49 protein-coding genes, 2 pseudogenes and 1 riboswitch are annotated in these 57,671 nt (G+C 61.8%); of the genes and pseudogenes, 37 read left to right on the forward strand and 14 right to left on the reverse strand.

The window, feature by feature from the left end:
- Positions 1-583: glycosyltransferase (locus NKI19_RS16675; protein WP_352951179.1), on the forward strand; the 583-nt coding region annotated here is incomplete at its 5' end.
- 834 nt (positions 584-1,417) lie between these two features.
- Positions 1,418-3,586: an amylo-alpha-1,6-glucosidase gene (locus NKI19_RS16680; protein ID WP_352493556.1), complete on the forward strand. Its 2,169-nt coding sequence runs from the start codon at positions 1,418-1,420 to the stop codon at positions 3,584-3,586.
- 270 nt (positions 3,587-3,856) lie between these two features.
- Here the strand turns inward: NKI19_RS16680 and NKI19_RS16685 are convergent, their stop codons facing one another.
- On the reverse strand, positions 3,857-3,979 hold the full coding sequence (locus NKI19_RS16685; RefSeq protein WP_352493557.1) for a hypothetical protein: 123 nt from the start codon (positions 3,977-3,979) through the stop codon (positions 3,857-3,859).
- Between the two features lie 268 nt (positions 3,980-4,247).
- Here NKI19_RS16685 and NKI19_RS16690 point away from each other — a divergent pair, with 268 nt between their 5' ends.
- Together NKI19_RS16690 and NKI19_RS16695 are read left to right on the forward strand one after the other, a co-directional pair.
- Positions 4,248-5,132, forward strand: a complete 885-nt coding sequence (locus NKI19_RS16690; RefSeq protein WP_352493563.1) for a hypothetical protein — start codon at positions 4,248-4,250, stop codon at positions 5,130-5,132.
- 677 nt (positions 5,133-5,809) lie between these two features.
- Positions 5,810-6,115, forward strand: coding sequence for a hypothetical protein (locus tag NKI19_RS16695; protein WP_352493558.1), 306 nt, complete (start codon positions 5,810-5,812; stop codon positions 6,113-6,115).
- A gap of 546 nt (positions 6,116-6,661) precedes the next feature.
- Here NKI19_RS16695 and NKI19_RS16700 read toward each other — a convergent pair.
- The 4 genes from NKI19_RS16700 to ligD form a co-directional block, all read right to left on the reverse strand.
- Complete coding sequence (locus tag NKI19_RS16700; protein ID WP_352493559.1) at positions 6,662-6,838, reverse strand: hypothetical protein; 177 nt, start codon at positions 6,836-6,838, stop codon at positions 6,662-6,664.
- A 377-nt stretch (positions 6,839-7,215) separates the two neighbouring features.
- Positions 7,216-7,650 (reverse strand): CopG family transcriptional regulator, encoded by a 435-nt coding sequence (locus tag NKI19_RS16705; protein ID WP_352565686.1) that lies wholly within the window; start codon positions 7,648-7,650, stop codon positions 7,216-7,218.
- A 4-nt stretch (positions 7,651-7,654) separates the two neighbouring features.
- The gene (locus tag NKI19_RS16710; protein WP_352493561.1) at positions 7,655-9,652 is read right to left on the reverse strand and encodes a conjugal transfer protein TraG; all 1,998 of its coding nucleotides are present in this window, start codon (positions 9,650-9,652) and stop codon (positions 7,655-7,657) included.
- A 941-nt stretch (positions 9,653-10,593) separates the two neighbouring features.
- On the reverse strand, positions 10,594-12,384 hold the full coding sequence (gene ligD / locus NKI19_RS16715; RefSeq protein WP_352565688.1) for a DNA ligase D: 1,791 nt from the start codon (positions 12,382-12,384) through the stop codon (positions 10,594-10,596).
- Positions 12,385-12,532: 148 nt separating this feature from the next.
- Here ligD and NKI19_RS16720 point away from each other — a divergent pair, with 148 nt between their 5' ends.
- From NKI19_RS16720 to NKI19_RS16730, 3 genes are all read left to right on the forward strand, one after another.
- Positions 12,533-12,847: a hypothetical protein gene (locus tag NKI19_RS16720; protein WP_352565690.1), complete on the forward strand. Its 315-nt coding sequence runs from the start codon at positions 12,533-12,535 to the stop codon at positions 12,845-12,847.
- Positions 12,848-13,228: 381 nt separating this feature from the next.
- A complete protein-coding gene (locus NKI19_RS16725) occupies positions 13,229-13,483 on the forward strand; it encodes a DUF3606 domain-containing protein (protein WP_352493693.1) in 255 nt (84 codons plus the stop codon).
- Positions 13,484-14,079: 596 nt separating this feature from the next.
- Positions 14,080-14,283, forward strand: coding sequence for a hypothetical protein (locus tag NKI19_RS16730; RefSeq protein WP_352493694.1), 204 nt, complete (start codon positions 14,080-14,082; stop codon positions 14,281-14,283).
- A gap of 114 nt (positions 14,284-14,397) precedes the next feature.
- On the opposite strand, the gene NKI19_RS32850 is transcribed toward NKI19_RS16730, so the two are convergent.
- Positions 14,398-14,631: a DUF6894 family protein gene (locus tag NKI19_RS32850; protein WP_502899297.1), complete on the reverse strand. Its 234-nt coding sequence runs from the start codon at positions 14,629-14,631 to the stop codon at positions 14,398-14,400.
- Positions 14,632-15,275: 644 nt separating this feature from the next.
- On the opposite strand from NKI19_RS32850, the gene NKI19_RS16735 reads away from it, so the two are divergent.
- Positions 15,276-15,479: a hypothetical protein gene (locus NKI19_RS16735; protein WP_352493524.1), complete on the forward strand. Its 204-nt coding sequence runs from the start codon at positions 15,276-15,278 to the stop codon at positions 15,477-15,479.
- 177 nt (positions 15,480-15,656) lie between these two features.
- Here NKI19_RS16735 and NKI19_RS16740 read toward each other — a convergent pair whose 3' ends face one another.
- Positions 15,657-16,124 carry a hypothetical protein gene (locus tag NKI19_RS16740; RefSeq protein ID WP_352493525.1) on the reverse strand — a complete coding sequence of 156 codons (468 nt, stop codon included), beginning with the start codon at positions 16,122-16,124 and terminating at the stop codon, positions 15,657-15,659.
- Positions 16,125-16,958: 834 nt separating this feature from the next.
- On the opposite strand from NKI19_RS16740, the gene NKI19_RS16745 reads away from it, so the two are divergent.
- The gene (locus NKI19_RS16745; RefSeq protein WP_352493526.1) at positions 16,959-17,204 is read left to right on the forward strand and encodes a DUF6074 family protein; all 246 of its coding nucleotides are present in this window, start codon (positions 16,959-16,961) and stop codon (positions 17,202-17,204) included.
- A 218-nt stretch (positions 17,205-17,422) separates the two neighbouring features.
- Here NKI19_RS16745 and NKI19_RS16750 read toward each other — a convergent pair whose 3' ends face one another.
- The 3 genes from NKI19_RS16750 to panB are packed head-to-tail and all read right to left on the reverse strand — an operon-like array spanning position 17,423 to position 19,627.
- Complete coding sequence (locus NKI19_RS16750) at positions 17,423-17,929, reverse strand: MucR family transcriptional regulator (RefSeq protein ID WP_352493527.1); 507 nt, start codon at positions 17,927-17,929, stop codon at positions 17,423-17,425.
- The gene (panC, locus tag NKI19_RS16755) at positions 17,904-18,794 is read right to left on the reverse strand and encodes a pantoate--beta-alanine ligase (protein WP_352493528.1); all 891 of its coding nucleotides are present in this window, start codon (positions 18,792-18,794) and stop codon (positions 17,904-17,906) included. The genes NKI19_RS16750 and panC overlap by 26 nt, the downstream gene beginning before the upstream one ends.
- On the reverse strand, positions 18,791-19,627 hold the full coding sequence (gene panB / locus NKI19_RS16760; RefSeq protein WP_352493529.1) for a 3-methyl-2-oxobutanoate hydroxymethyltransferase: 837 nt from the start codon (positions 19,625-19,627) through the stop codon (positions 18,791-18,793). Before panB ends, panC begins: the two co-directional genes overlap by 4 nt.
- A 707-nt stretch (positions 19,628-20,334) precedes the next feature.
- Between panB and NKI19_RS16765 the strand changes: the two genes are divergently transcribed.
- From NKI19_RS16765 to NKI19_RS16795, 7 genes are all read left to right on the forward strand, one after another.
- Entirely contained in the window at positions 20,335-21,879 is a 1,545-nt protein-coding gene (locus NKI19_RS16765; protein ID WP_352493530.1) for a Fic family protein, read from the forward strand.
- A gap of 182 nt (positions 21,880-22,061) precedes the next feature.
- Positions 22,062-22,178, forward strand: a riboswitch (TPP riboswitch).
- Between the two features lie 103 nt (positions 22,179-22,281).
- Positions 22,282-24,117: a phosphomethylpyrimidine synthase ThiC gene (gene thiC, locus NKI19_RS16770; protein ID WP_352493531.1), complete on the forward strand. Its 1,836-nt coding sequence runs from the start codon at positions 22,282-22,284 to the stop codon at positions 24,115-24,117.
- Positions 24,114-25,115, forward strand: coding sequence for a glycine oxidase ThiO (gene thiO, locus NKI19_RS16775; protein WP_352493532.1), 1,002 nt, complete (start codon positions 24,114-24,116; stop codon positions 25,113-25,115). The genes thiC and thiO overlap by 4 nt, the downstream gene beginning before the upstream one ends.
- Positions 25,084-25,281, forward strand: coding sequence for a sulfur carrier protein ThiS (thiS, locus tag NKI19_RS16780; protein ID WP_352493533.1), 198 nt, complete (start codon positions 25,084-25,086; stop codon positions 25,279-25,281). Before thiO ends, thiS begins: the two co-directional genes overlap by 32 nt.
- A 1-nt stretch (position 25,282) precedes the next feature.
- Entirely contained in the window at positions 25,283-26,062 is a 780-nt protein-coding gene (locus NKI19_RS16785; RefSeq protein WP_352565692.1) for a thiazole synthase, read from the forward strand.
- Complete coding sequence (locus NKI19_RS16790) at positions 26,052-26,657, forward strand: thiamine phosphate synthase (protein WP_352493535.1); 606 nt, start codon at positions 26,052-26,054, stop codon at positions 26,655-26,657. The genes NKI19_RS16785 and NKI19_RS16790 overlap by 11 nt, the downstream gene beginning before the upstream one ends.
- Positions 26,648-27,409, forward strand: a complete 762-nt coding sequence (locus NKI19_RS16795; protein WP_352493536.1) for a hydroxymethylpyrimidine/phosphomethylpyrimidine kinase — start codon at positions 26,648-26,650, stop codon at positions 27,407-27,409. Before NKI19_RS16790 ends, NKI19_RS16795 begins: the two co-directional genes overlap by 10 nt.
- A 602-nt stretch (positions 27,410-28,011) precedes the next feature.
- Here NKI19_RS16795 and NKI19_RS16800 read toward each other — a convergent pair.
- On the reverse strand, positions 28,012-29,286 hold the full coding sequence (locus tag NKI19_RS16800) for a tyrosine-type recombinase/integrase (RefSeq protein ID WP_352493537.1): 1,275 nt from the start codon (positions 29,284-29,286) through the stop codon (positions 28,012-28,014).
- Positions 29,287-30,009: 723 nt separating this feature from the next.
- On the opposite strand from NKI19_RS16800, the pseudogene NKI19_RS16805 reads away from it, so the two are divergent.
- From NKI19_RS16805 to NKI19_RS16830, 6 genes and pseudogenes are all read left to right on the forward strand, one after another.
- Positions 30,010-30,741: pseudogene (locus NKI19_RS16805) on the forward strand (ArdC family protein); the annotation flags it as partial.
- Between the two features lie 268 nt (positions 30,742-31,009).
- The gene (locus tag NKI19_RS16810; protein WP_352493619.1) at positions 31,010-32,428 is read left to right on the forward strand and encodes a tyrosine-type recombinase/integrase; all 1,419 of its coding nucleotides are present in this window, start codon (positions 31,010-31,012) and stop codon (positions 32,426-32,428) included.
- A complete protein-coding gene (locus NKI19_RS16815; protein ID WP_352493618.1) occupies positions 32,425-34,266 on the forward strand; it encodes a site-specific integrase in 1,842 nt (613 codons plus the stop codon). Before NKI19_RS16810 ends, NKI19_RS16815 begins: the two co-directional genes overlap by 4 nt.
- Positions 34,266-36,428 (forward strand): hypothetical protein, encoded by a 2,163-nt coding sequence (locus NKI19_RS16820; protein WP_352493617.1) that lies wholly within the window; start codon positions 34,266-34,268, stop codon positions 36,426-36,428. Before NKI19_RS16815 ends, NKI19_RS16820 begins: the two co-directional genes overlap by 1 nt.
- The gene (locus tag NKI19_RS16825; protein WP_352493616.1) at positions 36,425-36,865 is read left to right on the forward strand and encodes a hypothetical protein; all 441 of its coding nucleotides are present in this window, start codon (positions 36,425-36,427) and stop codon (positions 36,863-36,865) included. The genes NKI19_RS16820 and NKI19_RS16825 overlap by 4 nt, the downstream gene beginning before the upstream one ends.
- A 221-nt stretch (positions 36,866-37,086) precedes the next feature.
- Positions 37,087-37,992 (forward strand): ArdC family protein, encoded by a 906-nt coding sequence (locus NKI19_RS16830; protein WP_352493614.1) that lies wholly within the window; start codon positions 37,087-37,089, stop codon positions 37,990-37,992.
- Here NKI19_RS16830 and NKI19_RS16835 read toward each other — a convergent pair.
- Together NKI19_RS16835 and NKI19_RS16840 are read right to left on the reverse strand one after the other, a co-directional pair.
- Positions 37,989-38,300, reverse strand: a complete 312-nt coding sequence (locus NKI19_RS16835; protein WP_352493613.1) for a YnfA family protein — start codon at positions 38,298-38,300, stop codon at positions 37,989-37,991. The two genes, NKI19_RS16830 and NKI19_RS16835, sit on opposite strands and share 4 nt — an antisense overlap.
- 45 nt (positions 38,301-38,345) lie before the next feature.
- Entirely contained in the window at positions 38,346-39,218 is an 873-nt protein-coding gene (locus tag NKI19_RS16840) for a LysR family transcriptional regulator (protein ID WP_352493612.1), read from the reverse strand.
- A gap of 42 nt (positions 39,219-39,260) precedes the next feature.
- Between NKI19_RS16840 and NKI19_RS16845 the strand changes: the two genes are divergently transcribed.
- From NKI19_RS16845 to NKI19_RS16875, 7 genes and pseudogenes are all read left to right on the forward strand, one after another.
- Positions 39,261-40,313 (forward strand): permease, encoded by a 1,053-nt coding sequence (locus NKI19_RS16845; RefSeq protein ID WP_352565694.1) that lies wholly within the window; start codon positions 39,261-39,263, stop codon positions 40,311-40,313.
- Between the two features lie 116 nt (positions 40,314-40,429).
- Positions 40,430-40,642 (forward strand): annotated as a pseudogene (locus NKI19_RS16850) (zincin-like metallopeptidase domain-containing protein); the annotation flags it as partial.
- Positions 40,643-40,859: 217 nt separating this feature from the next.
- The gene (locus NKI19_RS16855) at positions 40,860-42,980 is read left to right on the forward strand and encodes a ParB/RepB/Spo0J family partition protein (RefSeq protein WP_352565696.1); all 2,121 of its coding nucleotides are present in this window, start codon (positions 40,860-40,862) and stop codon (positions 42,978-42,980) included.
- Between the two features lie 361 nt (positions 42,981-43,341).
- Entirely contained in the window at positions 43,342-47,697 is a 4,356-nt protein-coding gene (locus NKI19_RS16860; RefSeq protein ID WP_352489742.1) for a strawberry notch-like NTP hydrolase domain-containing protein, read from the forward strand.
- Positions 47,697-48,743 (forward strand): DUF7146 domain-containing protein, encoded by a 1,047-nt coding sequence (locus NKI19_RS16865; protein ID WP_352565739.1) that lies wholly within the window; start codon positions 47,697-47,699, stop codon positions 48,741-48,743. Before NKI19_RS16860 ends, NKI19_RS16865 begins: the two co-directional genes overlap by 1 nt.
- Positions 48,744-49,054: 311 nt before the next feature.
- On the forward strand, positions 49,055-49,990 hold the full coding sequence (locus tag NKI19_RS16870) for a DUF2493 domain-containing protein (RefSeq protein WP_352489741.1): 936 nt from the start codon (positions 49,055-49,057) through the stop codon (positions 49,988-49,990).
- An 839-nt stretch (positions 49,991-50,829) separates the two neighbouring features.
- Positions 50,830-51,159: a DUF736 domain-containing protein gene (locus NKI19_RS16875; protein WP_352489740.1), complete on the forward strand. Its 330-nt coding sequence runs from the start codon at positions 50,830-50,832 to the stop codon at positions 51,157-51,159.
- 69 nt (positions 51,160-51,228) lie between these two features.
- Here the strand turns inward: NKI19_RS16875 and NKI19_RS16880 are convergent, their stop codons facing one another.
- Positions 51,229-51,456 carry a helix-turn-helix domain-containing protein gene (locus NKI19_RS16880; RefSeq protein WP_352489766.1) on the reverse strand — a complete coding sequence of 76 codons (228 nt, stop codon included), beginning with the start codon at positions 51,454-51,456 and terminating at the stop codon, positions 51,229-51,231.
- Positions 51,457-51,533: 77 nt separating this feature from the next.
- On the opposite strand from NKI19_RS16880, the gene NKI19_RS16885 reads away from it, so the two are divergent.
- The 8 genes from NKI19_RS16885 (at position 51,534) to NKI19_RS16920 (ending at position 57,567) form a co-directional block, all read left to right on the forward strand.
- Positions 51,534-51,812: a DNA -binding domain-containing protein gene (locus NKI19_RS16885; RefSeq protein WP_352489739.1), complete on the forward strand. Its 279-nt coding sequence runs from the start codon at positions 51,534-51,536 to the stop codon at positions 51,810-51,812.
- Positions 51,813-51,977: 165 nt separating this feature from the next.
- Positions 51,978-52,163, forward strand: coding sequence for a transcriptional regulator domain-containing protein (locus NKI19_RS16890; protein ID WP_352489765.1), 186 nt, complete (start codon positions 51,978-51,980; stop codon positions 52,161-52,163).
- A complete protein-coding gene (locus tag NKI19_RS16895) occupies positions 52,120-52,740 on the forward strand; it encodes a DUF2285 domain-containing protein (RefSeq protein ID WP_352489738.1) in 621 nt (206 codons plus the stop codon). Before NKI19_RS16890 ends, NKI19_RS16895 begins: the two co-directional genes overlap by 44 nt.
- A gap of 120 nt (positions 52,741-52,860) precedes the next feature.
- A complete protein-coding gene (locus NKI19_RS16900; protein ID WP_352489737.1) occupies positions 52,861-53,151 on the forward strand; it encodes a helix-turn-helix transcriptional regulator in 291 nt (96 codons plus the stop codon).
- 435 nt (positions 53,152-53,586) lie between these two features.
- On the forward strand, positions 53,587-54,168 hold the full coding sequence (locus tag NKI19_RS16905; RefSeq protein ID WP_352489735.1) for a S26 family signal peptidase: 582 nt from the start codon (positions 53,587-53,589) through the stop codon (positions 54,166-54,168).
- A 23-nt stretch (positions 54,169-54,191) separates the two neighbouring features.
- Positions 54,192-54,518 (forward strand): DUF736 domain-containing protein, encoded by a 327-nt coding sequence (locus tag NKI19_RS16910; protein WP_352489734.1) that lies wholly within the window; start codon positions 54,192-54,194, stop codon positions 54,516-54,518.
- Positions 54,519-54,900: 382 nt separating this feature from the next.
- A complete protein-coding gene (locus NKI19_RS16915; protein WP_352489733.1) occupies positions 54,901-55,584 on the forward strand; it encodes a lytic transglycosylase domain-containing protein in 684 nt (227 codons plus the stop codon).
- A gap of 243 nt (positions 55,585-55,827) precedes the next feature.
- Positions 55,828-57,567, forward strand: coding sequence for a relaxase/mobilization nuclease domain-containing protein (locus NKI19_RS16920; protein WP_352489732.1), 1,740 nt, complete (start codon positions 55,828-55,830; stop codon positions 57,565-57,567).
- Positions 57,568-57,671 lie beyond the last annotated feature (104 nt).

The following is a 57,671-nucleotide window of genomic DNA, read 5'->3' on the forward strand; positions in this document are numbered from 1 at the left end:
AGCGGCCATAGAAATAGCAGCGCGGGCCGGGTTTCCTCTGAAAATCGCCGCCAAGATCGACAAGGTGGACCAGTCGTTCTGGAAGGAAAGGGTCGAGCCGCAACTGCTGCGGCATTCGAACGTGGAGTTCATTGGCGAGATCGATGAGCGGCAAAAGGCGGATTTTCTGGGCAATGCGGTAGCGCTTTTGTTTCCAATCGACTGGCCGGAACCCTTCGGGCTCGTAACGATCGAAGCAATGGCCTGCGGTACGCCGGTGGTTGCGTTCCGGCGTGGCGCCATCCCGGAGATCATCGATGACGGTGTGTCCGGATGGATCGTGGATACGGTGGAGGAAGCTGTGGGCGCGCTCCGGCGAATAGACAGCCTCGATCGCGCACGAGTGCGGCAGACGTTCGAAAAGCGGTTCACGGTCGAGCGCATGTGCAGCGATTATGTGGCACTCTACCGAGCACTCACGAACACCGGAACAGCCACACTTGCGTTCGATCGCGATGAGAGCATGCGCCGTCGAGCGCGCTCCGCGCCGCTGCGGCTGCCTGCGCAGGCCCCGAATGTTCATCGCACGCCACCTGGTCCCTGAGGTGCCGCAGTATTCGAACAGTCTGGTGCAGATGGTGCTGCCAATGTGGTGTGCATCATTCTGGGTCGCGCGACTTCACGCCTGTGGGTCTAGCCTCGGTGGGCGATATCGGACTGGCAGGTTTTCAGAACCGCAGCGGTCGTTTGCACCGTGGAGGATGCAACCAGTGTGGGGCCGTCGCCCCTGCGGCGCGTGTCGACGTGCTGGAACCCCTCTCTGCTCACCCCTCGGGAGCGCGCGGCTTTGGGCTGACCTCATCTTATGTGGGCAAAATGCGTTGCGCACCCAGCCGTTCTGCTTGTTGACAGTCGCCGAGAATACACCAGTTTGAGCGGAAGACACTTCGAAGGTTGGCGCCCGCAAGCACCTGAAGCCGGCGACTATTTTGATGAAAGACGGTCGAGGACAACTCCGGATGGACGCGTGCCGTCGCAGCGACCAGATTGCAGCGTCGCCGGGCCTCGCCAGAGCGCATCCATCTTTCTCCGGCTCACGCGTTGGAGAATGGCAGTTCGCCGGCTCGATCCTGGTGGCGAAGGGCAGATGTGCGCAATGGTCCTAGGCTCACAGTTTCGCCCAGCCGCGGGTGATGACCGAGGTGAGGCTCGCCGCGCGTGGTTGTGGGTCGGCTGATGTGCTCGAAGCGGTCCGATTGTTCGAACTCGTCGATGACCGGGCGGTGGGTCGCCTACCTGGGATGTGATTTTGTGACGATCTGGGGCCAGGCGTTTAAGGCAGACGTCAGGTCTCGTGGCCGAAGATCGCGGCGGCGGCCGACACTGGCCGTTCAATCTGTTCCCGTGGATGCTGATCGATCGGGTGACGGTTGAATAAATGACACTAGAGATCACAGTCGGACCGCCGCGTCTGGCGATTAACCAGGGACGCAGCTTCCTTGTCACCGAACCGGATGGCCAGATCGGCTGGCCCACGTATAACGGGTTGTATGCGTCTGACACACGCCTGATATCCAGCTGGCAGATCTTTGCCAATGGTCAACCATGGGACCTCCTCAGTTCCGGAAACATCGCCTACTTCGCCGCCAAGATCTATCTGGTCAATCAGGCGTTCGCGACCGAAACGAACCGCGTGCCAGCAGGCAGCCTGGGGCTGGTAATCGGCCGCGCCTTGGATGGTGGGCTGCATGAGGATTTTGAACTCGTAAACCACGGGCAAAAGCCAGTGCGGTTCAATTTGGAAGTTGCCATGCGCAGCGACTTTGCCGATCTTTTCGAAGTCAAGGCCGACGCAATCATCCGTCGCGGACGTATTGCCACGGAATGGTCGTCCAGAGCGGCGAGCCTTCGTACCTCGTACGTGAATCGGGACTTCAAGCGAGACGTCATTGTCAAGGTCCGCCGGACGGCCACAAAGCCCGTCTATGCCAATGGCCGGATCAGCTTCGACATCGAGCTCGAACCGGGCGCGACATGGCATGCTTGTCTTCTCTACGACTTTGGCAATGGCGAGACAATCTATCGGGCACCGCGAGCCTGCATTGACAAATGCCTCGAGTCGAAGGCCGCAAAACGCCTCGCGGGATGGCAAGGCAGCGCATTGAAGTTCAACTGTTCCAATGACGAATTTCATCGCTTCTACCATCAGGCGGTCGAAGACATGGCCGCGCTGCGGCTGCCGATCGAAGGGACGGACGAACTAGAATACGTGCCGGCCGCCGGACTACCCTGGTTCATAAGCCTGTTCGGGCGCGACAGCCTGATAGTCTCGCTTCAGAATGCCCTGGTCTACCCAGATTTTTCGCGCGGCGCCTTGGACGTTTTAGGGCGATTTCAGGCCACCGAACGAGACGACTACCGCGATGCGGAACCGGGGAAGATAATGCATGAGCTTCGCACCGGTGAACTCGCCCATTTCAATTTGATCCCCCATACGCCCTATTACGGCACGGCCGATGCCACGCCTTTGTATCTGATCGTACTCCACAACACTTGGCGATGCACCGGTGACGCCAGCCTTCTCGAGCGACACATGGCAACGGCCGAGAAGTGCCTGGATTGGATCGACCGGTATGGGGACCGTGACGGCGACGGTTTCCAGGAATACGAAACCCGCTCGGCTGCGGGGTACGAGAACCAGAGCTGGAAAGACGCCGGTGACGCCTTGGTTTATCCCGACGGCACCCTGGTGAAGGGACCCAAGGCGCTTTGCGAATTGCAAGGCTATGTCTATGACGCTTGGCAGCGCATGGCTGAAATCTTCGATGCCACAGGCGATGGCGATCGTGCCGGGCAGCTACGCGCCAAAGCCAAGGGCTTGTTCGACCGATTCAACGAGGTCTTTTGGGACGAGGCATCCGGCTTCTACGCGTTCGCGTTGGATGGCGACAAGAAGCCGGTGCTGAGCGTCGCTTCCAACCCCGGTCACTGTCTTTGGTCGGGAATAGTCCCACCCGAACGAGCCGTCAGGGTGGTGCGTAGGCTGATGATGCCGGATATGTGGAGCGGTTGGGGGATTCGGACGCTTTCGGCCGATCACCCGGCCTACAATCCACATTCCTATCAACGCGGCTCTGTATGGCCGCATGACAACGGGCTGATCGCGCTCGGCTTCCGGCGCTATGGCTTTTTCGCGGAAGCCTGTCGCCTCTCTCGCGACGTGAGCAGCGCCGCAATCTACTTCATGCAACATCGAATGCCAGAGCTGTTCGCCGGATTGCCGCGAACGCCCACGACTTTCCCCGTGCAGTATAAGGGAGCGAACGTTCCGCAGGCATGGGCGGCCGGATCCTGTTTTTCGCTTCTGCAGGCGATCATCGGCTTCCAGCCCGACGCTCCAAATGGCAAGCTGTACATCGATCCAAGGCTGCCCGACTGGATAGAGGAACTCACTTTGAACGACTTGCGCCTGGGCAAAAATCGCCTCGAACTCCGTTTGTGGCGAGTCGGCGCCGAGACCCGTTGGCAAGTGAGCGACGGCGATCCTTCACTGCTGGAAGCGCGAAGTTGTGCCACCGGGCCGAACTTGCGCTTGGCCTGCGTATGAGGTGAGCTCCACCGGGTTCGCTCGCTATCGGGCGGGAGCGGATGTCTTCTTGCCCGTGAGGCGCCGTAACCGGCATCGTTGCCGGCATCATAGGAACTTTTCGTCCGGCGTCTTAATTCCCGGAGGCAAACAATTCGTATGCAGTGATCGGCAGTTGACGACGTCCTTTATGTTGAGGTTCGATCGTGGGCCTTCGTCAACCTCAAGCCGATCCGCCCGATTGCCCGCGGATTGCCGTGACAAAGCTCCCTTCCCCGGCCTTGGAAGTGCTTAGCTGTCATCCTTAAAAGACTTCGCAGCTTCATCGATCTTACGCCAATCGTTTCCGTGGCGCCGCACCAGCTCCCGCGCCTGGGCTGGCGATATACTTTGCGTCTCGACGATGTGGTTCACTTCCGTCTCCTCGCCTTTCAGGGGACGCGAACGAGGGCTCGTTGGCCGTCTGGGGTTTTTTGCATCTCGTCTGGGCATGAATGGACCTCTCCTGGATCGATATAAACGGTCCGGCGCGGTGAAGGTTTCGCCACGTTAGCGCGTTGAGCAGTTTCACCGATCGCGCCATCAGCTTCCCCTTGCGGCTCTGACCATACCTTCTGGTGTTCTTGGGACCCAAATCAGCTGCACCGCGTTGTTTGCGAGCAGTGCTGTGCTTCGCAATCTGATGGAAAAATCCGACGCCCCTGCTGCACCGCGGACAGTTCCTGGTGCCGAAGCGCGCTTTCCATACGATCGCGCGGCGGTAGAGCGGTTTCGACAGACATTCCCGCGCGCCAGATGGAGTGACGAGCGGAGAAGCTGGTTCGTGCCGGGAAAGACTGCAGCGCGGCGCATCCAGCGCTGGCTGGCACAAGAGGCGGATCTCCGAGTAGCACATGATGACAGCAAAGGACGGGACGCCTTCGCCTTCGATCCCCTGTCGAGCCGGTATCTGGAAGTCGCCGACGACCTGCGCATCCGCACGCCATATTCGCGGACGGTTCTCGAAGAACTACGATCCGTCCCGTGGGCGAGCTGGGACGACGAACTGCGGGCCTGGAGGGTGCCTTTCCGCTCCTACGAGGAGTTGAGGCGCCATTGGCCAAGCATCGAAAGGGCCGCCCGCCGCGCAGAACCGGAGGAGAGGAAACGGCGACGGGAAGCGTCCAAAGACTCCGAGGAATATAAAGCCGCCAGATTGCGCTATGCCGAACGCAGGCGACGTCGCTACCCACTGCCCCCTGACGATTTGCCCCGGCTTGGCCGTGCCGTGGCAACGCAGCAATACGGCATCGTAGTCTTCACCGAGATTTCGGGTGAACTCGTCGACGCCTCGGAGTTAGCGGCGTTTTATCCGCATTTGATCGAGACGAACGTCGACCAGGTCTGGGGCAGATGGCGCCCGGCGACGTTGGCTGAATTGATTAGGACATGGCCCGCTCGGCGTGCTGCCGGGTTAACGGAACGGCAGCGAGTCTGGTGGCAACCGACGCTGCCCGAGCTCAGGGTCGCTCGCCAAAAAGCTCGAAGCCTGGCGCGAAGAAGGGCAAGGCTTGTGTCCTCGTTCTAGCCTTTCGGGCTTGCCGCTTCCGGCGTCTGCCGGGTTGCCCTTGGTATTGAAATGTCACCCCGATCGGAGGCTTCCATGTGCAACGTTTGCGAACAACATATGGCCTGGCTGAACATTGCTGGATGATAACTTCGCTGGCCTTGAAGTTCCCGACGCACGAAACCGAACTTGACCTGCGCGTACGCGCACGACACGCGCATCGATGATCCGGGTTCAATAACCCGCGTGGCAGGTAAAGCCATCGACCTATGACGTTTGGAATACCACCAGCCGGCCTAACGGTGGGTGGTGATCAACTTCCGCTCTGAGGAGCCGTCAGTTTGGGAACAGCAGACGATACCTGCTTCCGGCTTCGGAGTTCCTGAACTTTCCGGAACGACGTACCGAAGGCGAAAAGTCCATTTTCCTCTGCACAGTCCGCGTATATGGCCATCGCCCGACCGAGAGGAAGCCCGCCGGCCCGCCAACACGTAACTGGGCGGGCGCGCGAAAGTCATCGCTGAATGTCAAACCATTTCTGCAGAATTTGACGCACCAGGGCCGATTCAAGGCCAACGGGAGCGCCTACCAGCTTGGAATTGTGCGGAACCGTACGAAGTCGATTGCAAGCAACCAACCTGGTTGGCCGGGCATTAATTTAGCAAAGCGTGAATTAGGAAAGCATCGGGAGGAAGACCATGCTGCACGTTAACAGGCCTCGCGAATTTGAGGTCGGCGACGAGGTTGCGCTGGCAGGTATCGTCATCGCGATTCTCCCCAGCGGGCGCGCCAGGGTGAGCATTCCTTCGTATGACCATCCTTATACGATTGATCCGCCACCGAAAGTCCGGGCCGGCGACCGAGTCGTTCTTGTTGGGGACGTCACCCGCATCGATCGCGGGGCGGACAAACTCACTGTGCGGATTGACTGTGGCGGGGTGATCACGGTCGACAAGTCGGCGATCACTCGGCTGAGAAAGCACCACCGGATTTCAGCGGGTTGATGCTCCGGCGAGACAGCGGCCGGTATCGGCGTAGGGAAGATGCCCACGCCTTTGAACAGCCCAAGGGTGCGGCGCGGTCCAGCCGGATGTAATGGAAGCTCAACGGCTAGGGCACAAGTGCAGCTAGTGCGCCCCTGGTGTCTTCGGATTACTTGAAACAGGGCTCTGCAACGAGCGCATGGTCACGGCTCGGCAAGTTCAACCGCGATGGGCTCCGGGCCCCCGATGCCGGCAATAGGTCTGCTCGGAGCGTCGTGATGGGACTGGGGCGACATGGTTGCGGTGGAGTAGGAGCCATCGCCCTGGGTTAATAACCCGGTCGGTGACGGCCGCGGTCGCGTCGACAACAATCGTAACGGCACCCAAGTTGCCGCTGAAAGCCCGCGAGGTATCTGTCACGACATAGCGTGCCGGCGAAGCTCCGGCCCCGCGACAGGGATTCGTTGTAAGACGACCAGACGGCGCCGGCCAGATGAGCGAGAACTTACGCCTGATGTTGGTCTCGATCAGGCTCGCCGTTCGTCGACAACCGTCGGTAACTGCCGACTACGAGTCAAGGTCGTAGGGCTCGTGGCCCAGCTCGTTGTGATGAAGTGCCTCTGCCATACACCTGATATCGAACGCCTGGCCGCACGCCGGGCAGACGACGAAATACTCCTCCTCCCGAAGTGGCGATGCATCGTGGTCTTGGGGGATGACGATGTCATTGTAATCGTCGGGCATTGGGTCCTCCGGCAACCCGCCCGCTATGCTGGAACGCGTGCCGGCAGGATTTGTTTCAAAATTATTGCGCCTAAGGAAAGGCCCGATCTCCGGTTTCGGCTGCGATGCCGTGCCACCGGGCAGTTTCATCTGCAATCTTGGCTACGGCACGGGCAAGAACCTGTTCCCCGCTGAAAAGGCTCGAATTCAACCCAGCATGCGCGGTCGAAACAACTCCAATCCGGGAAGGCACACTCCTAGCTGAGATCGACGGTGGAAACGAACGCCGAGGCCCGCCGCTTCGATGAGAGGTGTTCTGATGGGTATCAGCTGCGCAAAATAGCTCCGCAACCGGGCACCGGGAGTTGGGCTGTTGAAGCGCCTGTCGTGCCGGCAGCTCATCCAGTTGCCGGCGGCGCTGGCGGGACATCGTCGGCTATCTCCTGCCTGAGCCTTGGTCCCTTGCTGAGCCGGCGACCGAGCGCATCAACGAAATTGTCGTAGCGCTGCAAGCCCTTGGCACGCGCCTCCGCTTGCGCCGATTCCGGCAAGGCTGGAGTCGAGTTGAGCCAAAACCGGACGAACAATGCTAGCGTTTCAATAGCAATTCCAACGTCACGCTCGACCCGCTGCACGCGTCGATCGATCTGGTCGAGGCGGCGAGTTATCGCCGCTTGCTTTCGTTCTTCGGCGTCCGGCGACAGGAAAGACGCGAGCGCAGCCTCGGCGACCAGTGACAGCGAGACCTCGCGTCGCCCAGCGTAATCTGCCAGTACCCTCATTACGTCAGGGTCGAGATAGGCAGACAGACGTCTTTTCTTGGCGTTCTTCATGCGCTCAAAGCTCAATGCCATCATTGGGGTCAAGGGCGGCCTGTCGTGCAGCGCGCCTCATAGCCTGATCGACACTGCCACGACGCAGGGCGTCATCGTCGGGCTCGTCACGGTCGAGATCGAACTCATCGTCGCGCCGTTGGGTTCGCTCCGGCGCGATGTTTTCGTGTTCGGGGAGCTCGGGCTGGCGGCGAATGCCGCCATTAGCCGGATCCTCGTCCTGCTGATCTCTGGCATGCCTCAGCTCGCGAGATTTCCCTTTCGGGTCAGCAAAAAGTGTCGTGTCGGTCCAGTCGTCTGAGCGAGCGTTTTGCGTTGTTCCTCCGGTCCTTGGTGGCGGCAAGACACGCCCGGCAAGACGCGGGTCGGCAAAGTAGCGTGCCTTCTTCGCACGGATTGGGAACTGGCCCGAGACCATGATGATCGCATCGGTCGGCGGCAGCTGCATGATCTCGCCCGGCGTCATCAGTGCACGCGCCGTTTCCTGCCGCGACACCATCAGATGCCCGAGCCAGGGCGACAATCTGTGCCCCGCATAGTTTTTCATGGCGCGCAACTCGGTCGCGGTCCCCAGAGAGTCTGAGACGCGCTTGGCTGTCCTCTCGTCGTTGGTGGCGAAGCTCACCCGCACATGACAATTGTCGAGGACAGAATTGTTCGGTCCGTAGGCCTTTTCGATCTGATTGAGCGATTGTGCGATCAGGAACGACTTGATGCCGTAGCCGGCCATGAAGGCCAGCGCGCTTTCGAAGAAATCGAGCCTGCCAAGCGCGGGAAACTCGTCCAGCAGCATCAAAAGACGCTGCCGGTGATCCTTCGCGTGAAGATCTTCGGTGAGCCTGCGGCCGATCTGGTTAAGCACAAGTCGGATCAGCGGCTTTGTGCGACTGATGTCCGATGGCGGCACGACCAGATAAAGCGTCGTCGGCCGTGCCTCCTCGACAAGGTCTGCGATCCGCCAGTCACAGCATGACGTCACCTTGGCCACAACTGGATCGCGGTAGAGGCCCAGAAAACTCATGGCCGTCGAGAGCACGCCGGAACGCTCGTTCTCGGACTTGTTAAGCAGTTCCCGAGCAGCCGACGCAACGACGGGATGCGGGCCTGCATCACCCAAATGCCGCGTCAGCATCATGGCGCGCAGCGTTGTCTCAATTGGCCGCTCTGGATCGGAAAGGAAGTTCGCCACGCCGGCGAGGGTTTTGTCTTTCTCCGCATAGAGCACGTGCAGTATGGCGCCGACCAGCAGCGCATGGCTGGTCTTCTCCCAGTGGTTGCGGCGTTCCAATGTGCCTTCCGGGTCGACCAGGACATCCGCCACGTTCTGCACATCTCGAACTTCCCACTGGCCCCGTCGCACCTCCAGCAGCGGATTGTAGGCTGCGGATCCAGCATTGGTCGGGTCGAACAGAAGCACCTGGCCGAAACGGGCCCGCCATCCGGCCGTCAATTCCCAGTTTTCGCCTTTGATGTCGTGGACGATTGCCGAACCCGGCCAAGTCAGCAGTGACGGCACGACCAGGCCGACGCCTTTGCCGCTTCGGGTCGGTGCAAAACATAGCACGTGTTCCGGACCGTCGTGGCGCAGATAGTGTCGGCCCAACATACCCAGCACCACCCCATCCTGACCAATCATCCCGGCGGCCTTGATTTCGTCTCGCGTCGCCCAACGCGCCGAGCCGTAGGTCGTGGTGTCCTTTGCCTCGCGCGCCCGCCACAGCGACATCCCGATCGCTGCGACGATAGCCATCAGGCTTCCGCTCGCCGCAATCGCCGCGCCCTCAAGGAAGACCTTCGGCGCGTAGGCATCGTAGAAAAACCACCACCAGAAAAAGGCAGGCGGCGGATAGATGGGCTGTCCAGCCAGTTCGAACCACGGCGGACCGAGTTGGCTTTGAAAGCCGAGCCGCGCTGCCGTCCACTGTGTCGCCCCCCATGTTGTCGCGACGACGATCAGGAAGGCGGTGAGGATCTGGCCCCATAGAACCTTGCTTGCCGGCATCGGTCGTTTCCCAAACGGATGATCGGAAACAACCGAAAAGCTCGAATTCCTGAATCCGCAAGACAAAAGGAGCGGTCGAAGCAGCAGGGCGTACCCGGACGTTGAAAGACTTGCCAAATGCGGTCTCGAATGTTGAACGAGCGTCGGGGGGCCGCTTTCTTCTGGAGCCGTTGAGCCGCCACTTGCCCATGACAGTTAGTTGTCTCGGCTCATGGCATTGACGAGATGGACGGGTTCTTGGAGACTCACGGACTGCGCATGACCAAACGAACAAGAGGCCTCAGCAGCGCGCCGTGCCGGAGAACGCGCCAGTCCCAGCAAGTCGTGGTCAGCCAGATTTGCCGTTCTGCTGAGCTCGAATCCAACCGCCTCCCGGATCGGTGGCGCGATGGTAGCCGACTTGACGAGCAGACCGCATCAAGTCTGTTCAATTTTGACAATCAATTCGGGTCGCGGCATTCTATTGGGCCGCACCTAAGTTCCAGATGTCCCGATACAGGCGCCATGTCCCGTCGTCCTCAAAGCGCCGGCTAACGCCTCACGGCCCCCACATCTCGACGACGGTGTTCGTTCGGATGATGCTTTTCCGTGGCTTTACGCGCAAGTTTTCGTCAGCCAGCCCTCCTCTTACGCTCGCTGGTCGTCTGGGCCCAGCGGCCTCTTGCTGACAGTCCCCCCGCAGCCAAGCCGCTGGGCACCTCGACGCCGGGAGTGAGCATTGGAGACGAAGTCGCGCTTACCGCTACAGTGAAGGCGCGTGACAGATGACCGCGTCAGCCTCTCCACCTGAGCTGCGATTTTCCGCATTCGATCAAGGCACAGCAAATCCAAGTTCAAGCGAGGCCACATATTGAGCTTCGAGGCGAACTCACCAGGGTAGATGAAACAGCTTCAAGGTCGAGGCCGATAAGGCCTTTGCATGGACTAAGACTTCGCGATTGCTATCGGTTTTTGCGCGTGGTCCAGGCGGCCTTCGCCGGCCGAAATGGGCTCTCCAACGTAAACGCGTCTGGCAAAATTCCCTTTTCGACCTGCGTCCATGTGACGGGAGCGGCTATCGGAAAGCTTGAACGGGCTCGAGGCGAGTAAGCGCCGACGGCTGTGTTGCCGCGGCCGTTGCGGAGGTAATCCAGAAAGATGCGCCCACAACGAGCCGATGGCGCAGCCGACAAAAGATAGCGATCGGGATGCTTGCTGACCAACTGCTGCGCTAGCTTTCGGGCATACTGCCGGGCGGCGTCGTGGGTGATCACGGGCTGCAGTGGCGCCATCACATGCAGACCCTTGCCGCCGGTCACCTTCGGCCAGCTATCGAGTCCTTCCGAACGCAGCATGTCCCGGAGCTTCAGAGCCGTCTCGACGATCATTTCCCATTCGACCCCTTCGCCAGGATCCAGATCGATGACAACCCGGTCGGCATGCTCGATATCATCGACGGTGGCGTTCCACGGATGCAACTCGACAGCGCCTATTTCCACCAAGCCAAGCAGGCCATCAAGATCATCGACCCACAGCCTCACGCCTTCTCCACCCTCGCGCTTCTGAACACGCAGTTGGTGCACGGTATCCGGAATGTCGGGCAATCCGCGCTTGTGATAGAAGGTGACCCCGTGCGAGTGGCGAACCAGCTTGAGCGGGCGCCGGCCGAGGTGGACAAGCGCTTTTTTCGCCACCTTCGTCCAATAGCTCATCAGCTCCTCTTTCGATGGCACGACTGCGTCGGGCAGCAGTTGCAAAATGTTCTCGCGAGGGACGCCGAAACTTTCATTGGGCGGCTGCGTCTTGCCGACCAATGGCGTGTGGGCTGGTAAGCTCAGATCATCCCGCAGCCCTTTGAACACGGCTTCCCGCAGCAGCCCGTCATCGGTGATCCCGCCATATTCGATCTCAGCCTCAACGGCCGGCTGCACCCAAGTCGCTTTGGGCTTGTCTATCGGTTCGGCCAGCGGAGATTTGTCGACGATTAGCGGGTCCAAGCGTTCGCGCACTTCGCGTGCGTCGGTGAGGCTGTAGCCGCTCTGCGCCTTACCGGCATAGTGGACGCGATTGCCCTTGCGGCGGCCGAGGTAAAGCGAGGCAATCCTGCGCGGCCTGGCACCTAGCTTTTCGACAAAGGCGACAATCGGAAAATTGTCGCTCTTGACGCATTTGAGCTTGAGCCAGCTCTCCTGCCGGCCGGAGCGGTAAGGGGAGTCCGCGCGTTTCGAGACAATCCCCTCAAGGCCCATTTCGCACGCGTGCTCGAACACGGTCGGGCCGTCACCTTCCAGATGATCAACATAGACGAGTGCCGAGGGCGCGCCTTTCAATAGACGTTGCAAGGCCCGCTTACGCTCGAGGAGCGGAGCGTCACGCACGTCTTTGCCGTTGAGATGGAGGAGGTCGAAGGCGTGGAAGACCAGCTTGGTCGATTCGGCCTTCCCAAGTTCACGGCGTAGTGCCTGGAAATCAGGACGCCCTGTAGCACTAAAAACTGTCGCTTCGCCATCGATGATTGTCCGCCTTACTTTTAGCGTACCCGCAGCTCGGACGATCGGGACGTATCTGTCGGTCCAGTCGTAGCCGTTGCGCGTGAAGGCCTGCACCCTACCCTCTTGGATGATCAGCTGCGTACGGTATCCATCGTATTTGATTTCGTGGATCCACCCGCGGCCCCTGGGCGGCTTGTCGACCAGTGTGGGCATTTGGAACTCAATGAACGACAGCCGGCCAAGGCCAAGCTCGGTAAGCATGCACGCGCACTCCAAACGCCGCGATTTGAATCAATATCGCTGGTTCGAATCGGTTCCGAAACAAATTGCGGGCTCAGGCGCACGTCAGTCATTCTCTCTAAGTTAGCAATCTCTTGACGGCCGCAACAACCGCCCCAGACTCATGCACATGGCTTGGGAAATTACAGACATCAACGTCGGCGACGAGGTGGCGATCACGGTGACGGTGCTCAAGTTGCTTGATGACGGCAGAGCCAGCGTCAGCATCCCCTCCTACGGTTTTCCACATTCGATCCCTGCCCCTAAGAAGGCTAAGCCAGGCGACGAACTCCAGCTAACAGGCGAAGTGACGCGCGTGGACGAGCAAGACCGGACAGTTACAATGAAGGCAGGCGGGCTGATCACTATCGATGTCGATGCAATCACCGATTGGACGCCTGTCCCACGCAAAAAGATGGCGTCCCTAAGAGATGAGCCGGATTAAAAGCAACAACGACCGGATCGCCGAGATCATCGCGTTCGCCGTCGACGCGCCAGGGGACACCACGATCAGCGAGGTCCTGCCGGGGCTGGCCACCAGCCCTGGTAGCGACGCTTGGTGCCGCCTGTCACGGAAAACTGGTGACGCTACTAAACCGCTCCTTTAGGAGCTCATCACCACAAGCGCCTCAGATGAGCTGAAATCGCACGATTCTCCTGGCTCACACTGCAGCTCCAAGTAACACATCGGGGGCAGAACGGAGGGAAAGCAGGCTCAAGGTCGAGGCGGACCAGCAAACAATTCAGGAGTCGCGGGCTGTAAAAAGCGCAACGAAAGCTGCTTGCCCGCGTTGCCATTGATCCGAAGCTCCACCGGGAGGACTACATGGCCGACGACAAGAGCACGCGCGACCGAGACCGCCTGGAACCTAGCCAGGACTACGACGTGAAGCATTTCGCTCAGCAAAATGGCATCGCCGTGGATCAGGTTCCCGAGCCGATCCGCGCCAATGACAACGATCGCGCGGGCGTTGCGGAGGCTACCAAGGCCCTCCGACGGGCGGCCGGCGGGAGCCGATCGGACGGCAGCGGAGATCCGCCAGGAAAGAGCTCGAATGCACCTCGGCGTAGCGAAAACTGATTGCGAAAACTGATTGCGACAAGGTGATTGTCACCAATTGGCGAGGACAAGACAGACCGCGAGCGTATCAAGTAGCTTCATGCGGGGTTGCTCGCCGAAGAGACTGGTATAACGGCGCGCGATCTCATCGAAACGATTGGAATCGATCGCGCATCACTCGTGCACGAGCCACGGATGCTGAATTCTAACCGGAAGTCGCCCGAGAAGCCGGGATAGTCCGGCTGAAATTCCGAGGAGGCAAAAAACGCGCACTTTCGGGGGGACAGGAGCCGGGCCATCGGTGCCACCCGATCTGGCATCGTCCGAGGGCAAGGTTTGCTGCGCACGCCCAACCTTCACCGTCAGCGGTGTTCCAGCCTCAATGCGAAACGTCCCACACGTGCGGGAACGGCGGGACCCGATCGGGCGCCTTGCATCAGGCAAGGGGTAACTCGGGGGCCTGCGCAGCCTGGTGCGCGCGATCACTCCTCACAGCTGCAGGATCGGTGGAACCGATTGTGGTCCGCGTCCTTCCTCCGGAGACGCGGGCAGGTCGTCACGGACCATGGTGAGCAAACCCCTTGGTCAAAATGGTGCATTAGAAATTTGGAGCATAGTTGAGGCAGAAAGCATTGTTGGCCATAGACAAGAATGGTGGCGACAATCTTCCTGAATGGCTTCCGAGCCGCCTGCCCGAGGATCCAGAAATCCGAGCAGACGTCGCGGCAAAGATTTCAAGTGAGGCTCACGGCAAAAATGGGTCGGACGATGAGGTGCTTATGAAAGCCAGGCTGGCGGAACAGGAAGAAGCTGAAGCCTAGTCGGCCACCAACCATCTATGATTCCGTTGCTCCTGGTCCTTTAGGTGCTCTCGATGTTAGGATTGGTCGGGTACGTGCTCGCTCGTTCGTATTTTCTATGACGCCCGCTCACCTCTAGTGCGCCATCTCAATTTCGAATCTGATCCTGGCGTGAAGCAACACCTCGCCCTTCTCTGTTCGAACGATCATTGCGAAGTCGCGGCTGGAACCGTCTGCCTTGTCTTTCACGATCGCCGCCAAGGCCCTTGCTGCCTCGACCCTGGCAGCTTCCGCGTCAGGAAGATCGGTGCCTTGATCGTCCTGACACAACTCATTGGCATCCGCGAAGTCGAAGAAATATCGCGGCATGGTTTGGGCGCATCGGTCTGGGAGATTAGCTAAGACGAGGCGTTTTGCAGCCTCCGTCAGGCGGGCGCGATCCTTGCCGTGGATCTCTGCCGAGCTGGTCGGGGGTCAGGCCGTTCTGGGCGGCGAAATACTCCACCTCGTTGTCTTCGTGCGCTGACATGCGGTCGCGTCCGCGGAAATCTCGTTTACTCTTGTCTTCGGCCATCTTGTCCTCCCTGTCGCCTCGGATAGACCGCAACGCTGCCGAGCGACTTTCGTTGCGCATGTACCGCTCTGCTGCGACTATTTGGCATTCATCCTTTGGCCATTTGGCGGTCGCCCCGCGGAGGTGAAGTCTCTTTGCTGCTTCCGCTCGCGTTGAGAAGCGCAAACAGCGATAGCAGTCGCGAGATGCTTCGCTACCGTGGCGAAGGCCAGGCCGGCGGCGTCACTCCGGTCGCATCGCTGGTGGCTCGGTCCGGTCAGCCAGCGGCTTTCACCTCCAAAAAATGTCGCGGCAGACGCAGTTGCTCGGCTTCTGTACTATGGAATCTCGACCCAGATAATGCGGCTACATCATCGCCAGTCGGGGAAGTATTTCCCGCGGGGATAGCCACTGTGTTGACGGCATCCAGCACCCTTTCGCGGAGCTGGTGACAATCCCAATGCCGCCGAGGGTTGAAAATTTTGCACGGTTTGGAACGCTATTGGAGCGCCGTGTTGAACTCCGGTTCCATCATACCGACAACAATCTTCAACAAACCATCATTGCAGTCACCAAGAACGTGATGGAAACGGCGAAGGCCGGTGCAAGCAGCCAGCGAGCCTGGCTCGCAAACGTTGAGCGCCGCGGCCGCGGTGAGGGCTAGGCGCCCAGCCTGGTTCGGTTTTGCCGTTGCGGAACCGCGGAAACAGCAGATTCCCCCACGTTGGCGGTGCGTCGGTGGAACGGGCCGACTGAGAACCGCTGTTGCCGTTAAATCTGAGTCTTCGCTGCAAGTGAGCGCGATCAACGTCCACACATATTTCAGAAAGTTAATCAGGCTCTAGCAGCCTTCCGCCCGTAGGGATCGCACCATTCGCACCACGACGGGATCGTAGGGGATTTTTTCGGATCTGCTGTAGTTCATTGTAAATAGCGCCGCACGGTCATTGCAGATCGCAATGACACGTACGTAGCGGATTTGCCCGTCCCTGATGCCGGAATAACTGGCCCAAGTCGGCTTAACGCGCCGATAGGTCACTTTCCAGCCTGCCTTTTCGTCCTCGACAATTCGATGCTCTATCTCGGCGCGGAAACTGGCCTTGCCGAGCCTTGCGCCCCAAACAGCAAGAAAGGCCTCGTTTGTGCCCTGAAAAGCTGCCCCCTGGTCGGAACGCTGAGTCAGAACAAAGCCAGGGGGCACATCGAATACAAAGCCAAACTGCTTGATGCCGAAGGGCTGCCACTCTTGCGCATAAAGAAGCGTGGTGAAAAACAACAACGAGACGAAGCTAAGCAGCAAACGGAACATGGCGTTTAATTAGGGTCGCGTAATATACCGTCCATACCTGCCGGATCCAGATCGCAATTTTTTGCCAAGGCGACCTAGCGTCGGCAAGCTGGCTTAGTCTCAGACTCCGGCGGCAATTTGGCTCCAAACTCGTACTCGGGCGATCACCTTGGCCATTTCCGATGAGACGCCGTTAATGAGCTGAGGCTGGCCAGCGAGACGCCGCCGCATGCAATCGCTTCAAGATTTTCAGCCTTGGCCCCGGGTGGTCGGCAATCCAAGGCTTACGAGTCCTCGCGTCCAAGCCCTGTGCAGATTCCAACAATGCGGCCGGGGCCGGTTAACAATCGAAGGGGACTCTCGGATCTGGAGTGATGGTCGAACTTTTGAACATCGAGCTGGCTAAGGCCAGGCAGCGGGTGAAACGAGCGGAGCTGTCTCTCCAGTGTGCGAACGAAATGCTGGACAAAGACGGCGGCGTCGGCAGAACACCGGCGCTGGCAGGCTGGCGGAAGGTCAGGATGTCGTGCTGCGTTGGTCGCGGGAAAGCACGGCCTTGATCGAGGCGGGATAGCGGGCCAGAGACGTACCACCGGCCGGGTCAGATGGGGACCGTGGATGACATTGCGTTTGTGATGGCAAAAGATTGCGTGCGGAACCCTGGTTGAGATCGGACCCAGAAACGCCGATCTGCCCCGCCTACGAGACATCGCAATTGTTTGGTGACTAGTCGCGGGACCGTTCGCCGACGCAAGAACTCTTGCTACATGCCCACCAGCCAAAAAGGGATGTGCCGTTAACCGGATTTTCTCATCCTCCAATGCTTAATCGCGAGACTGAATGGGTAGGTGATCGGTGTCAAACATAAGCGCGTTTCCGCTGTATCGGCGACGGAAGTTGGTCGAGGAAATTGCCCGCGTGCTGGAATCCAAGAACGGGGAGGATGCGAATGCGTTCTGGCGCAGCACCGCCAAGACAATTCTCCTTCAGTTGTCCGAATCAGGAGTTGCGTCCAGGCTCGCCGAACTGGAGGTTGGATCGCTTCTTCATGCCGTCTTAGGCGATATAGCGAGCCGGAGTGCGGCGAAACGCGCACATTAGCATCGACTCACGACGAATGATTGCCACTCGCGGACTCTACTAAGCTTGGCATCTGTTACCAGCACTGCTTCCGTCCAACGCAAGGTTGCTCAACCTCTCATTGGTCTAACGACAGGTGTGGCGACCGCGCAAGTGGACGAGCTGGTCACCGACGGGCTGGGCGCCTCGACGCGGCCCTCGATGCCGCAAAGATGGCTGGGCAAAATCGCATTCATCTTTCAGCGAGAGGTCAAGTTTTGGCGTCTGCCAACTCTGATAAGCGCGCTACACCTTGGCTTTCCGCTTTGCGGAGCCTTTCCTAGGCGGTGTTTTTGCAGTGCCTCTGCGGCCAAGACCGCTTGCCTTGGCCAGAGCAGACCGCTTGGCTGCATAGCCACCGTGGGGTAGTCCCAGGCCAATCTCCACTTGGCTCTGTACTCGTCAGGTGTCATGTCCAGCAAACCCAGGTGACGCTTCATAGACTTGAATTTCCGCCCATTCTCGAGACTTATGATATAGTCTGGAAATATCGACTTCTTCGGATTTATGGCCGGAGTAAATTCTGGCGGTGGTGCCGCGACGGGCTGAACTAGAGCCGACAACGCAGAATTGACGCCAGCAATCAGGCCGGCAAATCCGCTACGGGCATTGCGTTGTTCTGGATATATGGAGATAAACCGCGTCCAATCACGCTCACGCGGCACGAGCTGCATTTTCACGCTAGCCGGAAGTCCGCAGCGACTCATTTGTGAGTTGGCAAGGCGGCAGTGTTCTGACGTTGTCAATGAGTCGTGTTTGGCCGAGCCAGGCGGCTGCGAGCAGGCGGACCGGCCGATCGATGCTTGTTGCTATCGGTCGCAGATCTGCTTCGCCACGGAGTTCCAGGTACTCGACCTCGCGATAACCTGCGGACAGAATCGCTGCACGCGCTTGGGCAAGCGCTGGGAGGACGGGAGAGCCGTTCGAGAGCCCCTCCGCAGTATCGAGCAGGACCGATGCGAGCCTTGGGGCAATGGCCCGCTCCGCTGGCGAGAGCCGAACATTGCGCGATGACAAAGCGAGACCATCGGGTTCCCGGACTGTCGGACAGGGGACGATGGTAATTGGCATATCCAGGTCCCGGACCATGCGAGTGATGAGTAGAAGCTGCTGGAAGTCCTTCTCTCCGAAAAAGGCGAAATCAGCGCCAGTCTGCAAAAAGAGCTTTGCAACGACGGTCGCCACCCCATCGAAATGACCAGGCCGGAACGCACCGCATAGGCCTTCGCGGACGCCGGACACGGACACGGTCGTGGTGAAGCCGTCAGGATACATCTCAGTCGCATGCGGAACATAGAGCAGGTGTGCGCCCAACGGAGTGAGCTTTGCAGCGTCTTCCTTTTCGGTGCCGGGATAAGCGGCAAGATCCGCAGCACTGTTGAACTGCTTGGGATTGACGAACAGCGTCACGATCACACGATCGGCCTTCTGAAGCGCAGAACGCACGAGACTCAAATGTCCTTCATGCAAGGCTCCCATCGTGGGCACCACGGCGATACTGGCACCTGAACGGCGCCATCCCGCCACGACGGCACGAAGTTCGGCAATGGTGCGGACAATCGGCACGCTCATGCAACATCTCCGGCCTTCGGCTCGTCGGCGAAAAGATGTTCGGCCGCTGGAAAGCGCCCTTCCCGCACATCAGCCGCGTAGGCAGCGATGGCAGCTTCGACCTCTGAGCCCAGTTCGGCATAGCGCTTGACGAATTTCGGCCGAAAACCAGTGAACATGCCCAGGATGTCATCGATCACAAGGATCTGACCATCGCAGGCGTCTGAGGCACCGATGCCGATCGTGGGAATTGTGGCTCTCTCGGTTATTCTCCGTGCGAGCGGCTCCGTGACCTTTTCCAGCACTATGCTGAACGCCCCAGCCTCGGCAACAGCAATGGCGTCGCGAAAAATCCTGTCGCTGTCCCCGCCCCTGCCCTGGACTTTATAGCCGCCGAACACATTGACCGATTGCGGCGTCAGCCCGACGTGGGCCATGACAGGAATTCCGCGGGCAGTGAGAAAGCGGATTGTCTCGGCAATGCTCTTGCCGCCTTCCAGCTTGAGGGCGGCGCATCCGGTTTCCGCCATGAGCCGCGCGCCGTTGCGAAAGGCCTGTTCGGGACCTTCTTCATAGGAGCCGAATGGCATGTCAACGACCATCAACGCGCGCTCAAGACCGCGTCGCACGGCCTTGCCATGCATGATCATCATGTCGAGCGTGACGCCGAGGGTCGAGGGCAGACCGTGAAGCACCATGCCGACACTGTCGCCGACCAGCACGACGTCGCAATATCTGTCGACGAGCTGCGCAACGGGTGTGGTGTAAGCGGTCAAGCAGACGACCGGATCCTTGCCCTTGCTCGCCGCGATGTCCGGCGGCGTCAACGCCTTCGTTTCTACCGCCACACTCATCGGCACATTTCCCCGACGTCAGGTTTAAGCGGTCAACGGTTTTGCATAGTTTTGTGCAGGTGCGAAGGCCAAAATCAAACAGCATCGGAAAAGTTGCTGCATTGCGAAGCGCTTCAAACCAAGGGCTAGAGGCCCCCATTTCCTGCTTCGGCCGAGTTTCGCAGTACCCTTGTTGTGATTGTTTTTAACAATCAGCGTGGTGGTGGTCTCAAGGGTGTGCTTCAGCTCGAACGGTTTGCCTGCCGCAACAGCGTGATTCACGTTCAGAATCGATGTCAGGTCACAACGCGTACCGAGATGCATTGTGGCGAAAAACTAGGCAATGACTTAACACGAGGCCAAAGCTGTAAGGCAACGCAAGCTGGCGACCGCCATGCTATCGCCGCGGAACTGATTGCGGTTTGGTCGCGGTGGACGCTTATTTCCCATGGGAACATCATTGCGCTGGCGCTCCGTCCACATTGCCTGAGGCGGTCGTCCCACGCCCGAAGGCGTGGGCCGAGGCAGCCGATGGTCGCACAGTGACCCACGATCGCTGGTGGCGCGCGACGATCGCTTTTCGGCCGTGCCATGCAGACGGATCACCGCCGCCTTCAGGATCGTTTTTCGGAAAAGTCATCTTGCAGCATCAATTTTCATGAGATAGAATCGTTTTTCATAGTATTTGGCTGATTAGCACCAAACTTCGATGAAAGGATCTCCTTTTCATGGCTGTGGCGCAGAAGCACCAATTTTCAGGTCCTGTTATCGTTTTTCAGGAAATCCGCCTTCCGGAGATGGTGACCCCGGCCGGGTACAGCGCCCTGATCGGAGCCTACGAGCTCGCCGTGCCCTTGCCCCGGACCCTGTCGGCCACTGGCGAGCATCATCGCATTACCGAACGGGATGGCTGGCGGATCATGACGCCCCGCCATGCCCCACATCCAACACTCGAAGGCCACCTGACCTTCGCGCTCAAGTACGAGGGGCTCGACCTTGCTGTCCTCAAACGGCTGTTCCAGGTGACCGGTCCCGCACCGATCGAGGCGCTCGTCCGTGAAAGCCCCACAGGCAGTTATGCCCGCCGCATCTGGTTTCTATATGAATGGCTGACGGGCACACGTCTCGATCTGCCGGACGCGGCGGCCGGACGATACGTTCCGGTTGTCGATCCCGAGCTGCAGTGGCCCGGATCCGAGAAGACCGCTTCGCGCTACCGCATAAGGGACAATCTCCCCGGCACGCCTGAGTTCTGCCCGCTGGTGTTCCGAACCAAGACCCTCGAAAAATTCATCGGCCTTGAACTGCCGCGGCGCGCGGAGGCAATCGTGGCGGAGTTGCCGCGCGACCTCCTTGCTCGGACCGCCGCCTTTCTTTTGCTCAAAGACTCGCGATCAAGCTATGCGATCGAGGGCGAGCGCCCGCCTCAAGGTCGCATCCAGCGCTGGGGCCGCGCCATCGGCGAAGCCGGCCGCTGGCCGATCGATCGCGATGAGCTGCTACGTCTGCAAAAAATTGTACTTGGCGACGCCCGTTTCGTAAGACTTGGCTTCCGAAAAGAAGGAGGTTTCGTCGGTGAGCATGACCGAGACAACGGCACGCCCCTGCCCGATCACATCGGCGCTCGGCCCGAGGACCTGCCGCGGCTAATCGATGGAATGGCGGCCTTCGATCAGGGCCCCGCGCAAAACCTTGATGCAGTCATAGCCGCCGCAATCCTCGCCTTCGGCTTTGTCTACATCCACCCGTTCGAGGACGGAAACGGCCGCATTCACCGCTACCTAATCCACCACGTCCTTGCCACGCGCGGCTTCAATCCGCCGGGAGTGGTCTTTCCCGTCTCGGCCGCGATCCTGGACCAGATCAACGAGTACAGGGGCGTGCTCGAGAGCTATTCGCAGCGCCTTCTGCCGTTGGTGGAATGGGAACCGACGCCGCAATTCAACGTCCGGGTGCTGAATGACACCGGTGATTTCTACCGGTTCTTCGATGCGACCCCGCACGCCGAATTCCTCTATGCCTGCGTTCGGCGGACGATCGAACGGGACCTTCCCGAGGAAACCGCATTTCTGCAGCGCTACGCCCAATTTCGGCAGCAGGTGGACGCCGTTATCGACATGCCCGAGCGGTTGACCGATCTGCTCTTCCGTTTCCTTCACCAGAATGGTGGTCATCTGTCGAACCGCGCGCGCGAAAAGGAATTCGCCGCGCTGACCAGTGACGAGGCAGGAAGAATCGAGGCGATCTACGCGCAAACCTTTGATGCCCATTGAAGGCGTGACCATCAGGATCGATTTTTAGTCCAACGGTTTGCGATTCCCTTGTCCCTGCCTTCTTCTTCGACGCTTGCCTTGTCGCCGAGACATGCACGATTTTTTCCGCTCGGTCTGGCCGGCCGCCGATCAGCCGCGGCCAGAACGCGCTTGACAAACCGGAGCCGGCCCGTTCAACCTGACGCATTCACCAGGGGAGTCCCGGCAAGGGGCTGAGATACTGCTGGCTTTCGCGGCGCAGTGACCCGTTGAACCTGATCCAGTTCATACTGGCGTAGGGACGGTGCAAGCGCTTTGCGGGAGTTTACGCCCGAGATCCTGTTTCGGCAGGTCGACAGAAGCGTCTTTTCATCCTTCCGGCACAGAACTGGGTCTCCAATGCATGAGCAAAGGAGCCTCAAGATGAATGCCCTCACTCCCGCCGTCTCAACGGGACCGCTGCCCGCCTCGCGGAAAATCCACAAACCCGGTGCCATCCACCCGCAGATCAGGGTGCCGATGCGCGAAATCTCCGTCCATCCAACGGCCGGCGAGCCGCCCGTCACCGTCTACGATCCGTCCGGCCCCTATACCGACCAGACTGTCGAAACCAGCATCGAGAAGGGCCTTGCCCGGCTTCGCCACGAATGGATCACGGCGCGTGGCGATGTCGAGGCCTATGACGGCCGTCACGTGCGGCCGGAGGACAACGGATTCGCAGCGGGTGAGCGGCTGACACCGGAATTTCCCGTTCGTAACCGGCCGCTCAGGGCCAAGGCGGGCAAGGCGGTGACCCAGCTTAGCTATGCGCGCGCCGGCATTATCACGCCCGAAATGGAGTTCGTCGCCATCCGCGAGAACCTCGGCCGCGAGATGCTGCGCGGCAAGCTTGAGCGCGACGGCGAGGCCTTCGGTGCCGCTATCCCCGACTTCGTCACGCCGGAGTTCGTGCGCGATGAGGTTGCGCGCGGACGCGCGATCATTCCCGCCAACATCAATCATCCCGAGAGCGAGCCGATGATCATCGGCCGCAATTTCCTGGTCAAGATCAACGCCAACATCGGCAATTCGGCGGTCACCTCCTCGATGGCCGAGGAAGTGGAAAAGATGGTGTGGGCGATCCGCTGGGGCGCCGACACGGTGATGGACCTGTCGACCGGCCGCAACATCCACAACATCCGCGACTGGATCGTCCGCAATGCGCCGGTGCCGATCGGCACAGTACCGCTGTACCAGGCGCTCGAAAAGGTCGGCGGCATTGCCGAGGACCTGACCTGGGAGGTCTACCGCGACACGCTGATCGAACAGGCCGAACAGGGCGTCGACTATTTCACCATCCACGCCGGCGTGCGGCTACACTACATCCCGCTGACGGTCGACCGGATCACGGGTATCGTGTCTCGCGGCGGGTCGATCATGGCCAAATGGTGCCTGCACCATCACCGGGAAAGCTTCCTCTATGAGCATTTCGCGGAGATCTGCGACATCTGCCGCGCCTATGACGTGTCCTTTTCGCTCGGCGACGGCCTTCGTCCGGGCTCGATTGCCGATGCCAACGACGCGGCGCAATTCGCCGAGCTGGAAACGTTGGGCGAGCTGACGCAGATCGCCTGGGCGAAGGATTGCCAGGTGATGATCGAGGGGCCCGGCCACGTGCCGATGCACAAGATCAAGCAGAACATGGACAAGCAGCTCGCTGTCTGCGGCGAGGCGCCGTTCTATACGCTTGGACCGCTGACGACCGACATTGCGCCGGGCTACGATCACATCACCTCCGGCATCGGCGCTGCCATGATCGGCTGGTTCGGCACCGCCATGCTCTGCTACGTCACGCCGAAGGAACATCTCGGCCTTCCCGATCGCAACGATGTCAAGATTGGCGTGATCACCTACAAGATCGCGGCGCATGCCGCCGACCTCGCGAAGGGCCATCCGGCGGCGAAAGTCAGGGATGATGCCCTTTCCCGCGCGCGCTTCGAGTTCCGCTGGGAGGACCAGTTCAACCTGTCGCTCGATCCCGAAACCGCAAGATCCTTCCACGACCAGACCTTGCCCAAGGAAGCGCACAAGGTGGCACATTTCTGCTCGATGTGCGGCCCGAAATTCTGCTCCATGCGCATCTCCCACGACATTCGCGCCGAGGCGCAGAAGGAGGGGATGGTGGCCATGGCGGCGAAATATCGCGAAGGCGGCGATCTCTACGTGCCCGCGGACGAGACCGGCGCGCCGCTCCTGCGAGAGGCGCGCGAGCGATCATGAGGGTCCTGGTCAAGGGGGCCGGTGTCGCCGGCCTCACCGCAGCTTTCGAGCTCGCCACACGTGGCGCGACGGTGACCGTTGCCGAGATAACACATACCGTTGGCGGCAATGCGTCGTGGTTCGCCGGCGGCATGCTGGCGCCATGGTGCGAGCGTGAAAGCGCCGAGCAGCCAGTGCTGGATCTCGGACGCGATGCCGCCGACTGGTGGGATGCGGTACTGCCGGGTCACGTGACACGGGCCGGAACACTGGCCGTGGCCGCGCCGCGTGATGCGGGCGAGCTCGACCGGTTCGCCAGCCGCACCTCGGGTCATCGGCGTGTCAATGAAGATGAAATCGTGTTGCTCGAGCCCGACCTCGCCGGCCGCTTCCGCCGCGGACTGCTCTTCCCCGACGACGCCCATCTCGACCCGCGTCAGGCGATGGCGGCACTTCGTGACAGGCTGGCGGCGATGGGCGTCGAATTCCACTTCTGCGCTGACGTCCGGCGTACTTCCGGGTTCGATCGTCAGATCGACTGCACGGGAATGGCAGCAGCCAATGACAGGCTGCGCGGCGTTCGCGGCGAGATGCTGATCCTGCGCACACCTGATATCTCACTGTCGCGCCCGGTCAGGCTGCTCCATCCGCGCTTTCCGCTTTATGCGGTGCCACGCACCGACCACCGTTTCATGATTGGCGCGACGATGATTGAGAGCCGGTCCACGGGACCGGTGACGGCTCGTTCGATGATGGAGCTGCTGGGTGCCGCCTATGCCCTCCATCCGGCCTTTGGCGAGGCCGAGATCGTTGAAACCGGTGTCGGCGTCCGTCCGGCCTTTCCCGACAACCTGCCGCGCGTCGAAACGAACGGCGAGATCATAGCGATCAACGGGCTCTATCGTCACGGCTTTCTCCTCGCCCCCGCCATGGCGCGCCAGGCTGCCGACCTGGTTTTCAGTCAAGACAGAACCAAGGAGCTTGCCCATGAAATTGATGGTCAACGGCGAAGCGCATGAGGTTGCCGCCACCACGCTGGCCGAGCTGCTTGCCGTTCTCGACTATGAGGGCGATTGGCTGGCGACCGCCGTCAACAGCGACCTGGTGCACAAAGCCAACCGGGCGGAGTTCCAGTTGAGCGACGGCGACCGGATCGAAATCCTCTCACCCATGCAGGGAGGCTAGCATGTTCGATCTTCTTGGAACGGCGCTTTGCTCGCGGCTGCTTCTCGGCACGGCTCAATATCGTTCGCCGGCCATTCTTGCCGATGCGGTTAGCGCATCGGGCACCTCGGTGGTGACCGTCTCCTTGCGCCGCGAGATGGCGGGCGGCAGGGCCGGCGAAAAATTCTGGTCGCTGATCCGCTCGCTTGGCACGAGAGTCCTTCCCAACACGGCAGGCTGCCACTCCGTCAAGGAAGCGGTCACAACCGCGAAAATGGCGCGCGAAGTGTTCGGCACGGGCTGGATCAAGCTTGAAGTCATCGGCAATCACGACACGCTGCAACCGGACGTGTTCGGCCTGGTCGAAGCCGCCCGCATCCTGTGCGAGGACGGTTTTGCGGTATTTCCCTATACCACCGACGATCTTGTCGTCGCCGAGCGGCTGCTGGAAGCGGGCTGCAAGGTCCTGATGCCGTGGTGCGCACCGATCGGTTCCGCCCTGGGGCCGATCAACATCATGGCGCTGCGCTCGATGCGCGGACATTTCCCTGGCGTCCCGCTGATTGTGGATGCAGGCCTCGGGCGACCGTCGCATGCGGCAACCGTCATGGAACTCGGCTTTGACGCCGTGCTCCTGAACACAGCAGTCGCCAAGGCGGCCGATCCGGTCGGCATGGCGCGTGCGTTCGGCAAGGCGGTCGAAGCCGGTCGCGAAGCCTTTTGCTCGGGAATGCTAGAACCGCGCGAGGTCGCGATGCCATCGACGCCGACATTTGGCAGGGCGGTTTTTCATGAGGCTTGATCCCTTCTACCTGATCGTCGACAGCGCCGCCTGGATCGAGCGATTGGCGCCGCTCGGCGTCAGGCTTGTGCAGCTCCGCATCAAGGACATGGACGAGGACGGGCTGCGCACCGAAATCCGCAAGGCAAAGGCCCTGTGTGCCGAGCACCAGTGCCAGCTCATCGTCAACGACCATTGGCGCCTCGCAATCGAGGAAGGCTGCGACTTCGTGCATCTCGGCCAGGAGGATCTGCAGACTGCCGACCTCTTGGCGATACGGCCAGTCGGCGTGAGGCTCGGACTGAGCACGCATGATCATGACGAACTGGAGACGGCCATGGCTGCCGAGCCCGACTATGTCGCGCTCGGTCCGATCTATCCCACCGTCTTGAAGAAGATGAAGTGGGCGCCACAAGGGCTAGAGCGGATCAGCGAGTGGAACCGGCGAGTGGCGCCGATCCCATTGGTCGCCATCGGCGGCCTCAACCCTGACCGCCTCGACGGCGTCTTTGAAGCCGGCGCCGACAGCGCCGCAGTGGTCACGGACATCACGTTGAGCTCCGATCCCGAAGCGCGCACGCGAGAATGGATTGAAAAGACAGACCGATGGCGATGAGACGAGAACCGCATGTGCTTGTCGTTGGCGGATCGGATTCCAGCGGGGGTGCTGGAATAGCACGCGATATCGAAACGATCGCTTCCATTGGCGTGCGCACCTGTCTTGCTGTAACCGCGCTGACGGTGCAAACGCACGACGCCGTGATGGATATTCATCATTCGCCACCCAGCCTGGTGGCCAATCAGATGTGCGCCGCGCTGCAGGCCAACGAAGTGGCCGCAATCAAGATCGGCATGCTGGCGACTGCCCAGATCATTGTTGCCGTTGCCGCTGTGCTGCGCAAATACCCGCAAGTGCCAACAGTACTCGACCCTGTGCTGGCCTCCACCTCAGGCAGCACACTTCTGGAAGCGGGCGCTATCGCTGCGATGAAGCGCGATCTGATTCCACTTTGCTGCATTGTCACGCCCAACCTCCCTGAACTGGCGCTCCTTATTGGTTCCGAACTGGCAGTGGATGAGGACGGAGCGCTCCAGCAAGGACAAAGACTGCTGGCCGCCGGCGCTCAAGCCCTGCTGATCAAGGGTGGGCATGCGTCGGGACCTCGATCGACCGATATTCTGTTGCGTTCCGATCAACAACCAATCCGCTTCGACGCACCGCGTCTTGCCGCATCAATGCGCGGAACAGGTTGCATGCTGGCCAGCGCGATTGCGGCGCATCTGGCGAAGGTGAAGCCGCTCGAAGACAGCGTGCGCGACGGCAAGCGGCTTGTCTTCGCCACGGTTCAGAAGAATGGAGCAGAATGAACCCCGTTATGCGTACAGACAGCTTTGGCTGCTAGTACGCTGGATCCTGAGCGTCTTGGTCGCTGGCGCAAACTCTCCGATGAAAAATCGCAACAACACGACAGTTCAGACCGAGCTCGTGGCAGCAATTCGCCTGCGGTCGCGGCAATCGTCCATGAAGGAGGAGAACTGGTCATCTTGATAGTGAGCTGCAGCGCAGTTCGAGGGGGATCGGCAGCTCGCAGTTCGCAGTTTCGTTCAGGCCGGGGAGCCATCGTCTTTCGTACGCTACGGCGCGATGCCGTGCGTGGACGTATTCAATTCCCAATAGGATCATGCGCCCCGCTACGGAGCGCGCGGATGAGGAAAAAGTTGCGGCCATCCTCGCCAAATATTGACGCGATATTCTGGTGGTAAATGACGCTTCGCGCCTGAGTTGGAAACCGGACCTGGACGCAAGCCGTCACCTGGTTTCGTTCAGCTCAGGGAGTAGGAGTGGATTCGAACGGCGTGACCGCCCAATGCCAAATTTGAGAAAGTGGTGCGGGTGGCTTGAACCTGCGACCCCATCGTCCTGAACGATGTGCGCTACCAGCAAAGCCGCAGCTTCTTGGGCTTGATCGTCACGCTTGCTTCCCAACGATTGCGTTCCTTTTCGAGCTTTGTGTGGGGAACCTGTGGGGCGACCAGGCCGAGTTCATGTTTTCATTGTCACCAATCCTGAGCGCGGTTTTCGTCGCCTTGTCGTGCTTCTTCGCGATCCTCTCGGCGGCGTCTGCCTGGAAGTCGGGATGATGGTGGCCATAAGTATCGATCAGGACATCCACGGTGATGCCCAGAAAGCCCGCCGCCTGCCACATGTCGGCGCCGGCCCGCATCAGCCAGGTCGCAGTGGTGTGGCGAAGCGTGTGCGAAGTGACGTCGGGACCGAGGCCGGCCGCATCGCGAGCTCTCCTAAAGCTCTTCTTTACCGACACAACCGGCTTTCCATTCCACTCCACGACAAAATCTTGCGATATTTTTCGGCCGATGTTTGCGCTTTTGCCGCGCGCCTTGGTTCTGATATCGAGATCCGTGCACGCCCAGCGGCGGAGGTGAGCCAATAGCCGGTCCGGCAGGCGCACCGGCGGCTGGCGTTTTTTGGTCTTCCTTGCGCCGTCGGCGCGGCGGTAGAAGATGCCGCGGTCAAGGTCCACATAACCACGCCCTTTGGTTGGACGGACGGCGGCACCGCAGACGGCGGCCGAGCGTGTTCCTGTATAAAGCGCGACAAGCATGAAGCGGGCGAGGTGTCGTCCGGTACGCCGGCCGCTCTCCTGGCCCTTCCATTTCTGCTTCATACGCCACGCTGCCCAGATGAGGGCGGCGGCTTCACTGCGCGTCAGCCAGCGCTCGCGCGCGCCGGCCTTGTCGGGCAGGACAATCGTCGGTGCGGCAGTCGTGTAGCCTTCCCTGCGATAGTAGTTGATGGCCGCACGAAAATCCTCGAGTTGCCGGCGCGCAACGGCTTCTGTGGGACAGCACGCGGCGTAGTCGCGGCAGAGTTTGCCGTTGATGGCGGCGAGCGTCTTTTCACCAAAGAAATCGAGGATTTTGTCCAGCCGAGCCGCCGTCTCTTCCGGCGCGGCATGCTTCGGTGCAACCTCTCTCAGGTAGATGTTGATGACCTCGGCAATCAAGACGCCTTCGGCGCCGCGCACTCGGTGGTACTTGCTGGCGATGTAGGCCGCGAGCGCCTTTTCAGCTTCAGGTCCTGGACGGCCTTTTTCGCAGCTATCAGCGCTGATGAACGTTGTTCTATCGCGGATAAACCATCCAGCTTGGTTTCGGAGTGTTCCGCCCTTTTTCCAGCTTTTGTCCCGCCAGACGAGGTGTGGCCCTTTCGACGTCCGCGACATAATTCCCTCATTCTGGTGATAGCCCGCAAGGTGACGTACTCCTTTCCGGCGATTAGCTCGGTTTCAAGTCGACCGGCGTCACGCTCCTTGCGCAGGCCCGCCGCACGCATCGAGCCATCCGGAAAGGCAATCCGTGCTGCAATCTCGACGCGCAGTGGCGTGGTCTCATCGAATTGGTCGGGGATTTTCAAAACGGAGCCCTCCAGCCAATCTTTATGATCCGACAGTTTCACTCGGAAACAGTCTGATCGCGGGTCTCGTTGAGCGCATTTCCTGTCTCGCCGTGCCGGATGCCCGCGCGATCTTTCCCCTGACGACGCTGCTGCGAAAAGCGCCAACTGGAGCTACCGCGGCAAAGGTGCTCCTTCGACCTGCTAATCGGAACGGTTGTCCCGGCACGCTTTCGCCTTTGCGCCTCGACGCTCCGCGAGCCTTTCGGCTGGCCGCACAGCCGTGGCCGGTCAAACGGCTCCCGACTGAACTTCGGCCATCTGTGCGGCTTCCGTTTCCATGGACTCACTGGCCCGCCCTCGGACTGCTACCCGCGCCGCGTATTTGGGAGGTTCTGCTGATCGCCTCACGCTGCGGTTTCGGAAATGTCTCTCCGAGTTGGTCGGCAACCGAATCTTCGTTCGCGTTCCTAGAGTTAGAGGGCCGCGCTTGGTGCACTGACGGGTTGAAAGCAGGGAGAGAGGCTCCCAGCGCCCGGCGAGGAGACTGGCAATGCCCAAGCATCGGCACGAAGCTGCCCCCACCCGGGCCAGCTTATATGACGAAATCACCAATAAGATCATCGGCGAGTTGGAGGACGGTCGGCTACCCTGGGTTCAGCCATGGGGGACGGCGGCCGCGAAAGCGCCGCTGGCCCTGCCTAAGAACGCCGTCACTGGCCGGCAATACTCTGGGATGAATATCCTGATCCTCTGGGGTTCGGTGATCGAGCAGGGCTTTTCGGGACAGAGCTGGCTGACTTTCCGTCAGGCGCTCTCGCTTGGCGGCAGCGTCCGCAAGGGTGAGCATGGAACAACGGTCGTCTACGCCGACCGATTCGTGCCCGAGGACGAGAAAAGGCGCGCCCGCGAAACCGGCGAGCAAGCCCGATCGATCCCATTCCTCAAACGCTTCACGGTGTTCAACGCCGCGCAGTGCGACGGGCTGCCCGACGATGTTGCGATAGCCATGCCCCCACTCTTGTCCGTCCTGATCGAGCGCAAGGTCGAGATGCTGATCAAGAACACCGGGATCGATTTCCGGATCGGGGGCAGCAGCGCCTTCTACGCTCCGGCCCACGACTATGTGCGGGTCCCGCCACCCCAGACCTATTTCGATCCGATCAACTGGCACCAGACCGCCCTGCATGAGCTTGGGCACGCCACGGGTCATGCCTCACGCCTCAACCGGGATCTCTCTGGTTCCTTTGGCACCAAGAAGTATGCCTTCGAAGAGCTGGTTGCCTTATCCTGACTCTGTAATCCTGTCTCAGAATCAGGCAATGGAAGCACCTTGCCGACGGTTCCGGTGAAGCTCGTCAGACGTCCGGGTCAAGCGTTCCCGCAGCGAAGCGAGGACAACGCTTTACGCGGCGGCGGCACCACAAGCTTGTTCATGGGGTGCAGGCTTAGTCCTGCACCCCTGCCACGCGGCGAGCGGGAGAGCGCGAGGGGAACCCCTCGCACATAAAGACAATAACTTGCGCCGCAGGCGCTCCGCTTAGGTCACGTGCGTGCAGCTGTACTTTACCGATCTTGGCGCCCTGTCGCGCCCGCTTCCTCTCGATGATTCCGCAACAAACCCCGCGCCCGGCGCGCTCGACGTGGCCGAGCGCGCCGGGCTGATCGACGGCATGCCGTTCATCCTGACGGATGACGGCAGCTACGATCTCAATCTCAACCGGTTCTTCCGGGCCTGTCCTGGCATGGGTGCGCGCTCGCCGAACACCTGGCGCTCCTACGCCCGCGACATCCTGGTCTGGGCGCGCTTTCTTGCCGAGCGGCGCGACGGCAAGACGGTCTGGCAGGCCGACCGCCACGATGTTCTGGCCTTTCATCGGGCACGACGCCTGGCGGCGGCTCCCTACCGCATCTCGGCGGCAAGCTGGAACCGAAGCATCGCCGCGCTCGACAAGCTCTATCGCTGGGCCATAGAGGAAGGGATAATCACCGTTTCGCCCTTCAGCTACGGCGTCACCCTTCGTAGGGCCGCCGGCAGCCGGGCCGTACTCGCCGTGACGGCGAACCGCGCCCGCGAGCGCGCAGCGCGCCGGCACGACACCCGCTATGTCGATCTCGGCCGTTATCTCCTGTTCCGCGACGTCGGGCTGCGCGGCCGGCTTCCCGACGGCTCTGAAGATCCGGCGTGGCGCGGGCGGAACGGCGAGCGCAATGCGCTCTTTGCCGAACTGCTGGTCACGACCGGTTTGCGGCTGACAGAGGCTGGCAGCCTGCTTCTGGCCGAGCTTCCGCGCCTGACCGAGCCGGGATCGCGCTCAGTTCCATTCGATCTTCCCGGTCCGATCGCCAAGGGCGGACGGCCACGTCGCATCCGCATTCCGCGCCGGGTGCTGGCGCTGATCTCCGACTATGTCGATCTCGAGCGCACCATCTCCGCCGCCCGCTCAAAGCCTTCAGTGCCCAATCCGCTCTGGCTGATGCCGGAGAGCGGGAAGGTCGCTGATGCGTCGGGTAAGCGGGTCCGGCTTGACCGCCTGACGCCGGGCGAACGACGCCGCGTGCTGATCGGGGCGCCCGGCCGAGCGCAGCAGGGCTTGCTCTGGCTCACCGAAGGCGGCCGGCCCGTGCCCTCGGCGACCTGGGAAGCGGTCTTCCGGCGCGCCTGCGTCCGCTGTCGCCGCTTCGGCATCGAGATCGAGGTGACGCCGCACACTCTGCGGCACACCTTCGCCGTCAACATGCTCTCCATGCTGATCCGCGAGCAGATCGGAACCGTGTTCGATCCGCACGACCGGCACGGCGCGGTCTATCGCCGGATGCTCGGCGACCCGTTGCAGAAGCTCCAGCAGCTCCTGGGGCACGCGAGCATTACCAGCACCTATATCTATCTCGACTGCCTCGCCGAGGCGCAGGAGTTGGTCGAAGCGGCCGCGGATCGCTGGGCCGACGATACGGCCGGTGATGCAGCATGACCGCCGTGACGACTGCCTCGGTACGGCGACCGGGTCGTCGCGCCCTCTTTCCCGAGGCGTTGCCCGATCCCGAGGGCGAGGCAGCCGCCGCGATCGCGTCGCTCCGCTTCACAGTCACGCTGGCGGACCGCAGCAGGAGGATCGATCTGACGATGCTCGCTGGCCGCAAGCCACTGGCCCGGACGTTTGCCGGCGCGCTTTGGCGCGCCTGCCAGGTCGGCGGTCCGGCCGGCTCAATCTCGACAGCCTATGCCTATGCCAGCGCGCTCAAGACATTCTGGCGCTATCTCGATTCCGCCAGAGTGCGCATCGTGTGCCTTTCCGACATGAGCGCTGCCTTGATCGACGGCTTCGACGCCTGGATGGAGGAGAGCGGCCTGCATCCCAATCACCGGCTGCATCGGATGAGCAAGGTGCTCAACCTGCTCCGCCTCGCCGAGGCGGCGGAGCCCGACCTTCTGCCACCCGATGCCTCGCGGCGGCTGATGCATACGAGCGACCGGCCGGGTGTGCGCGCCCGGCCGCGCGATGCCTATGGCGACGATGTCGCCACGGCATTGCGGATCGCCGCTCGCGCCGATCTCGCCGCCATCATCCGCCGCTTTGCCGTGGCAGATCGCATCCCGACCGTCGAGGATGCCGATCGGAGCCGCGTTCTGGCGGGGGCGCATGAACAGGTGATGGCGGTGATCGACGGGGAAGGCGTCATCGGGCACCGGCACCCGCTCTTCAAGCGCCTCTACACGCTGCGCCGTGAGAGCGACCTGCCGAACGATAGCCTGATCCACGATCTGCATGGCCGCCAGCATCTGATCGCCGCCGACCTCGTGCCGCTCATAGTCCTCATTTCGCTCGACACGGGTCTCGAGATCGAAGCGATCAAGAGCTTGCGGGCGGACTGCCTGAAGAACCCGTCCGGCGGCTATGTCGAGATCGAGTACTGCAAGCGGCGGGCACGCGGCGCCGAGTGGAAGCGGCTGCGCGTGCGCGACGGCGCCTCCTCGACACCGGGTGGCCTGATCCGCAAGGTTCTGCAGTGGACCGGTCCGGCGAGAGGCTGGCTTGGCGCCGACACGCTCTGGGTCCACTGCGCCTGGGGTCGTCTGACCCCGAGGGTGCTCAGCCTGAAGGAACCCGTCGCTTCATGGATTGCTCGACATGGCATCCTCGACGAACAGGATCAGCCGCTCCGCCTCAACCTGACGCGCCTGCGCAAGACCCACAAGGCGGCGTGGTATCGGCGTACGGGCGGCCAGCTCGACCGCTTCGCCGTCGGCCACAGCGTCGCGGTGGCGGCCAACCACTACGCCGATGTCCCCGCGCTTCGCCATCTGCACGAGGCGACCGTTGCCGACGCCATGAGCGATGCGCTCGACGCCGCCCTGCGGCCGTGCATCCTGTCGTCGGAGCAGGAGGAGGCCGTTCTGGCCGATCCCGAGCAGGCAACCAGTCTTCCCGTCGCCGGTACCGCCGCCATCGACGCGCTGCTCGGCGGCGAGCAGGATGTCTGGCTCGCCAGTTGCGCCGGCTTCTACAAGAGCCCGTTCGGGCTGGAAGGGGAAGCCTGTCCGTCGCCCTTCTGGGGCTGTCTCGAATGCAGCAATGCGGTGATCACCGCCCGCAAGCTGCCTGCGCTTCTGGCCTTCCTCGACTTCATTCGCGCGCAACGGCAGGCGCTCAGCGAAGGCGACTGGATCGCCAAGTTCGGCCGCGTTCACGGACGCATTGCCGATCAGATTCTGTCCCGGTTTGCCGACGCGGAGATTGAGGAGGCTCGCCGGATTGCGGCGTCGGACCCGGCGCTCATCTACCTGCCGCCCGAAGCGGCAGCGCCATAATGCCCGGTTCCATCAAGCTCTCGCCGCGGCCGTCATTGCCGTCGGCCATCTACCGCGACGGCGAGCCCGTGCTTGCCGGTGTCGCGGTCAGGGACGATGTCGACCGCGCTGAGCTTCCCCGCTTCGGCGACGATCTCTGGGATTTGGGCGCCGCCATCTTCCGGGTCAACGCCCGCCACAGCAATTACCGGCTCGATTTCGCCCGCATCGCCGATCTCGCCACGCGACGGCTGGCAAAGGAATATGTGGTCGCCCGGCTGCGCATCCATGTGCCGGGATATCGAGCGCCCTGCGGCGCGACCTCGGCGATCCGCCTGCTGCGCTACGTCCAGCATTTCGCTGCGTTCCTCCGCGCGCAGACTGGCGCCGTCGATCTCGGCCGCGTCGATCAGGCGCTGCTCGACGCCTACCTGGTGCATGCCCGTGACGGCGGACAGCGAACGCCGCACGAGACGGTGAAGTATGTCGAGGTGCCGATCGATCTGCATCACCTGGCGCCGTGGCTGACCGGTGGTGGCATCGGCGTGCTCCCCTGGCGTGGGCGAGCCGCCCACCGCGTCGCCGGACGGCCGCCGGCACCCGCCGAGAACGCCACGCCGCGCATTCCCGAGCCGGTCATCGGCGCCATGCTGCGCTGGGCACTCAGGTATGTCGAGGTCTACGCGCCAGATATCCTTGCCGCCCGTGCAGAGCTTGACTCTCTCGAAGCCCGCTGCGCCCGATTGATGACGCGGGACGCGCGGACCGGCCGGGCCGTCGCCAGCACCTATCGCGCCCGTGTGGCGAAGTGGCTCGACGTGCGCCGGGCCACGGGCCGAGGCGTGCCGATCTGGGAGCGCGCGCCTAACGTCGCCCGCCGCATCGATCCGCTCACCGGCGACGAGACGCCGCCCTACAATCTTCATCTGATGCGCCTTCACGTCGGCGCGCGCGAGAGCGGCCGCGTCAGCCAGTCCGAGCCGACCGCGCGGCTGATCGACGAGGCAGCGACAGAACTTGGCACCGAGATCGGCGGGCTCGACACACCGATCTCGACCGATCCGGACACCGGCTTGCCCTGGCGCGATCGCTTCGACGGCCTCAGCCTGGCCCGCGAGGAGCGGATGCTGCAGGGCGCCTGCTATATCGTCTGCGCCTATCTGACCGGCATGCGCGACAGCGAGGTGCAGGCGATGCAGCCGGGCTGCGTGTCGCCGGTGCGCAGCGCCGACGGCCTGGTCGAGCGCTACCGGCTGCGCAGCACCGTCTACAAACGCCATGGGGCGCGCGGCGCGACGGCCGACTGGATCACGATCGAGCCGGTCGCCCGCGCCGTTGCGGTGATGGAAGCTCTCTCGGCGCGCAATCGCCGCGACAAGGGATTGTCATCCTTGTGGGTGGCGCTGAAGGACTGGCCCTGGAGCAACGATCACCTCGGCATGGGCGCGACGCCAACGCTCAACCTGTTCCGCGACGGGCTCGATGCGCGCGCCAGCGACGGACCGGTCATCCCACGCATCGACGACGAACCCTGGAAGTTCACGACGCGACAGCTGCGCCGCACGATCGCCTGGTACATCGCCAACCGGCCGTTCGGCACCGTCGCCGGCAAGATCCAGTACAAGCATGCGTCCATAGCCATGTTCGAGGGCTACGCTGGATCGGCCCGGGCCGACTTCCGAAGCGTGGTCGAGCGCGAGCGTGCGCTCGGCCAGCTCGACGATATCGTCGCCCATTACGAGGCGTTTCTTCGCAATGACGGGCCGGCGGGACCGGGTGCGACGCGACTGCGCCGCGAGTTCGCCCGCGTGCAGGACGAACTCGGCGATTTTCCTGGCCGGATCGTGGACCGCAAGCGGCTGCGCACCATGCTTGCCCATCTCGGGCGGACTTTGCACGTCGGCTTCCTCAATGATTGCCTCTTCGACGCGGCGACCGCGCTCTGCCTTAAAGATGCGCCGGATGACGAGCGGACGGCGCCGGCCCTGTCGCGCTGCAGCCCCGACCGTTGTCCCAATGCCTGCCTGACCGCCCGGCACCGCGAACCATGGCAGGCTTCGATCGCCGAGGGCGAAGCGCTGCTGGCCGACCGGCGCCTGTCGCCGCTGCAGCGCACGGCGATCCTGAAGGACAATGAGCGCAAGCGCCGTCTGATCGCTCCTCTCGTGGACGGTGATGCATGACCGCGCTTGGGCCGAAGAGCGAAGCCGCGCTGAGGTCGGCCATGCAGCGGCTGCTCGACGGTCGCGCCGAGCGCACCGACGGGGCGCTGACCGTCGCCAACCTGGCGCGCGAGGCCGGCGTCAGCCGGGCGACGGCGAACCGGGCCGGCGCTCTTCTCGCCGAGTTCCGTGCCGCCGAAGAGCGCCGCCGGGGATCCTCCCCCAGAGTCCTCAAGGAGCGCATCCGCGCCCTCGAAGCCGAGCTCCGCGCCGTGCGCGGCGCCGAGATGGCCGAGTTGCGGGCGTTCGCCCGCACGCTTGCACAGCACATCCAGGTGCTGACGCTGCAGGTCGCCGAGCGCGATGCGGTGATCGACGGCCTGCGGGAGGAACTGGCTCGATCGCCTGCGACCAGGGTCGTGCCGCTACGGCGCCCGTCTCACGACGGCGTTGGCTGAGAGCCGCGCAGCTTCGTAACCGATCCGGTCCGGCCGGGCCCGCCGATCATGGGTGCCTCCTGCGCTCGCCCGTCGAGGCAGGGGCTCGGGTTGTGGCAGACGCTGCCGGCCCGTCAACCCTGTTCCGCACCAGCACCGAGAACAGGGTGTGACGGGCCGGCTATCCGCGCCTGCCCCTGCCGCCGCGCCCTCGACGGAGAGGGCGAGCACAGGAGGCACCCATGACCACGGATCGCAACGTCCAGACCGAGACACGGAACGATATCTACGAGCGCGTCACCAGCCAGATCATCGCCGCCATCGAAGCCGGCGCCGCCGACTACCGGATGCCCTGGCATCACAATGGCTCGGCCATCTCCACGCCCGTCAACGTCAGCTCGCGCAAGACCTATCGCGGCGTCAACGTCATCGCACTCTGGGCCGCGGCGCATGCGACGGGCTATCCCGCCGGCATCTGGGGCACCTACCGCCAATGGCAGGCGCTCGGCGCCCAGGTCCGCAAGGGCGAACGCGGCCACCTCGTCGTATTCTGGAAGATCGCCGACCGCGACAGCGACACGGAGCGTCAGGACGGCGGCGAGGATCGCGACGGGCCGGCCCGACGCATGTTCGCACGCGGCTATACGGTCTTCAATTGCGCGCAGGTCGACGGCTACACGCCGCCCGAGATGCCGGTACTGCCCGAGATCGAGCGCATCGGGCACGCCGAACGGTTCTGCGCGGCGCTCGGCATCGACATCCGGCACGGCGGCTCGCAGGCCTGTTACAGCCCTGTCACGGATCACGTGCAGATGCCGGAGTTCGCCTGCTTCCGCGACGCACTCGCATACTACGCAGTGCTCCTCCATGAATGCGGGCACGCTTCGGGCGCCAGCCATCGCCTCGATCGCGATCTCTCCGGACGCTTCGGCTCGGCCGCCTACGCCATGGAGGAGTGCACGGTCGAGTTGCTCAGCGCCATGATCTGCGCCGACTTGAACCTCAGCGTCGAGCCGCGTCCCGACCACGCCAGCTACGTCGCCTCGTGGCTTGAGGTGCTCCGGTCCGACAAGCGCGCCATCTTCACCGCCGCCGCCAAGGCGCAAGAGATCGCCGACTGGATGCACGCCCAGCAGCCGTCACATTAGGCGGAACGCGGGCCGAAGATGATGATGGCGGCGCCGACGAGGCTGATCGCGGCGCCCAAAGTGTCCCAACGGTCCGGCCTCACCCCCTCGATCGTCCCGCAGACTTGCCAGCGAGGCGGCGATACAGACGCTGCCATAAGCCGCGTAGGCCCGCCCGGACGCGCTGCTGTCCACCAGCGCGCGCAGCCAGGCGACGCGACGAGCGAGACCAGCCCATGCGCCAGCCACCAGCTCGGCTTGGCCTCACTAAGCCACAGCCAGAAGCTGAAGCAGCCGGCGATCTCCGCGACGGCGGCGGCGACGAACATCCTGACAGCTTGGTCGATCGCCGGACGTATTGCCGCAAAACGGCGTCACTTCCCCTCGAATGTCCTTGAGATGATCATTGTCAATTTGCCAGCTAGCCGTTTAGGTGCGTTCGAGGAGCTGGTGAGCATCAGATGTGTTTCTCCTAGCTGCGGCAGTTTCTCATCGGCAAGCGTTCGCATTTGGTCCGTCAATGCGCTTTGCGGCAAGACGCCAATCGCGATGCCAGCTGCGATCGCAGCTCGAATCCCTGAAACGCTCTCACTGGTACAAACGATCTGATGCTCCAATCCGGATTTTCGAAGAAGATCGAGGCAGCGTTCCCTCCACCAGCAGGTTTTGTCGAATAGAGCCACCGGCAGGGGCCGTCGTGTTTCGATATTGTGGAATACCGAGCCGGCCCACACGGCGCGTTCACTATGAACAACAACGTCGTCCTTTGAGACACGCTCAGGTGAGTGGAGAGCGATGTCCAACTCGCCGGCGGCCAACGCATGTGGAAACTCCATGCTCGAACTGCAGCGCACAAAAATACGGCTTGTGGGCTCCTCTTCGGTGAAGGCTGCCAGGATAGACGGCAGGATCGTATCACCATATTCCTCGGGGATCCCGAGGCGGATTTCTTCCTCCGCTTGCGTTCCGCGCAGATCGGCGACTGTCTGATCCAGCATTTCGACAACACGGCGAGCGACGGGCAGCAACTGCTCGCCGGCAGCAGTCATGGTAACCCCACGGCCATGCCTTTCGAACATGCGTTGTCCGACAGTACCCTCAAGTTTCTGCACTTGCAGGCTAACGGCCGACTGTGTGCGGAGCAGGTGCGCAGCGCCGCCGCTGACACTCCCTGCTTTAGCCACCGCGAGAAACGTTCGCAGCAAATCGCTGTCCAGTTGTGTCGATTTCCCATCGTTCAAGCTCATAGCTGATATCTACGCTATTCGTTTTCCGTATGGAAGTCGGCAATGTATGATGTCAGCAAAGAGGATGTCGCCATGATTGTCACGCTCCCGAGGCCCCAAAGAATGCAGGTCATCTGGGCGACGGCTGCTGTTCTGAAAGTCGTTGTCGCCCTTACGTGGCCGCAAAGGGCGCAGGAGACGCTTCGTTTCGTCGTGCAGAGCTTCCTGGATGTCGCGCTGATGATTGCAATTGGGCTAGTCATCTCCGCATGGGTCGCAGCCAGCGGAGCGGCGACCATTACGGCGCGGTGGTTTAAGGGCCGCCCTATCTCAACTGTCGTCATCGCGTCGGCAATCGGCACTGTGACACCTGTGTGCGGCGTAACGGTGCTGCCGCTTACGACCGGGTTCCTTGCCTCCGGCGTTCCGCTTGCGCCCATCATGGCATTTTGGCTTTCCTCGCCTGTTACCGGGCCCACCATGTTCGCTGCGACGTGGGCGCTGCTCGGCCCTGGATTCGCCATCGGAAAGATGCTTGCGGCTTTTGCGCTTGGAATCTTTTCCGGCGCGGGAACGGCTCTCCTCGCGCGCACGCAGATGGTTCAAAACCCGTTACGGCCACAGCGAATTATAGGTAATGGCCAGTGCGGCACGTGCACGCCAACGGATTTCTCTTTCCGAATCTGGCGAGAGCCAGCTCGCATGCGTGCATTTGGGGCGAACCTTATTTCCACAACAAGGATCGTCGTGATCTGTTTGATATTTGCTTTTTCGGCTGAGTTTCTGCTGCGTGACCTTCTACCGTCTCATCTCCTCACCACCTATGTCGGTAAGGATTCTCCATACGCTATCCCACTCGCGGTGCTGGTCGGTGCACCGATGTATCTCGATGGTCTTGCGGCACTGCCCTTGGTTCGAGGATTACTTGATCTCGGCATGTCACCCGGTGCGGCAATGGCACTCCTCGTTTCAGGCGGCGCCGTCAGTATTTGGGGCGTCTTGGCTGTGGCTTTGGTCCTTAGGCCGTCAACCATCGCCCTTTTCGTGGCGCTCGCAGTTTCGGGATCATTGGTGATCGGCTACGTCTTCCAGGCGCTCTGGACGTTTTTTTCGTGAGCATCGATTTCATCATGGAATCTGTCTCATGCCGATCCGCTGATCGAAAATCCGGGGAATTCTCCGGTCCAGCGCCAAGAAGGCCCACTGAGACAGGTTGACTGTTCAGATAACGGGCAGAGATAAGCGCGGCTTTTTGCTGCGCCTCGCTCGGCATCACGCCGACCGTGCGTCACGCCGACTATATCGGCTCGTGGCTGGAGGTGCTGCGCGAGGGCAACCGGGCGATCTTTCGTGCCGCCTCACTGGCAAGCAAGGCTTCGGACTATCTCCTGCAGTTCTTGCCTGAGCGCATCGCCGTTGACGATGATCAGTGGGAGGCAGCATGATTGCCGCTTGCTTCCAGCTCGGGTTCCTCCCGCGAATGCGTTTGTGATCGAAGTTTCCCTCGATGCCGGACGCCGCTGCGGCGAACTCATTGCATGATGCAGGACCGAACGTGGCAGGCTGTCGAGCACATCGGAGGGAGAGGCGGAACGGAATTCTCATGACGGGTTTGGAGGTCGAGAGAGAGGCTCTCGGCTGCCCGTCGCGGAGTAAATCCCGATGGCTACTGCTGTTCAGAAGATCACCCTGTCGTCCTCGCGCGACATCCCCTTCAATAAGCTGGTGCTCTCCCAGTCCAACGTCCGGCGCGTCAAAGTCGGCGTCTCGATCGAGGATCTCGCAGCCTCGATCGCCCGCCGCGGCCTGATCCAGAGCCTCAGTGTCATGCCCGTCGTCGATAGCGACGGCAACGAGACTGGCATGTTTGAGGTGCCTGCCGGAGGCAGGCGCTTTCGCGCCCTTGAGCTGTTGGTGAAGCAAAAGCGCCTCGCCAAGACCGCGCCCGTGCCCTGTGTGGTGCGCGACCGTCACAGCACGATCGTTGCCGAGGAGGTATCGCTCGCCGAAAACATCGAGCGTGCGGCGCTGCACCCGCTCGATCAATTTCGCGCCTTCCAGGATATGCAACAAAAAGGCCTGAGCGAGGAGGAGATTGCTGCAGCCTTCTTCGTGTCGGTCAACGTCGTCAAGCAACGGCTTAGGTTGGCTTCTGTCTCGCCAGTGCTGCTTGAAGTGTATGCCGAAGACGGCATGACGCTGGAGCAACTCATGGCTTTCACGGTCTCCGAAGACCGTGCCCGCCAGGAGCAGGTCTGGGAAGCGATCAGAAATAGCTGGTCGAAAGAGCCCTATCAAATCCGGCGCATGCTGACCGAAACGACGGTGCGAGCCTCCGACAAGCGCGCGGTCTTCGTGGGTATTGATGCCTATGAGGCTGCCGGTGGCATCGTCATGCACGATCTGTTTCAGTCGGATGACGGCGGCTGGTTGCAGGATGCAGCGCTGCTGGACCGCCTGGTCGCTGAAAAACTCAAAGAGGTTGCGCAAGAAGTAGCAGCCGAGGGTTGGAAGTGGGTCGAGGTCGCTGTCAGCTTCCCATACGACGCAACACGTGGGCTGTATCAGCTGCAGGGTGATCCTCTCGACCTCTCTGCCGAGGAGCAGGCTGCCATTGACGCCCTCAGTGCCGAGCACGCCAAACTTGTAACCGAATATGAGGGTGCTGACGAGCTGCCCGAAAACGTCGATCAGCGGCTCGGGGAAATCGAGACCGCACTCGCCACTTTCGACAAGCGCCCAAGGCAGTTCGATCCGAACGACATCGCCATTGCCGGCGCGTTCGTCAGCATAGACGCTGACGGCTCGCTCTCGGTAGAACGCGGGTTTTTCCATCCTGAGGACGTGCCGCCAGTTTCACCCGATGGCTCAAATGAATCAAAAAATGATGGCGGGTCCAGGGCTCCCAGCGACTCGTCGGTGCACCGTGCCGTTGTCACCATGGACGGCCAGGCAGTCGAGCGCGACGAAGACGAGGACGATGCGGTAAGGCCCCTGCCGGACCAACTGGTGACAGAGTTGACCGCGCACCGGACGCTGGCGTTGCGCGATGCGGTTGCCAGCAATCCTCACGTCGCCATGACAGCGTTGTTGCACAAGCTGGTCACCGACACGTTCCAGCACCGCACCAGGACCGGGTGCCTGGAGGCCTCGATCCGGCACGTCTTCTTCCCCCTGCACGCGGATGGACTGAAGGACAGCCCCTCGGCGAAATCGGTGGCCGAACGCCATGAGGCCTGGCAATCGGACCTGCCGACCGACGACGATGCACTTTGGGGCTGGATTGCCGCACTCGATGAGACCAGTCGTGCGGCATTGCTCGCCCATTGTATCAGCTACGGTGTGAACGCGCTCCACGAGAAGGGCGACCGCTATGGCGGCGCTATCTCGGCGCATGGTGTTCAGCAGCGGATCGCGCAAGCTGATCGACTGGCCCGGTCCGTCGGTCTCGATATGGTCGAGGCGGGTTGGACGCCGACTGTCGAAAACTATCTCGGCCGCATCACCAAGTCTCGCATTCTCGAGGCGGTGCGAGAGGCGAAGGGCGAACAGGCCGCGCAGCTTATCGACCATCTGAAGAAGGGAGATATGGCGAAAGAAGCCGAGCGCTTGCTGGCTGACAGTGGCTGGCTGCCCGAGCCGCTGCGCCTGGTCAACCTTGACGGTAGTACCGACGCTGATAGTGGCACCGGAGCCGAGGGGTATGGGGAAGAGCTTCCCGAATTCCTCTCAGACGATAGTGCGCAGATTGAAGATAGCGGACCGCATATGGCCGCCGAATAGATCGCCTCGCGCGGGGCGGCTTCGGCCGCTCCGCGCTCTTTCCTACCACCTACCCGATGCCCGCTTCCCCATGGCCAACCGCGCGGGCAAACCCAATTGGCCGGTTCTGCCGCGTCCCTCCTCGCTCGGCTGCTGCTGCTATCCCGCCGTCCACACTGCGCGCCAAGATATCGCCCGGCTAGTGACTGCCATCCATTGGGCTGACGGCGTGCAGCGGCGTAGTGCCCGGATCGAAGAAGGTCCGCTATCGGACAGACCGCTCCAGAGGGGGAGAGGCCGACCAGGACGGATTTGAGCCGGATTGGTCGAGAGAGAGGGCCGCCCGGTTCAACCCCGTTCCGCTCTCCTCGAGGTTTTCTCCATGCTTGACGTTTCCAAGACTGCCCCTTCGGCGGTGCCGCTTCCGCTTGTCTCATCCCCGGCGGTCGAACCATGCGCTGCCATCCAATGTGCGGCGCAGTTCCTTCTTCCCCATCTCGAACGCGGTCAGCGCGTCGACGCCTCGAAGCTTCGCTCCGCCATGGAAGCTGCCTTCGGCGCCTCCGATGCAACCGGCGCATGGGACTGGAAATCAGCCTATGACGCTTGCGAAGTCGCGACGGTGCTGTTCCTGCGCAAATACGGGAAATCGCTTCTCCGCAAAGCCGGTTCCGCAGCCGCCACCCTACCGATGCTCGGCAAGATCGCCGGCCTGTTGCCAACTCACACGCGCCGCTCCGAAGAGACCGAAGCGCTTCAGCAGTTCAGCACCCCCGTTCCGCTCGGTCTGGCGGCCGTGACCGCCGCAGCAGTCAGCCCTGCCGACCGCGTGCTGGAGCCCTCCGCCGGTACCGGGCTACTTGCTATTCTGGCCGAGATCAGCGGCGGCACATTGCTGCTCAACGAACTGGCCGGAACCCGCGCCGGGCTCCTTTCTTTGCTCTTTCCGGCCATCACCGTTACCCGATTCGACGCAGCGCAGATCGATGATCATCTCGATCCCGGCATTTTGCCCAGCGTCGTGCTGATGAACCCCCCGTTCTCGGTGCTTGCCAAAGTCAGCGGCCGCATATCCGACGCCGGCTATCGCCACGTTAGCTCCGCTCTGGCCCGGCTCGCCGAAGGGGGACGGCTGGTTGCCATTACCGGCGCAAATTTTTCTCCCGAGCTGCCCTCTTGGCGTGAGTCCTTCGTCAGGCTCCAGGAGCATGGTCGCCTGGTGTTCACCGCCGCGATCAACGGCGCCGTCTTCGCCAAGCATGGCACGACCGTCGAGACTCGACTGACCGTCATCGACAAACTGCCGGCCGACAATCCAGGCACCCTTCCGGAATCAGCCGGCACGGCGACGGATGTCGCCACCCTGATCGCCTGGATTGACAAGCATGTTCCCGCGCGGCTGCCGGTCGGCGCGTCGGCTTTTGGGCAGGCCGCCAAGGCGCTGGGATCCACGGCGCGCACGGTGCGCGGCTATGTCGCCAGATCCGCGGCCTCATCTCCCGTTCGCAGCCTCGCCGAGCCGCAACGCGTCGAGCTTGCTTACGAGACTTTGGACTGGACGCCTGCCGAGAGTGGGCACATCACCGATGCGATCTATGAGAAGTACCTGTTGCAGGCGATCCGCATTCCGGGCGCCCATCCGCATCCGACCAAGCTGGTCCAATCGGCCGCAATGGCATCCGTTGCCCCGCCGAAGCCGAGCTACCGGCCGATTCTTCCGGCCAACATTGTCACCGACGGCACCTTGTCGGACGCCCAGATCGAAACGGTGATCTATGCGGGCGAGGCTCATTCGGAGTTCCTCGCCGGTTCCTGGACGGTGGATGACACCTTCGACCTTGTCTCTGCCGCGAAAGACGATGCCGCAGACGCCGTGCGATTCCGCCGGGGCTTCATGCTCGGCGACGGGACCGGCGCCGGCAAGGGCCGCCAGTCCGCCGGCATCATCCTGGACAATTGGATGCAGGGCCGCCGCAAGGCGGTATGGATCTCCAAATCCGACAAGCTGATCGAAGATGCGCAGCGCGACTGGTCTGCTCTCGGGATGGAGCGTCTGCTGGTCACGCCGCTGTCGCGGTTCCCGCAAGGCAAGGCCATCCATCTCGATCAAGGGGTCCTATTCACCACTTACGCAACGCTGCGCTCCGACGAGCGCGGCGAGAAGGTCTCGCGTGTGCGGCAGATCGTCGAGTGGTTGGGCGCCGAATTCGATGGAGTGATCATTTTCGACGAGAGCCATGCATTGCAGAACGCCGCAGGAGGCAAGGGAGAACGCGGCGATGTCGCCGCCTCGCAGCAGGGACGCGCTGGGCTTCGCCTCCAAAACGCCCTGCCGAACGCCCGTATCGTCTACGTCTCGGCCACGGGTGCAACCACGGTCCACAATCTCGCCTACGCACAGCGTTTGGGCCTGTGGGGTGGTGAGGATTTGCCCTTCGCGACCAGGGCCGAGTTCGTCGAGACGATCGAAGCTGGCGGTGTTGCCGCCATGGAGGTGCTGGCCCGGGACCTTCGCGCACTCGGTCTCTATACGGCCCGATCGCTCTCTTACGACGGTGTCGAATACGAGCTGGTCGAGCACAAGCTTACCCCGGAGCAGACCCGCATCTACGACGCCTATGCCGGGGCGTTCAGCGTCATTCATAACAATCTCGATGCCGCGATGCGGGCCGCCAATGTCACAGGCGAGACCGGCACATTGAACCGTCAGGCAAAGTCGGCTGCACGTTCGGCTTTCGAGAGCACGAAACAGCGCTTTTTCGGCCATTTGCTGACCAGCATGAAGACGCCGACCCTGATCCGCTCGATCGAGCGCGACCTCCATCAAGGCCATGCCGCCGTCATCCAGATCGTCTCGACCGGCGAGGCGCTGATGGAACGGCGTCTCGCGGAAATTCCAACCGAGGAGTGGAACGACGTTCGCGTTGACATCACGCCACGCGAGTACGTCCTCTCGTATCTGCAGCATTCGTTCCCGGTGCAACTCTATGAGCCGTTCACCGATAGCGAAAGCAATTTGTCCTCACGTCCCGTGTATCGTGACGGCCAACCCGTGGAGAGCCGCGAAGCGGTCGCCCGCCGCGATCGCCTCATCGAGCGCCTTGCTTCGCTCTCCCCCGTCCCGGGGGCACTAGATCAGATCGTACAGCATTTCGGCACCGACAACGTGGCGGAGGTGACAGGTCGGTCGCGCCGCGTCGTGCGTAAGACCAGTACACGAGGCATCGATCGCTTGGTCGTCGAGAACCGCGCCGGATCGGCCAATCTTGCCGAGGCACAGGCGTTCATGGACGACTGCAAGCGCATATTGGTATTTTCGGACGCGGGTGGCACTGGCCGCAGCTATCATGCTGACCTCACTGCCAAGAACCGCCGCCTTCGAGTTCACTATCTGCTCGAGCCGGGCTGGAGGGCCGATACCGCCATCCAGGGCTTGGGTCGCACCAACCGCACGAACCAGGCACAGCCGCCGCTGTTCCGGCCGGTTGCTACCGATGTGAAAGCTGAGAAGCGCTTTCTTTCGACGATAGCCCGGCGGCTCGATACGTTGGGCGCTATTACGCGTGGGCAGCGCCAAACCGGCGGCCAAGGCCTGTTTCGCCCCGAGGACAATCTGGAGTCGCACTATGCCCGCGACGCGCTGCGGCAGCTCTATCTGCTGCTGGTCCGCGGCAAGGTGGAGGGCTGCTCGCTCCAGACGTTCGAGGAAGTGACCGGGCTCACGCTGACGGATTCCAACGGCATCAAGGACGAGCTGCCGCCAGTCACCACCTTCCTCAATCGGCTGCTGGCGCTCAGCATCGCGCTTCAGACCGTCCTGTTCACGGCCTTCGAGCAGTTGCTCCATGCGAAAATCGAGGGCGCCATCGCCTCCGGTGCCTACGATATCGGCTTGGAAACGTTACGGGCGGAGAGTTTCGTCGTCACCGAGAGACGCGTCGTCCATGTCCATGCGGCCACCGGCGCGGAGACGCGACTGCTGACCATCGCCCAGCGCAAGCGCAACCGACCCGTTTCACTTGCCGATGCCCTCGCACTGCTTCGCGATGCCCGCGCGAAGCTCCTGGTCAACGAGCGATCCGGCCGCGCCGCCGTGCAGGTGCCGGCGCCCGCGCTGATGCTCGACAGTGGCGAGATCGAACTGCGTGTCCGACTGATCCGGCCGATGGATCACCATCAGGCGTCATTGAAGATGATGGCGGAGAGCCACTGGGTTGAGGCTGAGCAGGCTGCATTCGCTGACGCCTGGCGTGCCGAGACAGCCGACGTGCCGGAGTTCACGGACAGCACCATCCATGTCGTTGCCGGCATGCTGCTGCCGATCTGGAAGCGTCTACCCAAGGAATTCTCACGTGTGTACCGACTCCAGACCGACGATGGCGAGCGCATCATCGGTCTCCAGGTCTCACCGGCATGGATCTCTGGCGCATTGGCGACAGACTCGTCCTCGCTCACGGCAAGTGATGCCTTCAGCGCTCTTTTGGGCGGCAGAACGATCCTCGACCTTGCCGAAGGTCTGCAGCTTCGGCGCAGCCGCATCATGGGCGTCAACCGAATCGAACTGGCGGACTTCAACGACACCATGCGGGAGCGCCTTTCGACCTACGGCCTCTTCGGCGAGATCATCTCGTGGAAACTGCGCATGTTCGTGCCCACCGACGCATCTGGCCCCGCAATTCTGGGCAAGCTGCTGGAGCGCTATCCCGTGCGACGCATCGACACGCGGGAGGATGCATGATGCCCCGGCACGACGCGTCCAACCTAGCGCAACGCCTCAGCCGGCAGGCCGAGGCGGTTTGTCGCCACTACCTATCGAACGGACATCGCGAGGGCCGCTACTGGCTTGTCGGCGATGTCCGAAACACGCCGGGCCGCTCGATGTTCGTGCGGCTCGTCGGCTCGCACAGCGGAAGGGGCGCAGCCGGCAAGTGGACTGACGCGGCGACAGGGGAGCATGGCGATCTTCTTGATATCATCCGCGAAAGCCGCGGCTTGAGCGACTTCAGGGACGTTGCCCATGAGGCAATAGCGTTTCTCGGCTTACCGCATCCCGAACCAGAGCAGACATCAACCCGGTTGAAGTTGCTGGCCGCGCCGTCGGACACGTCTGAGAAAGCGCGTCGGCTGTTTGCGGTCTCGCTGCCGATTGCAGGCACGGTCGTAGAGACGTATCTGCGCAACCGCAGTATTACTGCTTTGCACGGGACCGAAAGCCTGCGTTTTCACCCCCACTGCTATTACCGGCCCGACCAACACTCGCGGACTGAGACCTGGCCGGCGATGATCGCTTCCGTCACTGATGTCAGCGGTCATTTGACCGGCGCACATCGCACCTGGATTGACCCTTCCGGTACGGGCAAGGCACCAGTAGATACCCCGAGGCGCGCTATGGGCGACCTTCTCGGGCATGCGGTTCGCTTTGGTCGGCCCGGCGAAGTCATGGCGGCCGGCGAGGGCATCGAGACGGTCCTGTCACTTCGGTGTGTCTTGCCCGACATGGCCATGGCCGCAGCGCTCTCGGCCGCGCATCTTGCTGCCATCCTGTTCCCCGTCACCCTAAGACGGCTCTACATCGTCCGTGACCCCGATCCAGCCGGTGACGGCGCGCGTGATGTCTTGATCGAAAGAGCAAATGCTGCCGGGATCGAGGCGATCGTGCTCTCGCCGGCATTTGGCGATTTCAACGAAGATCTCTGTAGGTTCGGCGTCGCTGATCTTCGAGCGCGCGCCCGGGTCCAACTCGCCCCGCAGGACATCGCCCGATTTATGCCAGTGGCGGCCTAGCCCGGAACCGGCCGCTCCCCGCTGTCGTGGCATTGCTCAGGTGCTCCTGAGATCGGAGAGAAACCGCGCCTCCGGCCTTCAAGAGGGCGATCGGCCGGCAAACGACCCGGCCCCGCAATGTCTTCGGCCGACTATTTTCCGGCGCGCTCCCAAGGGAGCGCTTTCCATCGCGAAGCAAAATAGCCGGCCCGCGCCCTCCTGCGCTGACGCTCCGGCCCTCCGCTTCGCTGCGGGTGCAGAGCCGTCCCGCCCGCCGGCTTTCGTCGCCATGAAGGCCGCGGGGGTCGCGGTCCAACCGACGGAGCATCCAAATGAGCGAGCATAACGACTACGAACCGCAGCATTCGTCTTCACCGATCGACCACGCCCTCACCGAACTCCAGCTCTATGGCTACCGGCCGTTCGCGGATGAGCCGGATCCCCGACCGCTTCCGGAGGGCCACCGCGTCGCCGGAGCGATTGTAGACATCTTCGACGCGTTCGTCGCAACCCTGCAAGATACCCGCCTCGAGCCCGACCTCGACCATCTCCTTTGGTCGACCGTCAACGTCTTTCACCGCGCCGCAGATCGGATCGAGCGTGAACTTGACCATAACGAGCAGGCGCAGCGCCGCAGCCAGCGTGAGCAGGACGGCAGCGAAGTGAAGTCGGTCGAGCTGGAGCGCCTGACGGCCGAAGGACAGACCCTTATCGAACGGCAGAACGCCTTCGAACTGATGCGCGATCAGGCCGCCGAGCACTATGAGCGCCACACCGGATCGAGCTGGCGACCGCGCAGCGGATCAATGGTCAACCATCGCAACGTTACCTCTGCGGTGATCGACAGCCGCGATTTTCTCAGCGCCAAGAAACGCGCCTCGCAGGAAGTCCTTTTGCCACCAGGTCCGAAAATCGCCTTCACCGCCGGTCTCGACTTCAATGATCACCAGTTGATCTGGGCCAAGCTCGACCAGGTCCGCACCAGGCATCCTGACATGGTCTTGATGCACGGGAAATCGCCGAAAGGTGGCGAAAAAGTCGCCTCCTGCTGGGCCGACCATCGCAAGGTACCGCAAATCGGCTTTGCCCCCGATTGGACAAAGCATGGGAAAGCCGCCCCGTTCAGGCGCAATGACGCCATGCTGGACGTGCTGCCGATCGGAGTCATCGTCTTTCCCGGGACTGGAATACAGGACAATCTTGCCGACAAGGCCAAGAAGCTCGGCATCCCAGTTCTCGACTTCCGCCCCAGGGAAAGCGGCGCATAGCGCCGCTCTCCTATCTTTAGTCCGTTGCACGACACGGCAGCGGTCGGCCGGGCGGCTTCCTCCAGTTCGGTCGACTGCGTCGGTTCGGGATGCCGAATTTTCCGCTCCGGCGCTTCCGTCTGTTGGGGTATTCAAGTCCACGTCCATGCGCAGGTGCGCGACGCGATCACGCTTACCTTCCACGTTTCAGCTGCTTCGCAGCCGGCATCACAGGCGAGATGGTGACGTCCGTTTAACCGGACGGGCCCTGGATCGGGGCGAACGCACCGAGGACCGAGGCGGATCGGATGCTGTTTCTGACAAATCTGTGCATTGCTTCCGTTGCCGCTGACGCGACATCGCGCGACGCGCGCTTCGGATTTGCCACGACTGCCTTCCTGTTCCAAAGATGGCGAATCTCTGGCGATGCACGTCAGCCCTTGAGCCACGGCATGCGCATCTCAAGCGCGGTGCCAGCACCAGCTTGCTGTTCCCGGAAGCCTTCTCGGGGAAGCATCGACAGCGGTGATGGTGGTAACCGGCTTTCGCCAGTGCGATGGTTTCGCATGAGATCCTCCATTGATGCCTCTATCGGGCCGGCCGCTCCAAACGACCTCTTCGATGGGCTGATCTGGCCGAAGGTCGGCTTCGCCTCAATCGCCTAAGCCGCAATGACGCCGACCGACTTTCTTCCCCTGCCGGCTTCGCCGTCATTCCTCGCGAAACAACAAAGTCGCTTGGCTGTCATCCTCCGCTGATGCTGCGGTCGCAAGCGATGCGGCGTCGATTGCCTCCGGCCCGCAGATCGCCATCGAGGCCGCAATGGTGCGGGCTCGAAACAGAGTACAAGGAGAAGGCTCATGGCGACCATCGGAACGTTCAAAAAGACCGGCAACAACGAGTTCAACGGCGAAATCGTCACCCTCTCGCTTCAGGCCAAAGACGTCCGCATCGTGCCCGAGGCAAACCGCTCCGGCGACAGCGCCCCCAGCCATCGCGTCTTCGTAGCGCAGGTCGAGATCGGCGCCGCCTGGGCCAAGCGCTCCAGTGAGGGCCGCGACTATCTCGGCCTGAAGTTGGACGATCCAAGCTTCACCGCTCCGATCTACGCCAACCTCTTCGACGATGAGGACGGAGAAGGCCACAGCCTCATTTGGTCCCGGTCCAACGGCCGCCGCAACCGCGATTGAGAAAGCCGCGAGCTCCCGCCCGCGAACCGGGCGGGAGCTGTCTTTAACTTGTGGACGCTGAAGCAAGTATCATCTTTGAACATTTGGTGCGGGACGTCTGAGCAGATCTGCGGCCTCGATGCCGAGAACGTTTGCCAACTTGTCGACAACGTCTATCGTCGCGCCGTAGACGCTGCGTTCCAACGCACTGATATAGGTGCGATCAACGTCCGCACGGTGGGCAAGTTCTTCTTGCGAAAGCGCCGCCGCCTTTCGGTGCTGCCTCAGATTGCGCGCAAATACCTCGCGTATTTCCATGTCCGCGAGTGCAATGCTTGTCGAGTATTCAGCCACGGAGTATTCTCGACAAATTGACTTAGACGATTGGAAATCGCTTGCTCAAGCCACTGCTCGATCCTGATGTCGCCGACACGGCCTCGGATGACCCGATCCTGACCGGCTATGATGAGGAGCGGCTACTTACCTACATTCGCCTGCTTGATGCGGCGGCGGAAGATGCCGATTGGCGAGAGGTGGCCAGGATCGTTCTGCACATTGACCCAGAACAGGAGCCTGAGCGGGCGTTCAGGTCTTGGGAAAGCCATCTTGCACGCGCGCGATGGATGACGACCAGCGGCTACCGGTACCTTCTCGCCGGCGGCGCTCCCCATTGAGCGCCTTGTCATGCTTTGCTGAATCTGCGCAACGATTTGCCGACTCTCCAACTATTCAAATCTGTTCATCACTCTGAATGTTGGTGCCGGGGCCTCAGATGCGGTTATGCGGAGAGGACAGGAACCGTGCAGGGCGATTGGACCGAACCGGCGGCCTACGTGCACATGTGCAGCTACCAAGCTGAGGAGTTCGCCGCCGAGTATCTGATCCGGAACAATAAATTTATCGCCGAGTGCCGCCAGATCGCCTCGCGGCTCTCAGGTTCCGGAGATCCTGTCGATCAGCGGGACTTCGCTGCCCGTTGGGGTGCGCGATTTCAAAACTGCCGGTGCCGAATTTCCGCAGGCTGACAATATCGTCTGGACAGAACAGGCCTCGCCGCGCGTGCTGCGGGCCACGCGGATGTCCGCCTCCATCAGCCCCTCTCATCAGAGAATTCGGCCTTTCAGACTTATCGGAGCCAGGGTTTGGCAGCAGGAGGAAGGACTTCACATTCTTTGGTCTGCTTCAACCGGGAAGAGCCATCTGGTCTGCGAAGACCGCTCCGGCGAATTCGATGCTATCTATCTGCCCCTCGACGCTGCATTTGAGACGCGGCTCGATGCGGCGCGCCGGCTCTGGCGGGCGTTGAACGGCCGAGCTTTCAGTCCATCCTACGGCTCCCTACCGCAACAGACCAAGGTCAGGCACATCCTCAATTTGCGCGCGCATGATGGTCGCCACATGGGTGCAACCTATCGTCAGATCGCGGAGGTGCTGTTGTCGCGAGAGCCGATTGTACCGCGGGACTGGCGTGATCATCATCTCCGGCACAAGGTCCGGGCTATCTTGCGCCGTGCAGCTTTTTTAGTCGCTGGCGGCTATCGCGATCTTCTCTTGTACCCCCACAGTCGCAGCGGGAAGTCCGGCCGCCGAAGTCCTTCTTAGGGGTAGCAACAACACGCCCCCCGATCTTTGCCCTCCCTCTCTTTTGCCCATTCGAGCATGGTCCGCTTTGCGCGTCCCGGCAGGCCAGGATGACAGCACAACCGAATGGAGATCGAGCAAATGTCGAAGGGTCCCGCGGACGCGCCCCGAAAATACCTGCGCACGAAGGAGGCAGCACCCATCGTCGGGCTCTGTGCCCGTACTCTCGAAAAGCACCGGACCTATGGCACCGGGCCAAAATACCGAAAGATCGGCGGACGCGTCCTTTATGACATCGACGACTTGCATGCCTGGATAGAGCTCGGCGCACGCACCTCCACCAGCGATGCGAATGCGACCAATGTTCCGCCGGCAAAACCCCATGCAGCCCGCGCGCCGGCTTATGTCAGCAGGCGCGACCGCAGCTCCTGATCTGTGGCACAATGAAATGCAGTATCCCGAGACCATTCAGCAGCAGCTTGCGCCGTCTCACCTTTACTCGTCTGGCTTCGCTCCACGCGGTACGCGTGATCTCGTGGTGTGGCTGCTCGCCCTATTGGTGAAATCCCGCCGCCCGACACCGATCCATTCTCATGCGGACAAGCAACCGTCCTGCGTTGAGGTGGCGTATGTGCCCGGCATGGCAACGATTTGGAACGCTGACATTCTGGTCTGGGCCGCGCCGCAAACCATCCACGCCCACGCCACCAGATTGCGGCAGCGCCTGCTCGCGACGAGACAGCACCAAACGGCGGCCTTGATGTGGCCTGGTCAACGCGTCCACAGCTGGATGGCCGCATGCGAGCGCCCGAGTCTCTACAGGCACAAGCGTCGTAACGTTTCCCTGTTGCGCCCCAGGATCGAGTCATGAGCAAGCGCATGAAGATCATCGCCGCGATGGTTGGCGGCTCAGTGCTCGCCGCGGCGCCGCCGTGGATTAGTCATCCGCCGCTGGCTATCTGGAACGCGTCCGCGAGCGTCCCCATCGGGCTCTATCGCACCCTGCCGGCCGACAAAATCCGTGTTGCCAGCATCGCCGTCATCGTGCCGCCCGAGCCATTGGCGGCCTTCATGGCAAGACGCGGATATCTGCCGAAAAACGTGCCGCTCCTGAAGCAGGTTTTGGCACACGGGGGCACGACAGTCTGCCGCGAAGGTACAGCGATCATCGTCAACGGCAGGACCTATGGGCATGCACGCGAGCGTGACAGCCGCGGTCGACCCCTGCCCAGTTGGCGGGGCTGCCGTGAGATCGCCGACGGCGAGGTCTTCCTCATGAACCCGGACGCTACTGGAAGTTTTGACAGCCGCTATTTCGGTCCGCTCCCGCTCTCATTGATTATTGCCCGCGCGGTTCCCGTCTGGACCGCGGAACGCGCCACTCCGGCGCTGGATGTCACCAACGGCTTTTCCCGGCGAACCGTCACGTCTCGGCTCAACGCTCACTAAACACTCATGAAAGGAGCACTGCAATGCCCCAGATCGGCACTTTCACACGCAATGATGACGGCTTCTTCGGCAATCTCTCAACGCTGACGATCGAGGCGAAGATTGCCATCCTGCCTGCTGAGAAATCCAAAACCGAAAACGCGCCCGACCACCTCGTCTATTGCGAGGGAATGGCGGTCGGCGCGGCGTGGGACCGCACCGGCGACAAGGCTGGGGACTATATCTCCGTCTCAATTGACGACCCGTCTTTTACGCAGCCTATCCGCGCGAAGCTATTCCGGTCCGACGCCGAGAACCGCGTCTGGAGCCTGCACTGGAGCCGGTCACCGAAGCGCGAGGGGCGAGGCTGAACAGATGCTGTTTGAGCCCTTCGATGAATCTTGCTCGTCAACGCCTTTGACCGATCGGACGCCGGCCAAAGCCTTGGAGAGGATCGCCAGTCCGGCAGCAGCGCGCGACGAACATCAGAGGCGGCCGGACACTTGCTTGTCACTCCAGAGGCCGATTTCATCAGCGTTTTGGCAAAGCTGGTCGGGCCAGCGAGGCGTCGCGCTTAACGGAAGTGAACACCGTAGCGGGCTGGCAGCTCATCGGTTCCGGGGTCGGCGGGATGCCGTCCACAGCGGTGTGACAAGGATTGCCACATGCATCGTGCTCGCCTTCGCGACTCCGGAAGCTGTTGCAAACGCATGCTCTCATGGTGAACGGTCGGCTCACTCCGAGAGCACGATCTTGTCGGCTGGCCAGTGGTCGCGGCATATCCGGCAAGCGGCTAAACGGTTCGCCATTCCGGAGCGTTTGCTTACCGGCGTCATGCATGTCGAGAGCGTCGGCGATGTTCGAGCGCGTTCAAGAAAGGGCGCAATGGGGCTGATGCAGATAATGCCGGCGACCTGGGAAGAACTGCGCATCAAGCACCGACTCGGCGACGATCCTTATCAGCCGCGTGACAACATCCTTGCAGGCGCTGCGTATCTTCGCGAAATGCTCGACACCTTCGGGCGCCGCGGCTTTCTTGCCGCTTACAATGCCGGCCCTGGACGGTACAAGGAACATTTGTCCACCGGCCGTCCTCTGCCACGCGAGACGGTCGACTACGTCAGGAAACTCGCGCCGCTGATCAATGACTCAGTTCCCAGTCCGAGGTGTGCACAGCAAGGAAGAGACAGAGGCACCTCACGCAGTACCGCGCTTTTTGCGCATACCCATTACATTCGGAACGCCGCTGCATTGAATGGCAATGGCTATGCAGAGACCACCTTTGCGGCGATTCATTCGTCCACAATGCAGTCGCTAACGGGCAATTCTGTTGCTGACCTGACCGCGATCCAGCCATGGCCAGGTGAGAGCCGTTTCTGGCCGAACCCCGCTGTTCCCGGGCTATTCGCTCAGCGCACTTCACCGGCCTTGCGATGATCGGCAGATTCCTCCTCGATTGCATTCCGGCCTGTTCCGTCGCGGACATTGCGGCGGAAGGATTGGCCGCAAATGCGGGGGCAGAGATTGGCAGGATAAAGGGCCGCGAGGTGCGGCTCGGTCGGCCGATTGTTTTCCTTGTGAGTTTCAACGCAATTCGCGATGTGCTGGCACAAACGGCGATGTGCGCTACTCGCATTTTTCGGTCTTTCCAACGGAAACCGCACCTCGTGGCCGCCTGACATGAAACGTGACGATAGCTTTCGCTTCCGACCTGGTCGCATCCGCTCCCGCGCCAGCCAGCGCGCGCGGCCCTTCATCTTTCAGGCGCTTGCGGCCACACAGCGTGCTGGCGGTCATCTTACAAGGGAGGGCCGGATCACCTCCCCACGAGCTTCAACGTTTGGTCGCGGCAGGTCAGCAAGCATCCGCGCCAGTCACCTTATCTGTGAGCGCTCACGAGGCGCCGTCGTCAAGACCCGTGTGGTGCGGCAATTCAGAGGGTCTCCACCACTCGCCACCCATCTCAAGTACCTTCGCCGCGAAGGTGTTACACGTGATGGCGAGAAGGCGAGGATGTTCGGCCCCGACACCGAAGAGGCAGATGATGACGCCTTCTCCGACCGCTGCAAGGACGATCGTCATCACTTCCGTTTCATCGTTTCGCCGGACGATGCAATGGAGCTCCGTGATCTCAAGACCTTCGCTCGCGATCTGATGGTCGACATGGAGCGCGACCTCGGCACGAGGCTGGACTGGATTGCCGTCGATCACTGGAACACCGCACATCCGCATGTTCACATCCTCGTTCGCGGCATTGCCGACGATGGCGAGAATCTTGTCATCTCGCGCGACTATATCCGCCAGGGCATGCGCGATCGGGCAAGCGACATTCTCACCCAGACGCTGGGGCTCCGCACCGACCTCGACATCCGCCAGGCCATCGAGCGGCAGGTCGACACTGAGCGCTGGACGCAGCTCGATCGTCAGCTTGTTCGCGACACCAACCCTCATGGCGTCATTGAAGTGGCACCACATCCTGATGGCCAGCCCGACGAATTCCTGGGGCTCAAGGTCGGCCGGCTCCGGCAACTGGAACGCCTAGGCCTCGCTTATGAGATCCATCGAGGCCAATGGAAGATGGCCGAAGAAGCCGAGGCGACTTTGCGCGGCCTCGGCGAACGCGGCGACATCATCAAGCGCATGCACCGTAGCCTCACCGCGCGGGGGCTAGAAAGAGGGACAATGGAGTATGTGCTCGCGGCCGAAAAGATTGATGCGCCGGTGATCGGGCGACTGCTCGAACGTGGCCCCGACGAACTGCGCGGCTCGACCTACGCCATCGTCGACGGCATCGACGGTCGCCCGCACCACATTCGCTTCTATGACCCTGACGCGGCCGGGGACTCAGACCCAGGCTCGGTCGTGGAGTTGTGCCGCGATGCGGATGCAAATGGCTCTGGCAAGGTGAGTCTCGCCGTCCGCTCTGACCTTTCGATCGAACAGCAGGTCCATGCTTCCGGCGCGACTTGGCTCGATCGGCAACTTGTTGCGCGCAAGCCAGCCGAACTGCGCGACAGCGGCTTTGGCGGGGAGGTAAGACAGGCACTGGAAGATCGGGTCGACGAGCTTGTCAGGCGCGATCTGGCCAGGCGCGAGGGACAGCGCGTTGTTCTAGCGCGCAATCTAATCGATACGCTACACGATCATGAGGTGGAATCGCTCGGTGCCCGCCTCGCCGCCGAGACCGGCCTGTCATTCAGAAACGCTGCCAACGGCGATCATGTGGCTGGAATTTACCGGCAGCGTTTCTCGCTGGCTTCCGGCCGGTTCGCGATGATCGACAATGGTCTGGACTTCAGGCTCGTGCCCTGGTCGCCACCGCTCGAAAAGCGCTTTGGCAATCAGGTTTCGGGTGTCGTGTGTCCGGATACAGGGGGCATGGATTGGAGCTTGGGAAAGAAGCGCGGCGTCGGGTTGTGAGACCACACGCGCAGACTGTGTGTGATGCTAGTCTCAGGAAGAGCCAGCACCGGGCGACTCACATTCTGTATGTACCTGCCCAGCCGACCGCCATGGTCGCTTTC

The organism is Mesorhizobium sp. M0751 (assembly GCF_040320265.1).
Taxonomy (GTDB): domain Bacteria; phylum Pseudomonadota; class Alphaproteobacteria; order Rhizobiales; family Rhizobiaceae; genus Mesorhizobium.

Excerpts from the sequence above, each read along its gene's own strand:
- NKI19_RS16680 (WP_352493556.1), top strand. The coding sequence starts at position 1,418 with ATGACACTAGAGATCACAGTCGGACCGCCGCGTCTGGCGATTAACCAG.
- NKI19_RS16690 (WP_352493563.1), top strand. The coding sequence starts at position 4,248 with ATGGAAAAATCCGACGCCCCTGCTGCACCGCGGACAGTTCCTGGTGCC.
- NKI19_RS16695 (WP_352493558.1), top strand. The coding sequence starts at position 5,810 with ATGCTGCACGTTAACAGGCCTCGCGAATTTGAGGTCGGCGACGAGGTT.
- NKI19_RS16700 (WP_352493559.1), bottom strand. The coding sequence starts at position 6,838 with ATGCCCGACGATTACAATGACATCGTCATCCCCCAAGACCACGATGCA.
- NKI19_RS16705 (WP_352565686.1), bottom strand. The coding sequence starts at position 7,650 with ATGAAGAACGCCAAGAAAAGACGTCTGTCTGCCTATCTCGACCCTGAC.
- NKI19_RS16710 (WP_352493561.1), bottom strand. The coding sequence starts at position 9,652 with ATGCCGGCAAGCAAGGTTCTATGGGGCCAGATCCTCACCGCCTTCCTG.
- ligD (WP_352565688.1), bottom strand. The coding sequence starts at position 12,384 with ATGCTTACCGAGCTTGGCCTTGGCCGGCTGTCGTTCATTGAGTTCCAA.
- NKI19_RS16720 (WP_352565690.1), top strand. The coding sequence starts at position 12,533 with ATGGCTTGGGAAATTACAGACATCAACGTCGGCGACGAGGTGGCGATC.
- NKI19_RS16725 (WP_352493693.1), top strand. The coding sequence starts at position 13,229 with ATGGCCGACGACAAGAGCACGCGCGACCGAGACCGCCTGGAACCTAGC.
- NKI19_RS32850 (WP_502899297.1), bottom strand. The coding sequence starts at position 14,631 with ATGCCGCGATATTTCTTCGACTTCGCGGATGCCAATGAGTTGTGTCAG.
- NKI19_RS16735 (WP_352493524.1), top strand. The coding sequence starts at position 15,276 with ATGCCGCCGAGGGTTGAAAATTTTGCACGGTTTGGAACGCTATTGGAG.
- NKI19_RS16740 (WP_352493525.1), bottom strand. The coding sequence starts at position 16,124 with ATGTTCCGTTTGCTGCTTAGCTTCGTCTCGTTGTTGTTTTTCACCACG.
- NKI19_RS16750 (WP_352493527.1), bottom strand. The coding sequence starts at position 17,929 with ATGAGTCGCTGCGGACTTCCGGCTAGCGTGAAAATGCAGCTCGTGCCG.
- panC (WP_352493528.1), bottom strand. The coding sequence starts at position 18,794 with ATGAGCGTGCCGATTGTCCGCACCATTGCCGAACTTCGTGCCGTCGTG.
- panB (WP_352493529.1), bottom strand. The coding sequence starts at position 19,627 with ATGAGTGTGGCGGTAGAAACGAAGGCGTTGACGCCGCCGGACATCGCG.
- NKI19_RS16765 (WP_352493530.1), top strand. The coding sequence starts at position 20,335 with ATGGCTGTGGCGCAGAAGCACCAATTTTCAGGTCCTGTTATCGTTTTT.
- thiC (WP_352493531.1), top strand. The coding sequence starts at position 22,282 with ATGAATGCCCTCACTCCCGCCGTCTCAACGGGACCGCTGCCCGCCTCG.
- thiO (WP_352493532.1), top strand. The coding sequence starts at position 24,114 with ATGAGGGTCCTGGTCAAGGGGGCCGGTGTCGCCGGCCTCACCGCAGCT.
- thiS (WP_352493533.1), top strand. The coding sequence starts at position 25,084 with ATGAAATTGATGGTCAACGGCGAAGCGCATGAGGTTGCCGCCACCACG.
- NKI19_RS16785 (WP_352565692.1), top strand. The coding sequence starts at position 25,283 with ATGTTCGATCTTCTTGGAACGGCGCTTTGCTCGCGGCTGCTTCTCGGC.
- NKI19_RS16790 (WP_352493535.1), top strand. The coding sequence starts at position 26,052 with ATGAGGCTTGATCCCTTCTACCTGATCGTCGACAGCGCCGCCTGGATC.
- NKI19_RS16795 (WP_352493536.1), top strand. The coding sequence starts at position 26,648 with ATGGCGATGAGACGAGAACCGCATGTGCTTGTCGTTGGCGGATCGGAT.
- NKI19_RS16800 (WP_352493537.1), bottom strand. The coding sequence starts at position 29,286 with ATGTCGCGGACGTCGAAAGGGCCACACCTCGTCTGGCGGGACAAAAGC.
- NKI19_RS16815 (WP_352493618.1), top strand. The coding sequence starts at position 32,425 with ATGACCGCCGTGACGACTGCCTCGGTACGGCGACCGGGTCGTCGCGCC.
- NKI19_RS16820 (WP_352493617.1), top strand. The coding sequence starts at position 34,266 with ATGCCCGGTTCCATCAAGCTCTCGCCGCGGCCGTCATTGCCGTCGGCC.
- NKI19_RS16825 (WP_352493616.1), top strand. The coding sequence starts at position 36,425 with ATGACCGCGCTTGGGCCGAAGAGCGAAGCCGCGCTGAGGTCGGCCATG.
- NKI19_RS16830 (WP_352493614.1), top strand. The coding sequence starts at position 37,087 with ATGACCACGGATCGCAACGTCCAGACCGAGACACGGAACGATATCTAC.
- NKI19_RS16835 (WP_352493613.1), bottom strand. The coding sequence starts at position 38,300 with ATGTTCGTCGCCGCCGCCGTCGCGGAGATCGCCGGCTGCTTCAGCTTC.
- NKI19_RS16840 (WP_352493612.1), bottom strand. The coding sequence starts at position 39,218 with ATGAGCTTGAACGATGGGAAATCGACACAACTGGACAGCGATTTGCTG.
- NKI19_RS16845 (WP_352565694.1), top strand. The coding sequence starts at position 39,261 with ATGTATGATGTCAGCAAAGAGGATGTCGCCATGATTGTCACGCTCCCG.
- NKI19_RS16855 (WP_352565696.1), top strand. The coding sequence starts at position 40,860 with ATGGCTACTGCTGTTCAGAAGATCACCCTGTCGTCCTCGCGCGACATC.
- NKI19_RS16860 (WP_352489742.1), top strand. The coding sequence starts at position 43,342 with ATGCTTGACGTTTCCAAGACTGCCCCTTCGGCGGTGCCGCTTCCGCTT.
- NKI19_RS16865 (WP_352565739.1), top strand. The coding sequence starts at position 47,697 with ATGCCCCGGCACGACGCGTCCAACCTAGCGCAACGCCTCAGCCGGCAG.
- NKI19_RS16870 (WP_352489741.1), top strand. The coding sequence starts at position 49,055 with ATGAGCGAGCATAACGACTACGAACCGCAGCATTCGTCTTCACCGATC.
- NKI19_RS16875 (WP_352489740.1), top strand. The coding sequence starts at position 50,830 with ATGGCGACCATCGGAACGTTCAAAAAGACCGGCAACAACGAGTTCAAC.
- NKI19_RS16880 (WP_352489766.1), bottom strand. The coding sequence starts at position 51,456 with ATGGAAATACGCGAGGTATTTGCGCGCAATCTGAGGCAGCACCGAAAG.
- NKI19_RS16890 (WP_352489765.1), top strand. The coding sequence starts at position 51,978 with ATGTGCAGCTACCAAGCTGAGGAGTTCGCCGCCGAGTATCTGATCCGG.
- NKI19_RS16900 (WP_352489737.1), top strand. The coding sequence starts at position 52,861 with ATGTCGAAGGGTCCCGCGGACGCGCCCCGAAAATACCTGCGCACGAAG.
- NKI19_RS16905 (WP_352489735.1), top strand. The coding sequence starts at position 53,587 with ATGAGCAAGCGCATGAAGATCATCGCCGCGATGGTTGGCGGCTCAGTG.
- NKI19_RS16910 (WP_352489734.1), top strand. The coding sequence starts at position 54,192 with ATGCCCCAGATCGGCACTTTCACACGCAATGATGACGGCTTCTTCGGC.
- NKI19_RS16920 (WP_352489732.1), top strand. The coding sequence starts at position 55,828 with ATGAAACGTGACGATAGCTTTCGCTTCCGACCTGGTCGCATCCGCTCC.